This is a genomic window from Streptomyces sp. NPDC088194, from assembly GCF_040702025.1.
In the GTDB taxonomy this organism is placed as follows: Bacteria; Actinomycetota; Actinomycetes; order Streptomycetales; family Streptomycetaceae; genus Actinacidiphila.
This window is the reverse complement of the sequence record NZ_JBFBIV010000078.1, coordinates 1-41,668: the sequence shown is the minus strand read 5'-3', so window position 1 is coordinate 41,668 and position 41,668 is coordinate 1. Positions and strand designations below refer to the sequence as shown.

At 72.9% G+C, this 41,668-nt stretch carries 32 protein-coding genes; 23 read left to right on the top strand and 9 right to left on the bottom strand.

The genetic code is table 11. From position 1 onward, the window contains the following. Positions 1-94 precede the first annotated feature (94 nt). Together AB0399_RS31500 and AB0399_RS31495 are read right to left on the bottom strand one after the other, a co-directional pair. Positions 95-2,833, bottom strand: a complete 2,739-nt coding sequence (locus AB0399_RS31500) for an HAD-IC family P-type ATPase (RefSeq protein ID WP_366413642.1) — start codon at positions 2,831-2,833, stop codon at positions 95-97. Between the two features lie 25 nt (positions 2,834-2,858). Continuing rightward, complete coding sequence (locus AB0399_RS31495; RefSeq protein ID WP_329367802.1) at positions 2,859-3,209, bottom strand: metalloregulator ArsR/SmtB family transcription factor; 351 nt, start codon at positions 3,207-3,209, stop codon at positions 2,859-2,861. A 331-nt stretch (positions 3,210-3,540) separates the two neighbouring features. Between AB0399_RS31495 and AB0399_RS31490 the strand changes: the two genes are divergently transcribed. Beyond that, positions 3,541-4,374: a hypothetical protein gene (locus tag AB0399_RS31490; RefSeq protein WP_366413641.1), complete on the top strand. Its 834-nt coding sequence runs from the start codon at positions 3,541-3,543 to the stop codon at positions 4,372-4,374. Between the two features lie 274 nt (positions 4,375-4,648). Here the strand turns inward: AB0399_RS31490 and AB0399_RS31485 are convergent, their stop codons facing one another. Then, a complete protein-coding gene (locus AB0399_RS31485; protein ID WP_366413640.1) occupies positions 4,649-6,133 on the bottom strand; it encodes an LCP family protein in 1,485 nt (494 codons plus the stop codon). A 269-nt stretch (positions 6,134-6,402) separates the two neighbouring features. Further along, entirely contained in the window at positions 6,403-6,609 is a 207-nt protein-coding gene (locus tag AB0399_RS31480; protein ID WP_329367808.1) for a hypothetical protein, read from the bottom strand. A 501-nt stretch (positions 6,610-7,110) separates the two neighbouring features. Here AB0399_RS31480 and AB0399_RS31475 point away from each other — a divergent pair. The 13 genes from AB0399_RS31475 (at position 7,111) to AB0399_RS31415 (ending at position 22,312) form a co-directional block, all read left to right on the top strand. After that, complete coding sequence (locus AB0399_RS31475) at positions 7,111-8,913, top strand: LCP family protein (RefSeq protein ID WP_366413639.1); 1,803 nt, start codon at positions 7,111-7,113, stop codon at positions 8,911-8,913. A gap of 116 nt (positions 8,914-9,029) precedes the next feature. Next, positions 9,030-9,605 carry a TerD family protein gene (locus AB0399_RS31470; protein WP_328465631.1) on the top strand — a complete coding sequence of 192 codons (576 nt, stop codon included), beginning with the start codon at positions 9,030-9,032 and terminating at the stop codon, positions 9,603-9,605. Between the two features lie 93 nt (positions 9,606-9,698). After that, positions 9,699-10,376, top strand: coding sequence for a transglycosylase SLT domain-containing protein (locus AB0399_RS31465; RefSeq protein WP_366413638.1), 678 nt, complete (start codon positions 9,699-9,701; stop codon positions 10,374-10,376). 495 nt (positions 10,377-10,871) lie between these two features. Next, positions 10,872-12,002 (top strand): ATP-binding protein, encoded by a 1,131-nt coding sequence (locus AB0399_RS31460; RefSeq protein ID WP_329367815.1) that lies wholly within the window; start codon positions 10,872-10,874, stop codon positions 12,000-12,002. Further along, positions 11,999-12,400 (top strand): roadblock/LC7 domain-containing protein, encoded by a 402-nt coding sequence (locus tag AB0399_RS31455; protein ID WP_329367817.1) that lies wholly within the window; start codon positions 11,999-12,001, stop codon positions 12,398-12,400. Before AB0399_RS31460 ends, AB0399_RS31455 begins: the two co-directional genes overlap by 4 nt. Beyond that, a complete protein-coding gene (locus AB0399_RS31450; protein WP_328465623.1) occupies positions 12,397-12,768 on the top strand; it encodes a DUF742 domain-containing protein in 372 nt (123 codons plus the stop codon). Before AB0399_RS31455 ends, AB0399_RS31450 begins: the two co-directional genes overlap by 4 nt. Next, positions 12,743-13,345: an ATP/GTP-binding protein gene (locus AB0399_RS31445; protein ID WP_328465621.1), complete on the top strand. Its 603-nt coding sequence runs from the start codon at positions 12,743-12,745 to the stop codon at positions 13,343-13,345. Before AB0399_RS31450 ends, AB0399_RS31445 begins: the two co-directional genes overlap by 26 nt. After that, on the top strand, positions 13,342-14,685 hold the full coding sequence (locus AB0399_RS31440; RefSeq protein ID WP_329367820.1) for a cytochrome P450: 1,344 nt from the start codon (positions 13,342-13,344) through the stop codon (positions 14,683-14,685). The genes AB0399_RS31445 and AB0399_RS31440 overlap by 4 nt, the downstream gene beginning before the upstream one ends. A 358-nt stretch (positions 14,686-15,043) precedes the next feature. Further along, the gene (locus tag AB0399_RS31435) at positions 15,044-16,186 is read left to right on the top strand and encodes a tryptophan dimethylallyltransferase family protein (protein ID WP_366413637.1); all 1,143 of its coding nucleotides are present in this window, start codon (positions 15,044-15,046) and stop codon (positions 16,184-16,186) included. Between the two features lie 91 nt (positions 16,187-16,277). After that, complete coding sequence (locus tag AB0399_RS31430; protein WP_329367824.1) at positions 16,278-17,651, top strand: tryptophanase; 1,374 nt, start codon at positions 16,278-16,280, stop codon at positions 17,649-17,651. A 278-nt stretch (positions 17,652-17,929) separates the two neighbouring features. After that, on the top strand, positions 17,930-20,302 hold the full coding sequence (locus tag AB0399_RS31425) for an MMPL family transporter (protein ID WP_366413636.1): 2,373 nt from the start codon (positions 17,930-17,932) through the stop codon (positions 20,300-20,302). Between the two features lie 130 nt (positions 20,303-20,432). Then, the gene (locus AB0399_RS31420) at positions 20,433-21,632 is read left to right on the top strand and encodes a sensor histidine kinase (RefSeq protein ID WP_366413635.1); all 1,200 of its coding nucleotides are present in this window, start codon (positions 20,433-20,435) and stop codon (positions 21,630-21,632) included. Next, entirely contained in the window at positions 21,629-22,312 is a 684-nt protein-coding gene (locus AB0399_RS31415) for a response regulator transcription factor (RefSeq protein WP_329367830.1), read from the top strand. The genes AB0399_RS31420 and AB0399_RS31415 overlap by 4 nt, the downstream gene beginning before the upstream one ends. A gap of 71 nt (positions 22,313-22,383) precedes the next feature. Here AB0399_RS31415 and AB0399_RS31410 read toward each other — a convergent pair whose 3' ends face one another. The 3 genes from AB0399_RS31410 to AB0399_RS31400 all read right to left on the bottom strand — a co-directional run bounded on the left by AB0399_RS31410 (position 22,384) and on the right by AB0399_RS31400 (position 26,567). Next, complete coding sequence (locus tag AB0399_RS31410; protein WP_366413634.1) at positions 22,384-23,226, bottom strand: alpha/beta hydrolase; 843 nt, start codon at positions 23,224-23,226, stop codon at positions 22,384-22,386. 102 nt (positions 23,227-23,328) lie between these two features. Next, the gene (locus AB0399_RS31405; protein WP_366413633.1) at positions 23,329-24,027 is read right to left on the bottom strand and encodes an alpha/beta hydrolase; all 699 of its coding nucleotides are present in this window, start codon (positions 24,025-24,027) and stop codon (positions 23,329-23,331) included. A gap of 254 nt (positions 24,028-24,281) precedes the next feature. Further along, positions 24,282-26,567 carry a helix-turn-helix domain-containing protein gene (locus tag AB0399_RS31400; protein WP_366413632.1) on the bottom strand — a complete coding sequence of 762 codons (2,286 nt, stop codon included), beginning with the start codon at positions 26,565-26,567 and terminating at the stop codon, positions 24,282-24,284. Positions 26,568-26,875: 308 nt separating this feature from the next. On the opposite strand from AB0399_RS31400, the gene AB0399_RS31395 reads away from it, so the two are divergent. Together AB0399_RS31395 and AB0399_RS31390 are read left to right on the top strand one after the other, a co-directional pair. Beyond that, a complete protein-coding gene (locus AB0399_RS31395) occupies positions 26,876-29,653 on the top strand; it encodes an AAA family ATPase (protein ID WP_366413631.1) in 2,778 nt (925 codons plus the stop codon). A 102-nt stretch (positions 29,654-29,755) separates the two neighbouring features. Continuing rightward, entirely contained in the window at positions 29,756-30,379 is a 624-nt protein-coding gene (locus AB0399_RS31390) for a histidine phosphatase family protein (protein ID WP_329367839.1), read from the top strand. A gap of 80 nt (positions 30,380-30,459) precedes the next feature. Here the strand turns inward: AB0399_RS31390 and AB0399_RS31385 are convergent, their stop codons facing one another. Further along, a complete protein-coding gene (locus AB0399_RS31385; RefSeq protein ID WP_366413630.1) occupies positions 30,460-31,128 on the bottom strand; it encodes a GntR family transcriptional regulator in 669 nt (222 codons plus the stop codon). Between the two features lie 181 nt (positions 31,129-31,309). Next, positions 31,310-32,089: an SDR family oxidoreductase gene (locus AB0399_RS31380; protein WP_366413629.1), complete on the bottom strand. Its 780-nt coding sequence runs from the start codon at positions 32,087-32,089 to the stop codon at positions 31,310-31,312. Between the two features lie 130 nt (positions 32,090-32,219). Between AB0399_RS31380 and AB0399_RS31375 the strand changes: the two genes are divergently transcribed. The 7 genes from AB0399_RS31375 to AB0399_RS31345 all read left to right on the top strand — a co-directional run bounded on the left by AB0399_RS31375 (position 32,220) and on the right by AB0399_RS31345 (position 41,607). After that, positions 32,220-32,867 carry a bifunctional 4-hydroxy-2-oxoglutarate aldolase/2-dehydro-3-deoxy-phosphogluconate aldolase gene (locus AB0399_RS31375; RefSeq protein ID WP_366413628.1) on the top strand — a complete coding sequence of 216 codons (648 nt, stop codon included), beginning with the start codon at positions 32,220-32,222 and terminating at the stop codon, positions 32,865-32,867. Continuing rightward, a complete protein-coding gene (locus AB0399_RS31370; protein WP_329374196.1) occupies positions 32,867-33,811 on the top strand; it encodes a sugar kinase in 945 nt (314 codons plus the stop codon). Before AB0399_RS31375 ends, AB0399_RS31370 begins: the two co-directional genes overlap by 1 nt. 149 nt (positions 33,812-33,960) lie before the next feature. Then, positions 33,961-35,292, top strand: coding sequence for an MFS transporter (locus AB0399_RS31365; RefSeq protein ID WP_329367846.1), 1,332 nt, complete (start codon positions 33,961-33,963; stop codon positions 35,290-35,292). 49 nt (positions 35,293-35,341) lie between these two features. Beyond that, positions 35,342-36,517 (top strand): mandelate racemase/muconate lactonizing enzyme family protein, encoded by a 1,176-nt coding sequence (locus AB0399_RS31360; protein WP_366413627.1) that lies wholly within the window; start codon positions 35,342-35,344, stop codon positions 36,515-36,517. A 258-nt stretch (positions 36,518-36,775) separates the two neighbouring features. Next, a complete protein-coding gene (locus tag AB0399_RS31355) occupies positions 36,776-38,266 on the top strand; it encodes a hypothetical protein (RefSeq protein WP_366413626.1) in 1,491 nt (496 codons plus the stop codon). Continuing rightward, entirely contained in the window at positions 38,263-39,729 is a 1,467-nt protein-coding gene (locus AB0399_RS31350) for a hypothetical protein (RefSeq protein WP_329367850.1), read from the top strand. Before AB0399_RS31355 ends, AB0399_RS31350 begins: the two co-directional genes overlap by 4 nt. Positions 39,730-40,038: 309 nt before the next feature. Beyond that, entirely contained in the window at positions 40,039-41,607 is a 1,569-nt protein-coding gene (locus tag AB0399_RS31345) for a hypothetical protein (protein ID WP_366413625.1), read from the top strand. Positions 41,608-41,668 lie beyond the last annotated feature (61 nt).

The following is a 41,668-nucleotide window of genomic DNA, read 5'->3' as shown; positions in this document are numbered from 1 at the left end:
GGGACGATACCCCACGGCACTTTGAATTCCTATACGAAATCATGGGGAAGAACAGAGGAACCCATGGCGCCTCACAGGGAAATCCTTGGTGCGGCTACACGCGGTGGAGTTGGGGGTGGAAGGGGGGTGTGTAGCGCCTGAGGTGGCGGGACTTGGCGGTGAAGAGGACGACTGTGTATACGGCGAGGATCGAGGCGAGCAGGAGGTAGTAGGTGAGGGGGAGGGTGGTCATCCCGAGGATGTGGGCGAGTGGGGGGAGGGGGAGGAGCAGGCCGATCGCCGCGAGGCCGGCCGCGGCGGTGCGGATGGGGAGCGGTGCGCGGGTGCCGGAGCGGAGGAGGACCATGACCAGTGCCTGGGTGATGAGGTTCTCGGTGAACCAGCCGGAGTGGAAGGCGGCTTGGCCGGAGATGTGGGCCGAGGCGGGGACGATCAGCGCGAGGGCCGCGAAGGTGGCGAGGTCGGCCGCGGCGTTGAGCAGGCCGAAGGCGGTGATGAAGCGGAGGAAGTCGTGGGTGCGCAGCGGGGAGGGGTGGCGCAGCGCGTCCGGGCCCGGCTGGTCGTAGGCGAGGGCGAGTTGGGCGGCGTCGAAGCAGAGGTTCTGCAGGAGGACCTGGGCCGGGAGCATCGGCAGGAAGGGCAGCAGCAGGCCGGCCGCGAGCATCGCGATGACGTTGCCGAGGTTGGAGGAGAGCGCGATCCGCAGGTAGGTGGCGATGGTGCCGGTGGAGTGCCGGCCGGCGGTGATGGTGTGGTCGATGGCGGTGAGGTCCTTGGCCGCGAGGACGACGTCGGCCGCCTCCCGGGTGACATCGACGGCGTCGCGCGGGCAGATGCCGACATCCGCTGCGTGTAGCGCCGGCAGGTCGTTCACGCCGTCGCCGAGGAAGCCGGTGGTGTGCCCGGCCGCCCGTAGTGCCCGCACCACCCGGACCTTGTGCTGCGGGGTGCAGCGGGCGAAGACCGTGGTGTGCTCGGCCTGCCGCGCGAGGTCCGTATCGTCCATACCGTCGATACGGTCGCCGGTGAGCAGGGTGCCGGGCTCCAGACCGAGGTCGCGGCAGACGCGGGCGGCGGTGCCCGGGTGGTCGCCGGTCAGCACCTTGACCGCGACGCCCCGGTCGGCGAGCGCCGCCAGCGCGTCAGCGGCGGTGTCGGCTGGCGCGTCCCGCAGTACGACGAACCCCGCGAAGGTCAGCGCTTGTTCGTCGGCGGGGCCGTAGTCGCCCAGCCGGGCGGGGCGTTCGGCGACGGCGACCGCGAGCAGCCGTAGTCCCTGCGCCGCCTGGCCCGCGGCAAGCGCGAGCAGACGCTCCCGCTCGCTGTCGTCGAGGTCCCGTTCCCCGGTGGTGGGGTTGCGTTCCGGCAGGACGGTGGTGGGGTTGGGGTCCGGTTCCCCGGTGGTGGGGGTGGGGTCCGGCTGGAGTTCCCGTACGGTGCCGGACTGCTCCGCGGGGGCCGCGTGCAGCCGCGTGCAGTGGCGTAGTACCTCCTCTACGGAGCCCTTGGTGACCAGGGTGTGCAGGCCGCGGTGGCCCGGGCGGCGGACGACCGCGGTGGCGAGGCGGCGCACCGGGTCGAAGGGCAGTGCGGCTACTCCGTCGTAGGCGTCGTACGCGGTGAGGCTGTCGGCGGGTGGTTCGGCTGATGCGGTGGCGGCGTCCAGGACCGCCTCGTCCAGGGCGTCCGGGGCGGGCAGGTCGGCGAGTTGGAGTGTCCACAGGCTGTTGACGGCTGCCCAGTGCAGGACTTCGGGGTCGGGGCGGCCGAACGCGTCCAGGGAGCTGTCGAGGACGGGCCGGTCGCAGGTGAGGGTGCCGGTCTTGTCCGTGCAGAGGACGTCGATCGCGCCGACGTTGTGCAGTGCGGGAAGCCAGCGGACGATGACGTCGTGGTCGCGGGCGAGGGCGGCGGCCTTGCGGGCGAGCACGGTGGTGACGACCACCGGCAGCATCTCGGGGGTCAGTCCGACCGCGACCGCCACCGCGAACGGCAGCGTCTCCAGCCCCCGGCCGCGCAGCGCGGCGTCGGCCAGCAGCACCAGCGGCGGGGTCAGCAGCATGAACCGGATGAGAATCCAGGAGATCCCGTTGACCGCGCGGTCGAACGCGGACTCCCGGCGCCGCCCGGGACCGCGGTAGGCGCGGGCGAACTCGGTGGCCGCCCCGGTCGCCGTGACCAGCGCGGTGCCGCTGCCCGAGGCCACGCTGCTGCCCTGGAAGCAGGCGTGCGCGCGCTCGAACATGCCGGCGGCGGCGCGCGGCATGTCGTCGGGCCGCTTGGCCGCGGGGGCGGACTCGCCGGTGAGCGCGGCCTGGTGCAGGGTCAGGTTCTGGGTGCGCAGCAGCCGTACGTCGGCGGGGATCACGTCGCCCGGGCCCAGCCGGATGACGTCGCCCGGCACCAGCAGGGCGACGGGGATCTCGCGGAAGCGGGGGGCCGCGCCGGGGGCGGATCTGCGCTGGACGGTCGCGGTGGCGGCGACCAGGTGCCGCAGCCCGTCCGCCGACCGGTCGGCCTGGTACTCCGTGCGGGACCGCAGCGCGCTGCTGACCAGGACGAGCACGGTGATCACGCAGGCGGTGCCCCACGCCGTGACCAGCGCGGAGACCAGCCCGAGGCCCAGCAGGATCGCGGTGAACGGGTCGCGCAGGGAGCGGGCGTAGCGCCGGGGCCAGGAGGCGGGGCGCCAGCCGGGGATGCTGTTCTCGCCGTAGCGGGCGAGGCGTTCCTCGGCCTCGGTCTCGGTCAGCCCGCGCGGGCCGCTCTCCAGGCCGCGCAGTACTTCGAGGGCCGTGGCGTCCGCGAGGTCGTCGCGTTGCGGGGCGGCCAGGGGGCGGGCGGAGCCGGCGAGCCTGTCAGGCGCCCAGGCCACGGACGCCTCGCGCCGGGGTGGGGCGCTCGGCGAGCTGACCGACCATCAGCCGCACCACGGTCACCACGTCCGGGTCGTCCACCAGGTAGACCTGTCTGCGGCCTTCGCGCCGGGCATGCACCAGACCGGCGAGCTTCAGCTTGGCCAGGTGCTGGCTGACCGCAGGAAGCGTGGCGCCGACCCGCTCGGCCAGTCCCGTGACGTCGCAGTCGCCCTGCGCCAGAATCCAGACGATGTGCAGGCGCATCGGAGAGGCCAGCAGACCGAAAGCCGCGGCCACGCTCTGCAGCACCTCTGCAGATGGCTCGCCCAGCTGTCCGCCAGACCTTGTCACGTGAACCTCCCTGACCGCGGCAATGTGCAGGCACCAGGGTACGCACCCGCGATTGCCGCGCCTCCCGCGCGAACGGGCGGCGGGCAGGTCCCCGGCCGCTCCCGGGTCCGCGGCCCGGTACGGGTCCCCAAGTCCGGTCTCGCGCAGGGGCCTCGGGCTTGGCTCCCGGGTACGGCTCCGGGGCCAGTCGTGGGGCCGGCTCTTGAGCGACTCCCGGGACGACATCATTGCACCATTACGCAATCACGCAAGCCGACTGACTATGCTGGTGGGGGCGGGGCCGGACCGGGCGGCGGGCCGGCTCGTGGTGCGGGGCAACGGGAGGCGGACCATGCGCGGTGACGAGCGGTGGGCGGGCCCGCACCGGGCCGACTTCACACGGGTGCTGGACCAGGCGCTGCGCGGCGAGGAGATCCTCGGGGCGGTGCGCGGCCGGCGGCCCGGCGGCCCCACCGTCGAGCAGCTGCGGGCCCGCGCCCTGAACGCGATGGCCGCGATCACCGCGACGGCGGCCCCCGAGTACGCCCAATACGCCGCGCTGCGCGACGCCTTCCCCTCGCTGCCGGCCGGGCAGGACGGGGAAGACGGGGAGGACGGGCAGGACAGGGAGGACGGTCACGACTCCCCGTCCGACGCCGACGCCGACGCCGGCGCTGGCCGCGCAGCCCGCGGGCCCGGCCTGTTCGCGCCCTTCGCCGTCCTGGTGCCGATGCTCAGCGGCACCGCCGCCGTGCTCTTCCTGGTGCTGGGATACGGACTGCGGGCCGCCGGCGACGTCGGCGGCGCGGGCACGCCGCTGATCGACATCGGGTACGCGGTCGCGGGTGTGTTCGGTGTCGCGCTGGTGGTCGGCGGGGTGGGCTTGATGCTCACCGCCCGGCGGGACGCCGCCGAGGCCCGCGCCGCCCAGCGGGTGGCCCGGGCCCGCGCGGCCTGGCGGCAGGCACTGCTGGTGCGCGGCGTCCTCCCCTATCTACGGCAGCAACTCGCCGACGGCGCACCGGCGGCGCCCTTCCGCACCGCGGCACCCGGACCGCCGGGCGAAGGTGGGGGCCAGGGCGACCTCGACGGCTCCGCCCTGGTCGTGAGGCGGCCGCGGCTGGGTTTCGGCAGCCCCGGCTTCACCAGCCCGGGCGGCAACGGCCCCGCCGGCGGCCCCGCTTGAGCGTTGATGGGCGTGGGGGCGGTCCCGCTTGAGCGGCAACGGCCCCGCCTGCGGTCCTGTTTGAGCGGCAACGGGCCTGCGGGCGCGCCTGTTTGAGCGGCAACGGGCCGCGCCGGCGGTCCTGCTTGAGTGTCGACGGGCCTGCGGGCGGTCCCGCTTGAGCGGCAACGGGCCCGCCAACGGTCCTGCTTGACGTCGACGGGCCTGCGGGCGCGCCTGCTTGAGCCGCAACGGCCCCGCAACGACCCCGCTTGAGCGGTGCCCCGGTTCCGGCTCACCCTCCCGACGAGGGGCCGCCGTAGGAGAGGTCGTCGCAGGGGCTGTCGCTCGCCGAGCGGGGCGGGCTGGTGTCCTCCGGCGGGGCCGCGGAGGCGGAGTGGCCGGCGTAGTCCGGGCCGAGGATCAGCCGGACGCCGTAGCCGGTCGCGACGGGCAGGAGCCGCGCCCCGGGGAACAGCCGGGCGACGGCGGCCGCTTGGGCCTGGTCGCCCTCGCCGTATTCGACGACGGTGGTGGTCGGCGCCTGGCCGGGGGCGTTGCCGGTGCGGGTGACGGTGAAACCGGCGGTGGTCAGGGCCGCGGCCGCCTGCGCGGCGAGGCCGGAGACGGTGGTGCCGTTGTCCACCGCGACGCTGATGCCGGCGCCGGGTGCGCCCGTCGGGGCCGGGGTGGCGGAGGGGTGCGGCGTGGGCGCGGTGGTGGCCGCCGGCAGCGGGCGGTTGGCGCGCAGGTCGGCCCAGAGCCGGTCGACCGCCGGGTGGACGAGGGCGACGCGCGGGCCGTCGTAGCGCCAGGGGGCGGTGACGAACTGGACGTTGTGCAGGTCGATGTCCTTCAGCGACAGCGCGAACTTCAGCAGGTTCGGCACGGAGCCGAGTCCCGAATCGACGGTGAGCGAGCGGACGGCGGCGTTCGCCAGCGGCAACAGCACGGTCGGGTCGAAGCCCTTGGCCTTGACCTTCTTGAAGAGGCTTGCCAGGAAAGCCTGTTGGCGCTTCATCCGGCCGATGTCGGAGCCGTCGCCGATGCCGTGCCGGATACGGACGTAGTCCAGCGCCCGCTGTCCGGACACGGTCTGCAGGCCCTGGTGGAAGAGCAGCCCGCCGCGCGTGGCCCGGCCGGGGCTGAGGTCCTTCTGGTAGACGTCCTGCGGCAGGCAGACCTGGACGCCGCCGACCGCGGCGGTCATGGCGGCGAACCCGGCGAAGTCCACCACCACGGTGTGGTCGACGCGCAGGCCGGTCAGGTGCTCGACGGTGTTCTGCGTGCACGCCGGATTGCCGTCCGCGGTCAGCCCGGTGGCGAAGGCGCCGTTGAACATGGTGCTCTTCTGCGGCGCCGACCACGTGCCGTCCGGCAGGAGGCAGGGCGGGATGTCGACCAGGGTGTCGCGCGGGATCGAGACGCCGACCGCGTGCCGCCGGTCGGCGTAGACATGCAGCAGGAGGGTGGTGTCGGAGCGCCCCACCGTGCCTTTCCCGCCGCCGAGTCGACGGTTCGTCCCGGCGCGCGAGTCCGAGCCGATGAGCAGGATGTTCTGGCCGTCGCCGGAGGCGGGCCGCTCGCCGCTGATGCCGTCCGCGGTGAACGTGTGCGGGTCGGCACTCGCGTGCAGGGCGATCCAGCCGCACCCGGAGACCAGCAGCACCAGCGCGGAGACCACGCTCGCCACGACCGTGCCCCGGCGGCTCCGCCGGCGCCGGGCCGCGGCCGCAAGTTCCTCACGACGTCCAGGACTTCCGCTGTGACGACCCGGCATATGCTCCCTCTTCGACGCCGAATGATCCGGATTCTCCGGTTTTCCCGTTTCCCGATTGCGCAACCTAGCAATCCTTGTCGGGCCGGAAGGGCGTCTGCGCGTGCTGTCACCCGGTGGTGTCAACTCGCTTCGGGGCCGGTACGTATCGGGGGAGATCCGGGTCGGACGGCCGTGCGGGTCGTACGGCTCGCACGGGCGTGCGGCTCGGGCGTCCAGCCGCTGGCCGCCCGCTGACCCGCCGCCGCCTGCCCGCCACTTGCCCGCCCGCCTCAGGGGCTCGCGCCGTCCCAGCCGTAACGCAGGGGCAGCGGGCCGGCCTTGCGGCGGTAGACCGACACCGCCGCCACGCTCACCTCCGGCGCGCCCTCCTCCACCGGGCAGTCCACGGTGACTTGGAGCACCTTGGGGCGCCCGGTCACCCGTATCCGGGTGCCGTCCGCCGGTCCCCCCTCCAGCTCGGCCGTCTCCCAGGTCACCGGCACCCTCCCGCTTCGCCTCGCCGCCTGCTGCATGGCGAACACTTTAGAGCTTGCGTAAGCCGGGAACCATGGCGACCATGAACACCCTCTACGGGGCAGGGGGTGTCGTGCCGCGTACGGGGTCGGCTGCGGGCCCCGGGCGCCCGGTGTGGCGCGGATCACCTGTGTCACTCACGTCACTGGTACCACTCGCGTCACCGCATCGCCCGCGTCATCCGTGCGCCGCCGCATCGCCCAGCCCTCCGACGGGAGCCGTACTTCGAGAGCGGGCGCAGCTCGCCCCGTTCGCCGTCCACTGCGGGCCGGCGGGCCGGGGCGGCCTCGCCTGCCCGGCGCTCGGGTGACCCGGGCCGGCCGGCCCGAACTCATCGGGTCCGCACAGGGGCATGACCTATCCTTGCCGCATTGCGCAAGCGTGAAAACGGAGTGGAGTCACCGCTTCACTGGTCGTAACCGGCCGCGGGCCTCGCGAGGACTGCTCGGACAAGGGAGTGGGAGATGAGTGATCCCTGGGACAGGCCGGCCGGCGGCCCGCCGGAGGGCCGGGTGCCGTACGACCGCGCACCGCAACCGCCGGGGCCGCGCGGCGGCTCCCACGATGCCGGACCCGGTGACCGGGGCTCCCGCGCCCGTGGCGGCGACCCGGACCCCGGGGACTCCGGCGGCGGGATATCCGGCGGGCGGGCCGCGGCCCGGGCGGCGGCGCACGGCCGGGGCGGGTCGCGGCGGCGCGGCGGCAGCCGGGCGAAGCGCCGCAGCGGAGGGCGGCGGTTCCTGCGGATCGCGGCGATCACCGTGTCGTTGCTGGTGGTGGTCACCGCCGGCGCCGGCTGGTGGTTCTACCAGCACCTGAACGGCAACATCACCAGCGTCTCGCTCACCAACGGCGTCGGGAAGGACAGCGCCGGCAAGGAGAAGGCGGACGCCTTCGGCCGGACCCCGATCAACATCCTGGTGATGGGCAGTGACGGCCGTACCTCGACCGAGGACTGCAAGCTGGGCGGCGGCTGCGCCAAGACCGGCGTGCAGAGCGGGGGCAACGCGGACGTGGAGATGGTGCTGCACATATCCGCCGACCGCTCCAACGCCACCGTGATGAGCATCCCGCGCGACACCGAGGTCGACGTGCCGGCCTGCACCGACCCGAAGACGGGTGCGAAGACCGCCGGTTACCACGGCATGATCAACAGCGCGCTGGCGTACGGGCAGGCGTGCCAGGTGGCCACCGTCCACCAGCTGACGAACATCCCCATCGACCACTTCATCCAGGTCGACTTCTCCGGCGTGGTCAGCATGTCCGACGCGGTCGGCGGCGTGCCGGTCTGCGTCAGCGGCGACGTGTACGACACGTACTCCCACCTGAAGCTCTCCAAGGGCACCCACACCCTCAAGGGCGTGGGCGCGCTGGAGTTCCTGCGCTCGCGGCACGGCTTCGGGGACGGCAGCGACCTCGGGCGCACCTACGCCCAGCACGCCTTCCTCAGCTCGCTGATCCGCAAGTTCAAGAGCGCGGGCACCCTGACCAACCCCGAGGCCGTCTACAAGCTGGCGAACGCCGCCACCAAGGCGCTCACCGTGGACACCGGGCTGGGCAGCGTCAAGAAGCTCATCGGGCTGGCCGACGACGTGAACAAGGTGCCGTCCAAGCGGATCACCTTCACCACCATGCAGACCGCGCCCGACCCGAGCGACTCCAACCGGGTCGTGGTGGGCGCCGGCGCGCAGACGCTCTTCTCCACCATCGCGGGCGACCAGGCGCTGACCACCGCCGGCGGTGGCAAGTCCGCGGCGGCCAAGGCGACCGCGAGCCCGTCGGCCACCGCGGTGCCCGCCTCGCAGGTCACGGTCAGCGTGCGGAACGGCACCACCGTCGGCGGGCGGGCCGGCGACATCGCCGGCGCGCTGGTCCAAAAGGGCTTCAATCCGGCCACCAGCAGCGGCAACGCCGACGCCACGGCCACCACGACCCTGACCTACGGCCCCGGGCAGAAGGGCCAGGCGCAGACCGCGGCCAAGGCGCTCGGGCTGCCGTCGTCGCACCTGAAGCAGGGCACGGCGGCCGGCGTCACGCTGGTGATCGGCTCCGACTGGTCCAGCGGCACCAGCTTCCCCGGCGGCAGCGGCACGGCCTCCGCCGGCGACACGAAGACCGCGCTGGCCAACGCGCACCCCGAGACCGCGGACAAGTCGTCGTCCTGCGCCGAGGTCAGCACGTACAAGACGGTCGAGATCAACGGCGTCCCGATGACACCGGGGCAGGCGTACGCGGCCTCTCCGGGGAAGAAGGACTCCGACGACTGACGGGCCGGGCCGAAAAGCTTGAGCTCTTACGCAAGCCGGGAACCGTGGCACGCCGTGCGGCGTCGGTTCCGGCAAGCAGCCGAACACGGAACGACGAGGACAACCGGAGGTAGTTCGTGGGCGTGACTTTGTCCAAGGGCGGCAACGTCTCACTGAGCAAGGAGGCGCCGGGGCTGACCGCGGTCACCGTCGGGCTGGGCTGGGACGTGCGCACCACCACCGGTGCCGACTACGACCTGGACGCCTCGGCCCTGCTGTGCGACACGGCCGGGAAGGTGCTGTCGGACCAGCACTTCGTCTTCTTCAACAACCTCGCCAGCCCGGACCACTCGGTCGAGCACAGCGGGGACAACCTCACCGGCGGCGGCGACGGCGACGACGAGCAGATCAAGGTCAACCTCGCGGGCGTCGCGCCCCAGGTGGACAAGATCGTCTTCCCCGTCTCCATCTACGAGGCCGAGGGGCGCGGCCAGAGCTTCGGCCAGGTCCGCAACGCCTTCATCCGGATCGTCAACCAGGCCGACGGCCGCGAACTGGCGCGCTACGACCTGACCGAGGACGCCTCCACCGAGACCGCCATGGTCTTCGGCGAGCTGTACCGGCACGGCCCGGAGTGGAAGTTCCGCGCCATCGGCCAGGGGTACGCCTCCGGCCTGGCCGGCATCGCGAGCGACTTCGGCGTCAACGTCTGAGCCGACGGGCCCGGCCGGCCTCGGCCGCCGGGCCCGCCCCGGCCCGCCCGGGTTACCCTCGCAGCGGGTGACCCGACCGATGAGGAGGCGAGCGTGGCCGGCGGACGCAGCATCTGGCCGTGGCTCGCCGTCGCGGGCCTGGTCGCCGCCTTCCTGGCGGTCGGCCACGGGCACGGCGACCACGACGCCGACGCGCGGAGCACCGCCCCGCACAGCACGGCGGCGCCCACGACATCGGCCCCGACCCGGTCCGCGACACCGGACCCGACCCGGTCCGCGACACCGGACCCGAACGACCCGGCGCAGTTCGCCGGGCCCGTCGTCACGTACGCCCGGCAAGCCGGTGTGCACGCCCAGTTGCTGATGGCGATCCTCTACAACGAGTCGTACAAGCCGCACGACCCCGCCTTCGAGCGCGCCTGGCAGAAGTCGAAGCCCGACGCCGCGTTCGGCATCGCCAACATGCACCGTGCCGCGTTCGACGACACCAAGCGCGGCCGGCCGTTCGCGAACCGCAGCTGGGAGGAGCTCCCGGACCACCCGGACCTGGCGATCCAGGCGGCCGCCTGGTACCTGCACGACCTCCAGGCCCAACTCCCCGCGCACCGCACCGGCGCGTACACCACCGACCAGTTGCTCGCGCTCGGCTACAACACCGGCACCGGCAACATGCGGCTGTTCGCGGAGGGCACCAGCCCCGGCTCGCAGGCCCGTTCCTATCTCGACACCCTCCGCGGCAACTGGTCCAAGGCGGCGCAGGCTCTCAAGTAGCCTCCCCGAAAAGGCGGTCGGCCTTCGCACAACGTTCACAAACGCGCTGGTGCGGGGCGGGACAGCCGCCCGTACCCCGAACCAGTCGGCACGCATCCGGGCAAAGTACCGAGCCCGGAAGGGCGTTCGCCGGGGAATTGCGCGGGCATTGTACTGACGTCGCGTCAGGATTTCACGTGCCAGCGGCACTTGCGCGCCCCGTGGCTGATCATGGTGGTACGATCGGCCCGCTTGCCAGGCTAGCCAATGAGCGTGCAGGACAGACGGCGATCGGGTCGAGAGGGTCCACCACACCGAGGAGCACCATGCCGCAGTCGGGCATACGGGCGCTCTTAGTTGTGCCGACCCGTCTGCGCTGCCGCCGGCAAGGCGCGTGCGACGCCCCGGGTCGCGCGGGTGCCTTAGCGGCACCCTCGCACATCAGTACCTCCCGGACGCAGAGACGCAGCCCCCCTTAAGTCCCTGGTGGTCGTCTAGTCGCTTGAAGAGAGTCTCATGACGCATTACATACAGGACCCGGCGCTCTGGGCTCTGATCGCCGGCGCGCCGTTCGCCGCAACCGTCATACTCCGCGGGCGGAAAGCGCGGGCCAGACTGCGGACCGAGAACGCCGAGTTGGAGAGCCGCTACGCGGAACTCGAGGGCGGCTACTCCGAGTCGGTGCAGGAAGCCCGGGTCCGCGCGGAGGACGCCACCAAGAGCGCGCTCAAGTCGGCCATGCGGACCCTCCAGGGCCTGGCCAACGAGCAGCAGGTGGCCATCTCCAAGGCCCAGGACAAGTTCGGCGAACACCACGTCCTCCAGGACCTCCTGGAGATCGACCACATGAACTCGCAGTTCGGCCGGCGTGCGCAGTCCATCGCCGTGCTCTGCGACGGGTGGCTGGGCCGGCAGCGGGTCGCCGCGTCGGTCTACGACGTGGTGCGCAGCGCGAAGGGCCGTATCCGGCACTACACGCGGGTCGAGATCCGTTCGCAGACCAACTTCGCCCTGATCGGCCGCGCCGTCGAGCCCGTGGCGCTGGCCCTCGCCGAGCTGCTGGACAACGCGACCAGCTACTCGGCCCCCGACACCCCGATCGACATCACCACCCGCACTGTGCCCAAGGGTGTCTGCATCATCATCGACGATGCCGGTGTCGGTATGAACGAGGAGGAGAAGGCGCGCGCCGACGAGCTGCTGTCCGGCCAGGGCCCGGCGGGCGTCGCCGGACTGGGCAACCCGCCGCAGTTCGGTTTCGCGGTCATCGGCGTGCTCGCCCAGCGGTACGGCTTCAACGTGTCCGTCGACTCCTCCTCCCCCTACGGCGGCGTACGCGCGGTGGTGCTTCTTCCCGAGGAGCTTCTGACCAACATGCCCGAGCCGAAAGAGCCGCCGGCCTCCCGTACCCCCGCTCCCAACGGGGTGGCCGCCGGGGCTGCCGCGCCGGCGGAGCGGCCGTCCAGCTCGACCCCCGGCGGTCTGCCGAGACGGAGCCGGAAGGGATCGATCTCCATCGTGCCGAGTGCGGACGCCCCCGCGCCCCCCACCCGGACGAACGAGGAAGCCGCTTCGATCATGGGCGCCTTCCAGCTCGGCACACAGTCCGGGCGCTCCGCACAAAGGGAAGGGCATGAACCGCAGTGAACAACGACCTGTCATGGATGCTTGAGAGTGCCCTGGAGGTCCCCGGGGCGCGCCACGCGATCCTGATCTCCGCCGACGGGCTGCTGATGGCCCGCTCGCAGCAGGTCAGGAAGGACGAGGCCGACACCGTCGCCGCGGCCATGAGCGGCATCCAGTCGCTGAGCCGCACGATGGGCAGCTTCTGCGGCGGCCCGGACATGGTCTGGCGCCAGACCCTGGTGGAGTTCGACGGCGGCTGGGTCTTCCTCATCTCCGCCGGTGCGGGCGCCTATCTGGCCGTCTCGTCCGCTCCGGACGTCGACATGGCGGCCATCACCTTCCGGATGCAGCAACTCGTCGGCCAACTCGGCAAGGTCCTGACCGCGCCGCCTCGCGAAAACACGAGTACCCAGGTATGAACGAATCGGATGAGCCCGTAGCGCAGTCCACGGATTTAGTGCGACCGTACGTCATCACGAACGGTCGCGGCCTGCCGGCCGACGACCAGTTCAACCTCATCACCCTGGTCACCGCGTCCGATCAGCCGCGTCCGGTCCATCTCGACCCGGAGAAGCACAGTGTCCTGGACCTGTGTTCGGGCGGCATGCTCTCGGTGGCCGAGATAGCCGGGCACATGAAGCTTCCGATCGGCATCATCAAGGTGCTGCTCTCCGACCTGTCGTCGGAGGGCTACCTGGTGGTCCGGCCCCCGGTGCCTCGTGCCCAACTCGCCGACGTATCGCTCCTTCAGGAGGTGCTGAATGGGCTCCAGGCCCGATTCGGCTGATGGCGTCTATCTCGACGGAGCGGTGAAGACCGCGGCCAAGATCCTGGTCGTGGGGCACTTCGCGGTCGGAAAGACGACGTTCATCGGCACCATGTCCGAGATCCCGCCGCTGCGCACCGAGGAGCGGATGACCCAGGCCGGCGCCCTGGTCGACGACCTCAAGGGAGTGCGGGGGAAGACCACCACCACGGTGGCCATGGACTTCGGCCGCATCACGCTGAGCGAGCAACTCGTGCTGTACCTCTTCGGAACGCCCGGGCAGGAACGCTTCGTCCAGGTGTGGGAGGACATGACCCGAGGCGCGCTCGGCGCGTTGATCCTGGTCGACCCGGAGCGGCTCAAGGAGTCCTTCCCCGTCATCGACCTCGTCGAACAATACGGGCTTCCCTACGCGATTTCCGTCAATCACTTCGACGACACGCCGGTCCGCTCCGACGACGAGTTGCGCGACGCCCTCGACCTGCTGCCCGAAACCCCCATCGTCACTTGCGATGCCCGCGACCAGAAATCGTCCGCCGACGCTTTGATCGCCCTGGTCCGGTATCTCCAGACGCGTACCGCTAGGAGCACCACGTGAGTACCGACTCAGGCTTCCCCTCCCCTCCGCCCGGCTGCCCCGCACACGGCCGAGTGCCCCTGCACGGCCCCGAGTTCCAGGCGGACCCCGACTCGTACTACGCCTGGATGCGCAACTTCGGCCCCACCGCGCCGGTGGAGCTGGCGCCCGGGGTGAACGCCACGCTCGTCACGGACTACTCGGCGGCGCTGCAACTGCTCCAGGACCCCGACACCTTCCGGAAGGACTCGCGCCGCTGGCGCGCCTTCAACGAGGGCAAGGTCAACCCGAACAGCCCGGTGGTGCCGCTGCTCGCCTACCGGCCGAACTGCATGTTCACCGACGGCGCGGACCACCTGCGGCTGCGCCAGGCCGTCACGGACACCATGGCCCGGGTGGACAGCCACCTGCTGAAGCGGAACGTGGACCGGGTCTCCCGGTACCTGATCGAGCAGTTCAGCACCCGCGGCTCGGTCGACCTGCTCAACGACTACGCCAAGCTGCTGCCGCTCTTCGTCTTCAGCGAGCTGTTCGGCTGCCCCGCGGACATCGGGGACCGGGTCATCTTCGGCATCAACGGCATCTTCGACGGCATCAACGCCGAGAAGGCCAACGAGGTGCTCGGCCAGTCCGTCGCCGAGCTGGTCGCGCTGCGCCGGGCACAGCCGGGTGATGACGTGACGTCATGGCTCATGCAGCACCCGGCGAAGCTCACCGACGAGGAGATGGTCCACCAGCTGATCCTGCTGCTGGGCTCCGGTGCAGAGCCGTTGCGCAACCTCATCGGCAACGGACTGTGCCTCATCCTCTCCGACGACCGGTTCTCCGACGGCGGGCTGCTGGTCGAGGACGCCATCGACGAAGTGCTGTGGAACAACCCGCCGATGTCCAACTACGCGCCCCACTACCCGGTGGCCGACATCGAGTTCGCCGGGCGCCGGATCGACGCGGGCGAGCTGGTGCTGGTCAGCTTCGCGGCGGCCAACACCGACCCGGCGCTGTCCGGCTCGCGCCAACTGCTCAGCAAGCGCGCCCACCTGGCGTGGAGCACCGGCCCGCACGGCTGCCCGGCGAAGGACCCGGCCCAGCTGATCACGATCGCGGCCATCGAGAACCTGCTCAACCAGCTCCCGGACATCGAGCTGGCGGTGCCGGTGGACAGCCTGACCTGGCGGCCGGGGCCGTTCAACCGCGCGCTGGCCGCGCTGCCCGCCCGGTTCGCGCCGATACGGGTGGACAAAGGCCCGCAGACCGGGGCGCAGGGGAAGCCTGCGGCGACGGCCGGACAACAGGGCCCATCGCAGGGCAAGGCGCAAAAGGGAGGCTTGTGGAGTTCGTTCCTGGCCTGGTGGAAGGTGTGATCCAGCCGCGGAAGTGGCCAAAAAGCATGCGTGATTCAGGTCACGACGCGCATATGCCTGCAACTCACATGATCGTTCGACGGGACGGGTAGTCACCTGGGCGAAAATCGTTGGCCAGGACTAAAGGAGTTGTCACCGTGCCTGCTGCCGCCGATCCGCCCGTACCGCTACGACCGGCTGTTTTACCCCTACCCCGACCGTCGGATCTTCACTCCGGATCATCGAACATTTGTTCTCATCCCGAGTACCTGTGCGTGCCGGGGGATGCGCCGCCCGCCGAACCCGCCCTCCGGGGCGGGTCTCTTTTCGCCCACCACGGGCGTGTTCCGGCATATGCCATCGCGAGGGGAGGGCTCCGATGACCGGCGGCCGTTCCCCGATCCGCGACTTCGCCGGCTCCGGCCTCTCCCGGCTGGAGCCGGCCCAGCTCGGCGGTCTCGTCACCGGGCAGCTCGCCCGGCTGTGCGAGGTGGTGCGGCTGGACCGTGCGGACACGGAGACCTATGTCGAGGTCCTCGCCGACAGCCTCGGCCCGGCGGCCGAACGGTCGTTGGCGCTGCCCCCGCCCTCGCCTACCTTGCTCTCCGACGACCACACGCCGGTCGAGTACTCGCTGGCCTTCCTGCCCGGCTCCACGCCGGCCCTGCGGGTGCTGCTCGAACCCGGCTGCGGCAGCGGGGACCTGGCGGCGAACGGGCGTACCGGGCTGCGGGTGATCCGCGAGATGGCGGACCGCTGGAACTTCTCCACCGACCAACTCGACCGGCTGGAGGACCTGTTCTTCCCGGCCGCACCCGCCGGGGCGTTCGCCCTGTGGTGCGCGCTGGAACTGCGGCCCGGCGGCGTCCCCGCGGTGAAGGTCTACCTCAGCCCGGCCGCCAACGGCCGGGACCGGCGCGCGGAGACCGTACGGGAGGCGCTCGCCCGGCTCGGCCACCGGCAGGCGTTCGACGCGCTGCCGCCGGCTGACGACTTCCCCTTCGTCGCGCTCGACCTCGGCGCGTGGCAGGCGCCGCGGGTGAAGGTCTACTGCACCCACGAGAGCCTCGCCGCCGAGCAGGCCGGCGCGTACTCCCGCCTCGCGCCCGACGAGGGCCGGGACCAGACGACGGGCTTCTTCCACACGATCGCCGGCACCGGCAACGACGGCGCGGGCGGCGCCGCCGACGGTGCCCGGGGGCCGCTCACCCGGCGCGCCCTGACCTGCCACTCCTTCACCGAGACGGCGACCGGCCTGCCCAGCGGCTTCACGCTGCACATGCCCGTGCGGACGTACGTCGAGCACGACGGACAGGCGCGCGAGCGGGCGGTGGCGGTGCTGCGCCGCTACGGCATGGACAGCGCCGCACTCGACCGCGCGCTGGCCGCGGTGACCACCCGCCCGCTGAGCGACGGGGTCGGGCTCGTCGCCTACGTGGCGCTGGTCCACCAGCGCGGCCAGGCCCCGCGGGTCACCGTCTACGTCTCCTCGGAGGCGTACGAGGTGCAACCGCCCCGTTGAACCGCCCCCCACCCGTGCCGGTCACGGGATCGGGCGCTGACACACCCGCAACACCACTTCGCACGACAGAAAGACAGGAGCAGCGGTCTGCATGGAGCCGTACCGGATCAAGGTAGTGGAACCCATCCCCGTCACGACGCGGCAGCAGCGTGAGGAAGCGCTGAAGCGCGTGCACTACAACCTGTTCGACCTGCGGGCGGAGGAGGTGACCATCGACCTGCTGACCGACTCCGGCACCGGCGCGCTGTCGGCCGCGCAGCAGGCCGCCGGCATGGCGGGCGATGAGTCCTACTCGGGCTCGCGCTCCTTCTACCGGTTCCACGACACCATCACCGAGCTGACCGGCTATTCCCACATCCTGCCGGTCCACCAGGGCCGGGCAGCCGAACGCGTGCTGTTCACCACGCTGTTGGAGCCCGGCAAGCTGGCGCTGTCCAACACGCACTTCGACACCACCCGGGCCAACGTCGAGCTGGCCGGCGCCGAGGCGCGCGACCTGCCGTGTCCCGAGGCGCGGAACCTGGACAGCACCCACCCGTTCAAGGGCAACATCGACCTGGACGAGCTGCGCCGCACGCTCGCCGGGCCGGAGGGCTCCCGGGTCGCGATGGTGGTCGTCACCATCACCAACAACGGAGGCGGCGGGCAGCCTGTCTCCATGGAGAACCTCAAGCAGACGTCCGCGCTGTGCCGCGCGCACGGCGTGCCCTTCTTCCTGGACGCCGCCCGGTTCGCCGAGAACGCCTGGCTGGTCACCCGGCACGAGCCCGGCTACGCCGACCGCACCCCCCGGCAGGTCTCCGAGGAGGCGTTCCGGCTGGCGGACGGCTGCGTGATGAGCGCGAAGAAGGACGGCATCGTCCACATCGGCGGGTTCATCGGGCTCAACGACCCGGACCTCGCCCAGCGGTGCGAGCTGCTGCTGATCGCCACCGAGGGCTTCGCGACCTACGGCGGCCTGGCGGGGCGCGACCTGGACATGATCGCCCAGGGGCTCACCGAGGTGACCGAGCCGTCCTACCTCGCCGAGCGGGCCGACATCGCCTCGCACCTCGCCCACCGGGTGCGCTCGGCGGGCGTCGACATCCTCGAACCGCCCGGCCTGCACGCGCTCTACCTCAACGCGGGGCGGCTGTTCCCGCACATACCCGCCCACAACTACCCGGGCCACGCGCTGTCCGTCCAGCTCTACCTCGAAGGGGGCATCCGCTCGGCCGAGTTGGGCTCCCTCTACCTCGGTGAGGAAGACGAGGACGGCAACCCGGTGAAGAGCGCGCCCTACGAGCTGGTCCGGCTCGCCCTGCCGCGCCGCGTCTACACCCGCAGCCACTACGACCACGTCGGCGAGACCCTGGCGAAGATCACCAAGAACGCCGACAGCGTCTACGGGTTCCGGATCGTGGACCAGTCCCCGATCCTGCGCCACTTCCGCGCGACCCTCGCCCCGGTCCCGGTGACCGGCTGACCTGGTTCGACGCAGCACCGTTCGCGGCCCGGGCCTGGGTGATGGCCCGGGCCGCGGGCATGCGCGGGGAGCGCCGACGCGCGCGGGGGAGCGGGGCGGCCGACCGGCCGGGGCCGGGGCGAGGGAGAGGCGTCGGGTAGTCCTCAGGGAGGAGGGGCGCGCACCTTGTCGTGCGTTCTCACCAGGCGGAAGTGACGGCAGCCGCACGACGCGCCGGCGGGGTCCCGAAGGACAGCCTTGGCAGTGCCCGAGACCATGACCCCGGAGAGGCATTCGCTGTGGCTACCCTCCTTTACCGACTGGGCCGTACCGCCTTCCGGCGGCGCCGGCTCGTCGCCCTGCTGTGGGCGGTGGTCCTCGTCGCGGTCGGCGTCGGGGCCGCCAAGGCGCCGGCCGCCGGTGACAGCGGCACCACCTTCATGCCGGGCATCGAGGCGCAGAAGGCGTTCGACCTGATCGGGCAGCGGTTCCCGGGTGCCGACGCCGACGGCGCCACCGCCCGGATCGTCTTCATCGCGCCCGGCGGCGAGAAGGTCACCGCCGCCGACCACCGCGCCGCGATCGACACGCTGGTCTCCGAGGCCGCCGGCGAACCCCAGGTGGACAGCGCCGTCAGCCCGTTCAAGGCCCACGCGGTGAGCAAGGACGCGTCCACCGCCTACGCGACGGTCACCTACAAGGTCAAGGCCGACGACGTCAGCGACGCGAGCAAGGACGCCCTGGAGGGCGCCGTCTCGCAGGCCCGCGACAGCGGCCTCACGGTCGAGGTGGGCGGCACCGCGCTGGCCACCCAGCCCGCGGCCGGCGGCTCCGCGGAGGTGATCGGCATCGCCCTGGCCGCCGTGGTGCTGCTGGTCACCTTCGGGTCGCTCGCGGCCGCCGGGCTGCCGCTGCTCACCGCCGTCATCGGCGTCGGGATCAGCATGTGCGCCATCCTCGCGCTCGGCAGCACCTTCGGGCTCGACCTGACCACGGGCACGCTGGCGTCCATGCTCGGGCTCGCGGTCGGGATCGACTACGCGCTGTTCGTCATCTCCCGCTACCGGGAGGAGCGGGCGCGCGGCCGCGACCCGCAGGAGGCGGCGGGCCGCGCGGTCGGCACCGCGGGCTCCGCGGTGGTCTTCGCCGGGCTCACCGTCGTGATCGCGCTGGCCGGGCTGTCGGTGATCGGCGTGCCGATGCTGACGAAGATGGGGTTGTGCGCGGCCGGGGCGGTCGTCACCGCCGTGCTCATCGCGCTGACCCTGGTCCCCGCGCTGCTCGGCATGTGGCCGAACGCGGTGCTGGCCCGCAGGACCCGCAAGGCGGGCGGGGCACGGAAGGCGGGCCGAACACGCAAAGCGGCCCGGGGCCGTGAGGCGGGCGAGGTGGGCCGGGCGCGCGGGACCGCCACGGGCGGAGCCACCGCCCAGGACCAAGCCGGAGACTGTGACAACGGCGGCGCCCGGTGGGCCAGGTTCGTGCAGCGCCGCCCGCTGGCGGTGCTGCTGGTGGGCGTGGCCTGCCTGGGAGCGCTGGCGCTGCCCGCCACCCACCTGGACATGGGCATGCCCGGCGACGAGGCCAAGCCCACCTCCACCACCGAGCGGCGGGCCTACGACGCGCTCGCGCACGGCTTCGGCGCCGGGTTCAACGGTCCGCTGACGGTCGTGGTCGACGCCAAGGGCGTGCACGACCCGCGGTCGGCCGTCCAGGACGTCACCGCGACGATCGAGCGGACCGCCGGTGTGGTGTCCGTCTCGCCCGCGCGGTTCAACGCGGCCGGCGACACCGCGCTGTTCTCGGCCGTGCCCGCCACCGGCCCGAGCGACCAGGCCACCAAGGACATCGTGCGGACGATCCGCGCGGAGCGGCCCGCCCTGGCGGCGGACACCGGGGCGACCTACGAGGTCACCGGCACCACCGCGATGAACATCGACGTCGCCGGCGCCCTCCAGGACGCGCTCGTGCCCTACCTCGGCGTCATCGTCCTGCTCTCGCTCGCCCTGCTCCTGCTGGTCTTCCGCTCCCTGCTGGTGCCGCTGAAGGCGGCCCTCGGGTTCCTGCTGTCGGTGCTGGCCTCGCTCGGCACCGTGGTCGCGGTCTTCCAGTGGGGCTGGGGCGCGCGGCTACTCGGCGTCGAGCAGACCGGCCCGATCATGAGCCTGATGCCGATCTTCCTGGTGGGCATCGTCTTCGGCCTCGCCATGGACTACGAGGTCTTCCTCGTCGCCCGCATGCGGGAGGCGTACGTCCACGGGGAGCGGCCCGCGCAGGCGGTCGTGAGCGGGTTCCGGCACAGCGCCAGGGTGGTGACCGCGGCGGCGGTGATCATGATCGCGGTCTTCTCGGGGTTCGTCGGGTCCGACGAGTCCATGATCAAGACCATCGGCTTCGGGCTGGCCGTCGCGGTGCTCCTGGACGCGTTCGTGGTCCGCATGGCGCTGGTCCCGGCCGTGCTGGCGCTGCTCGGCGCGAAGGCGTGGTGGCTGCCGCGATGGCTCGACCGGGCGCTGCCACGGATCGACGTCGAGGGCACCGGACTCACCGCGAAGTCCGGGGCGTCCGGGGCGTCCGCGAAGTCCGGGGCGTCCGGGGACCCAGGGGCGTCCGGGCCCGCGGCGGAGGCGGGGGAGAGCGGGGCGCTGCCGCAGGAGCCGGCCCGTACCTGAGCGGCGGACCCGGGCCGCGCCTGTCGCGGGGCGGGCCGCGGCGCGCCACACGCGGGCCGCCGGTCCACCGCGCGGCGCGGCCCGCTTCTGCGACGCTGTCCTGATCGGCCCTACCCCGGAGAACGACGCGATGAGCACAAGCTGGCAGCGGTGGTCGGCGCGCCACCCGCGCGCGGTGGAGACCACCCTGCTGGCGCTGCTGCTCGCCGCGACCGGCTCGGGGGTCCTGATCACCCGCTCGGTCACGGACCACTCGCCCACCCTGTGGCCCGGCCTCGTGCTGTCCGTCCTGTCCTGCGCGGCGCTGCTCCGGCGGCGCAGCCACCCGCTGCCCGTCCTCGCGGTGACCGCGGTGTGCACCATGGTCGAGGGCGCCCTGGGCTACCTGCTGACCCCCTTGCTCATGGGCCCCCTCCTGGTCGCGCAGTACTTCACGAACCTGCTCGCCCCCCGCAGGACCGCCTGGAACAGCGCACTGGCCTGCACCGTGGGCATCGTCGTCACCGGGTTCCTCAGCACGTTCCGGCACGCGCTGCTGCTGGCCGTCCTCAACCCGGCCACGTGGGTGCTGATGGTCGCCGCCCTCGGCAGCTACGTACGGGTGCGGCGCGAGTACGCCGCCTCCCGGGCCGAGCACGCCGCGCAGGAACGGGAGGAGGAGGCCCGCCGGCGGGTCGTCCAGGAGCGGATGCGTATCGCGCGCGAACTCCACGACGTGGTCACCCACCACCTCGCGCTCGCCCACGCCCAGGCGGGCACCGCCGCGCACCTGGCCGCGACCAGGCCGGAGCAGGCGTTCGAGATCATCGCGCGGCTGCCGGGGACGACCGCCGCCGCGCTGCGCGAACTCAAGGCCACGGTGGGGCTGTTGCGCCAGGACACCGACCCCGACGACGAGATCGCGCCCGCTCCCGGCCTCGGGCGGCTGCCCGACCTGGTCACGAGCTACGCGGCGGCCGGCCTCGACGTCGCCGTCACCGTGGCGGGCGAGCGGCGGGACCTCGCCCCCGGGCTCGACCTCGCCGCGTACCGCGTCATCCAGGAGGCGCTCACCAACGTCGCCAAGCACGCGGCCACGCACACCGCCCGGGTCCGGCTGGCGTACACGCCCGACCGGTTGACCCTCACCGTCACCAACTCCACCGCGCCCGGCACCCGTCCGCCGGCCGGCCCCGCCACCGCGCACCAGGGGTTCGGGCTGCTCGGCATGCGCGAACGCGCCCTCGCCGCCGGCGGCACCCTGCGGGCCGGCCCGCGCCCGGAGGGCGGCTTCGAAGTCGTCTGCACGCTCCCGCTGAACGGCCCCGACGAAAGCGACATCGGCCCATGACCATCAACGTCCTGCTCGCCGACGACCAGGCCCTGCTCGTGGCCACCTTCCGCATCCTCATCGACTCGGAACCGGACCTGACCGTCGTCGGGGCGGCCGCGGACGGCCGGGAGGCCGTCGACCTCGCGCTGGTCCACCGGCCCGACGTGGTCCTCATGGACATCCGGATGCCGGGCACCGACGGGCTCGCCGCCACCGCGGAGATCTGCGCCCGCCCGGAACTCGCGGACACCCGGGTGCTGATCCTCACCACCTTCGAGAACGACGAGAACGTGGCCAGGGCGCTGCGGGCCGGCGCCAGCGGCTTCCTCGGCAAGGACGTCGGCCCGGAGCTGCTGCTCGCCGGCATCCGCACCGTGGCGGCCGGCGACTCGCTGCTCTCCCCGACGGCCACCCGCTCCCTCATCGACCGCTTCCTGGCGACCCCGGACCACCAGCCGCTCGCCCCGCCCGAGCGCCTGGCCACCCTCACCGAACGGGAGCGCGAGGTGATGACCCTGGCCGCGTACGGCAGGTCCAACGCCGACATCGCCGCGCACCTGGTGGTCAGCCCGCTGACCGTACGCAGCCACATCCAGCGCGCCATGACCAAGCTCGACGCCCGCGACCGGGCCCAACTCGTGGTCATCGCCTACCAGAACGGCCTCGTCCCACCGTCGTCCGGCACGCCGAACCCCTGACGGGTGTCCCGACGCACGCCCCGGCCCGACGGGTGCGGGCCGGGGCGTGCGGCTTGGGGGGGCACGGTCGGTCAGCGGACCGCCTTCGCGGCGGTGTCGATGAGCCGGGCGGTGGTGCCCGGGTGGCTGATCATGGCCACGTGGGACGCCCCCGGCACCTCGACGACGTCGCGGGCGGCGGCGCGCCGGTAGAAGTAGCGCTCCAGGGCGGGCGGGATGGCCTTGTCACTGCCGGCCACCAGGCCCCAGGACGGGATGGTGTGCCAGGCGGCAGCGGTGGTGACGTCGGTGAAGGAGGAGGCGTCGAAGGGGCGTTGGGTGGCCTGCATCAGCCGCGTGGTGTGCACGGGGAGGTCCGCGGCGAAGGCGGCGCGGAACCCGTCGGGCACCAGGTACAGGTCGGTGCCGGTGGTGCCGTCGGGCTTGGGGTAGGGCACGGGGGTGGTCGCGGCCTGGATGATGCTGCCGGGGTACTTGTCGATCAGCACGCCGAGTTGCTCGCCGATGTCGGGGACGAACGCCGCGACGTACACCAGGGCCTTGACGTTGGGGACGCCGGCGGCGGCGTTGGAGATGACGGCGCCGCCGTAGGAGTGCCCGGCCAGCACGACCGGGCCCTGGATCGACCGCAGGACGCTGGCGAGATAGGGGGCGTCGGTGGGCAGGCCGCGCAGCGGGTTGGCGGGCGCGACGGTCGTGTAGCCCTCCTGCTGGAGGCGCTCGATGACGCCGTTCCAGCAGGACGCGTCGGCGAATCCGCCGTGCACCAGCACGATGGTCGGTCGGGGACCGCTCGCGGAACGTCCCGCGGCGGTGGCGGAGGCGGTGGAGCTGAACGGTCCCATCAGCGCTGCGGCGCCGGCTGCCGCGGCGCCGGTGGCGAGCACGCGGCGGCGGGTGAGGTCAGGGCCCATGACGGACTCCTTCGAGGTGAACAGGCACGGTGGATCGGGTGGGGGCGCCGGGCTCGCCCGGACGGGGGCCGGGCGGGAGCTGACGCGGCGCGAACGAGGCGTTCAGGAAGGGCTGTCGGTGCCCTCGGCGGCCTGGGCGATGACCGCGGCCACGACGGCGGGCCGGGAGACGTAGACGGCGTGGCTGCCGGGCGTCTCGGTGACGGTGGAGTTGGCGCGCTCGGACATGGCGCGCTGGGCGGGCGGCGGGATCATGCGGTCGTCGGTGGCGACCAGGTACCAGGACGGCTTGGTCCGCCAGGCCGGTGCCGAGACCACCCCTTCGAGCGCCGCCACGCCCCACGGGACCTGGGAGTCGGCCATGAACTCCGCCACCTTCTCGGGCACGTCGGCGGCGAAGGAGGCCGCGAACTTGTCCTGGTCCAGGAAGAGGAACCCGTCCCGGGGCGGCAGGATCGGCGGGACCGGCGCCCCGGGCGGCGGGTCGGCGATGAGGGAGTTGACCGACTCGCCCTTGTCGGGCGCGAACGCGGTGACGTAGACGAGCGCGGCGACCTGGGGGTGCGAGCCGGCCTCGGTGATGACGGCGCCGCCGTAGGAGTGGCCGACGAGCACGGCGGGGCCGTCGAGGCCGTCGAGGACCTGGTGGGTGGCGGCGACGTCGCCGGCCAGCGACAGCGTGGGGTTCTGCACGACGGACACCCGGTAGCCGTCGGCGGTCAGGTGGTCGTAGACCCCCTGCCAGCCCGATCCGTCCACGAATCCGCCGTGTACGAGGACGATGTTCTTGATGGTTGCCATGGTCGCTCCTGACCTGGTGGGACCCGATGGGGTCTGACGGGACCGGTGTCGAGGCCGTCCCGGTGCGCTCAAGTCAAGTCGCGGGGCGCCCACCGGACCACGCAGAACAGCACGCAGAAGTACGGGCGGACGCCGGGCGGGGGCAGGCCGGGGCGCGCGGGTGGCGTCAACGCCTGGGCGGATCAGGGCTGAAGGCCGGGGCGCGCGGGCGGCGGCGAAGCCCAGGCAGGTCGGGCGGTCACCGGGTCGGGCGGTCAGACGGCCGTCGTGCCCAGCAGCCGGCAGCGCCTGCTCGCCTCGGCGTCGCCGGCCTCCTCGAACACCCGCGCCGCCCGCGCGTACCGGTCGCGGCTCTCGGCGCCCCGGCCCTCCGCGGCCAGCAGGGCGGCCAGCGTCTCCAGGCCCTCCGCCAGCCAGAAGCCCGACAACCGCAGCGCGTCCAGCAGGGCGATCCCCTCGGTGAGGGTGGCGATCGCCTCCGCGCTCCGGCCGAGTTCCCCCAGGCACTGGCCGACGCGGATCAGCGCGAGCGGCCGGCACTGCGTCATCACGGTGGGGGTCATCCGCGACTCCTCGTCGGCCATCACGGCGAGGCCGGTACGGAACGTCTCCAGCGCTTCGGCGTGGCGCCCCTCGGCCCTGAGGGACCCGCCGATGGACGCCAGGCTCTGCACGTACGCGTCGATGTCGCCCATGCTCCTGAATGTCTCCGCCGCCCCTTCCGCCGACGCGATGGCCTCGTCGGGCCGGCCGAGCATGCGCAGCGCCGCGGCGGAGTACTGGTGCGACCAGGCGATCTGCGCGGCGGCGCCGCCCGCGGTGGCCAGCTCCAGCGCCTCGGCCGCGTACCGCATGACGGCGTGCGGGTCGCTGGGCGGGACCCAGTGCACCCAGGCCAGGTAGTTCAGCTGGGTCGCCTGCTGGGCCGGGTCGCCGAGGGCGGCGGCGGCCTCGGACCCCAGGGTGAAGACCTCGCGCCAGTGCGGGCCGTGCGCCCACCGGTCGGAGAACCAGTGCATGGACTCGGCGCAGTCCAGGACGAGCGCGTGCCGGCCGTCGCCCGCCGCGATCCGCAGGGCGCCCAGCCAGTTGTCGACGTTCGTCCGCAACCACCGGTCGGCGTCCTCCACGGAGGCCAGCACGGGCAGTTCGGGGTCGGGCCGCTCGGGCCGGCCGTAGCCGGGCTCGAACCAGCGGCCCGCCATGGTGGCCGTCCGCAGCAGCCACGGCACCACCAGCTCCGCCCGCGCGGCGCGGTCGGCCGCGGTCCCCTCCTCCCGGAGCCGCTCGCGGGCGAAGAGGCGGACCAGGTCGTGGAAGCGGTAGCGGCCGGCGGTGCTGTCCTGTAGCAGGCCGAGGTCGACGAGGTCGTCGAGCGCGTCCCAGACCTCCTTGACCGGCATCGCGCCCGCGACGGCCGCCAGGGCGGCGTCGAAGTCCGGGCCGGGCACGTCGGCCAACCGCCGGAACAGGCTCCGTGCCTGGTCGGCCAGTTGCTCGTAGGACATCCCGAACGCGTTGGCGATCCTGAGGTCACCGGCCGTGAACTGGTCGAGCCGTCGCTCCTCGTCCGCCAGCCGCGCGGCGAGTTCCCCGGCGTCCCAACCCGGCCGACTGGCCAGCCGGTTGCCGATGATCCGCAGGGCGAGCGGCAGGCCGCCGCACAGCTCCGAGAGCCTGGTGAGGTCCGCCTCGTCGTCGGTGGCGGCGCGCTCGCCCAGAATCCCGGTCAGCAGACGGGTGGCCTCCGGTACGGGCATCGGCCCGAGGACCAGCCGGCGTACGCCCTCCAGCCCGGCCAGCAGCCGCCGGGTGGTGATCAGCGCCCGGCTCGTGCCCCCCGCCGGGAGCAGCGGGCGGACCTGCTCCTCCGAGGCCGCGTTGTCGAGGACGACCAGGACCCGCCGCTCCCGCAGGATCGACCGGTACAAGGAGGCCCGGCTCTCCGCGCCGTCCGGGATCTGCGGATCGGCGACCCCCAGCGCCCGCAGTACGGACCGCAGCGCGTCGTCGGCGGGCACCGGGTGCGAGGACATGCCGAGCAGATCGAGGAAGAGCACCCCGTCGGGGAAGCTCGCCCGCACGGTGTGCGCGGCCCGCACGGCGAAGGTGGTCTTCCCCAGGCCGGCGGAGCCGGTGATGAGACCGATCACCCCGACGCCGGGCGCGCTCTCGGCGTAGACCAGCTCACCGATCCACACCAGTTCGGCGGAGCGGCCGGTGAAGTCCGCGATCACGCGCGGCAGTTCGCACATGCCGCTCGGACGCGTCCAGTGGTCCCGCAGCCGGCCCTCGCGCGCCAACCCGAGCAGTTCCGCGCGCGCGTCGTCCCCGAGGACGAGCGCGTCGGCCAGGGCGGTGACGGTCCGCTGCTGGGGTCCGCGGCTGCGGCCGCGCTCCATGTCCGACAGGGTCCGGGCGCTGACGCCGGACGCCTCCGCCAGCTGTTCGAGCGTCAGCCGGGCCTCGCGCCGGTGGCGGCGCAGCACCTCGCCGAAACCCGGGTGTCCGGTGATGGCGGCCACCTCCTCCGGGCGCATCGGACGGACGACGTCATGTGGGTACATTAAGGGCCGGGTGGAGCGTGCCGATTCCGTCAAGTGACGTAGTCCGGCGGTCGTGGTCGCGGTGCCAAAGGCAGCGGTCGGCCCCTGGCGGCCACTGGGTCGCGGTCGTCCGGTCGCGGCGGGTGAGCGCGCGGTCCGACGGGAGAGCGGGGCTGGTCGCGGGGCCGTACCGCCTGCGCGAAACGGTTCTGCCGGGGTTAGCATCTGGGACACCTCGTGCGACATAGGACGTGCGCCCCGCGGGAGTTGCCACCCGCCCAGCGGCGCGGTAGGGGGCTGTGGTGATCGACCGGTCCGGCGACGGAAGCGACGACCTCCTGGTCGGCCGGGAGGCCGACACGGATCGGCTGGACGCGTTCCTGGCCGAACTCCCGCGCCAAGGCGGGTCGCTGACGCTGGTGGGAGAGCCGGGAGTCGGGAAGACGGCGCTCCTGGCCGCCGCCGTACGGCGGGCCGAGTCCGCGGGGATGCGGGTACTGCACGCGGTCGGTGTGCAGTACCGGGTGCAGGCCGGTTACGGGGCCGTGCGGCAACTGCTCACGTCGACACCCGAGATCAGCGCGAGAGCGGTGGACGTCCCCGCGCTGGCCGGCGCACTCGGCGTCGAGCAGGACACGGCGCCGGGGCAGGACGGGATCGCCGAGGCCGTGGTGGCGCTGGCCGCTGATCTCTCGCGTGCGGCACCGGTGTTGCTGGTGCTGGACGACGCGCAGTGGCTGGACCGGGCGAGCGCGGTCGTCCTGGGGCAGGTGGCCCGCCGGCTGCCCGGCACCGGCGCGGGACTGGTGTGCGCGGTCCGGCTCGGGGAGGAGGGCTTCTTCGACCACAGCGGCCTTCCGCTGCACGAGTTGGGCCCGCTCACCGAGGCCGCCTCCGACGAACTGCTCCGCCGCCGCTTCCCGGCGCTCGCCTCCCGGGTCCGACGGCGGCTGACCGCCGAGGCCGAAGGGAATCCGCTGGCGCTGCTGGAACTCCCCGCCGCGCTGACCGAGTCCCAGCGGCGGGCGTCCCAGGCCCTGCCGCAGCGCATCCCGCTGCCCCAGCGGCTCCAGTCCACCTTCGCCTCGCGCATCACCCCGCTGCCGCCGGCCACCCGGCACCTGCTGCTCGTCGCGGCGTTGGAAGGCAGCGGCAACCTGATGATCGTGCGGCGCGCGGTGGCCGGGCGGTGCAGCCTGAAGCACCTGGCGCCGGCCGAGCGGATGCAACTCGTACGCGTCGACGACGCGAGCGGGCGGCTGGCCTTCCGGCACTCGCTCATCCGCTCCGCCGTCGTGGACCTGTCCACCAGCGACCAGCGGCGCAGCGTGCACCGCGCACTGGCCCAGGCATGGATCGCGGTCCCCGAGCAGCGTGCCTGGCATCTCGCGCAGGCGGCCGTCGATCCCGACGAACAGGTCGCCGCGCTGCTGGAGGAGGCCGCCGACACCAGCGTCCGCCGCGGTGACGGGCCGAACGCGGTGGCCGCGCTGGTCCGTTCCGCGGAACTGAGCCCGGAAGGCGCCGGGTACGCCCGGCGGTTGGCGAAGGCCGCGTACGTCGGCGCGAACCTCACCGGCGACGTACGCGACGTACCGCGCCTGCTGGAGGACGCGCGGCACGCCGCCCCCGACGCGGACTCCCTGGCCGTCGCGGTGGCCGCCGCGCTGTACCTGCTCAACAGCTACGGGGACATCGACACGGCCCATCGCCTGCTGTCCGGCGCGATCGCCCTTCAGCCCGAGCCCTACGACCTGGCGGACGCCACCTTCCAGGAAGCCCTGTCCACCCTGCTGATGGTGTGCGTCCACAGCGGCCGGCGCGAGCTGTGGTCGGACTACGACGCGGCCGTGGCGAGGTGCGGCTCGGTCCCGGACACCCTGCGGTTGCTGCGGGCCACCTTCGCCGACCCGGCCCGGGCCCGCCCGGCCGACTGGGACCGGCTCGACACGGCCATCCGGGCGCTTCCCGGTACGTCGGACCCGGTACGGATCGTGCGGATCGCCACAGCCGCGGCCTACGGCGACCGGCTCGGGGCGATGGAGGAGCCGTTGCGGCTCACCGCCCGCGGCGGGCTGACCGGGGAGAACATCTTCCCGGCCATCCAGGCGTCGTTCCTGTGGAGCAGCCACGCCTGGTTCACCGGCCAGTGGCCCGAGTTGCGGCAGGTGACCGAGCGGGGTCTGCGCTGGTGCGAGGAACTCGACTATCCGCTGCGTTCCTGGACCGGCACGTTCGTGCTGGGCTGCGTGCACGCGGCCTGCGGCGACCACCCGGCGGCCCACCGGCTCGCCGACCAGATGGACCAGTGGGCGCGGTCCCGCCGAGGCCACGCCGTCGCCTGCTACGCCGCCCACGTCCGGACGCTGGCCGCCCTGTCGCAGGGCGCCTTCGACGAGGCGTACCGGCACGCCCGCACGATCACGCCCACCGGGACCTTCGCGCCCTTCGCCGGGCACGCGCTGTGGGCGATCCTGGACCAGGTGGAGGCGGCCGTGCGCACGGGGCGGCGCGAGCAGGCCGCCGACCACGTCACGGCGGCCCGGGACGCCGGCCTCGCCGCGGTCTCACCCCGTCTGGCCGCGGTGCTGCTCGCCTCGGCCGCGCTCGCGGCGAAGAGCGACGAGGAGGCGGTACGGGGGCTGGGCGCCGCGCTGGCCGTCGACGGGGCGGAGCGCTGGCCCTTCGACCACGCCCGTATCCAGCTGTACCTGGGCGAGCGGCTGCGCCGCGGCAAGGCCCCGGCCCGGGCCCGCCGGCACCTGGCCGGCGCCGCGGAGACCTTCGGGCGGCTCGGCGCCCACCCGTGGACGCAGCGCGCCAACACCGAACTGCGGGCCTGCGGCATCCCGGTGCTCGCCCGCACCGCGCCCCGCGGGCCGGCCCTGACCCCGCAGCAGTCGCAGATCGCCCGCCTGGCGGCCACCGGCCTGACCAACAAGCAGATCGGGCAGCGCCTCCTGCTGTCCCCCCGGACCGTCTCGACCCACCTCCACCAGCTCTTCCCGAAGCTGGGCGTCACCTCCCGGGCCGCCCTGCGCGATGCCCTGGAGCAACTCGACCAACCGGAGGGCCGGTAGAAACCCGCCCGCCCGGCCCCGCTCCGCCCGCGTGGAACCGGGCCCGTGCGCAGGGGCGTCCTCCCTGGGGTCTGCAAGATCGACTCCGTGGAGGACCCGCCTATGTCCGGAACGGCCGCCCGCTACCTCTATCTCGCCCGGCACGGCGAGGCTTCGGCGGATGAGAGCGAACTGACCGACGCGGGGCGCCGGCAGGCCGCCCTCCTGGGGCAGCGGCTGCGCGGGGTCCCGCTGGCGGCGATCCACCACGGGCCGCTCGCCCGCGCCGAGCAGACCGCCCGCCTGGTCGGGGAGCAGCTCGACGGCGTTCCGCTGCGCCGCTCCGACACGGCCGGCGACTACATGCCCTACCTGCCGGCGCGCGAGGAGCTGCCGCCGCAGGCGGCCGACGACTGGGTCGCGTTCCTGGGCCAGTTCACGGCCGAGGAACGCGAGCAGGGCCCCGGGCTCGCCGCCGCGGCCCTCGCGGACTTCACCGGACCCGTCGCCGGCGACGAGCCGCGCCACGAGCTGGTCGTCACCCACAACTTCCTCGTCGGCTGGCTGCTCCGCGCGGCCCTCGACGCGCCGAAGTGGCGGTGGCTGGGCATCAACCACGCCAACGCGGCCCTGACAGTCATCCGCTACGCACCCGACCGCCCCCCGGCGGTGCTGCTCTTCAACGACACCGGCCACCTCCCCGTCGAGCTGCGCTGGACCGGCTTCCCCCCGGAGCTGCACGTCTGAGGCACGTACCGGGCGGCAACGGCTGACGCGAGGGCGGCGGGCGGCCGAGTCCCGTGCGAGGGGCGGTCACCGCGCCGCGATCAGCCGTTGTCGGAGATCTCGTGGCCGGCCTGGGAGGCGGTGTGGTGCTGGGCGGCGGCCGCCGCCGCTTCCGGGTCGCCCTGGCGCAGCGCCGCGATGATGGCTTCGTGCTCCTGGAGGACCGCCCGCCAGTTCTGCGCGTCGCGCGGCATGGTGATGCGGTAGCGGCGGATGGTCATCAGCAACTGCTCGGTGAGTTCCGCCAGGATGCGGTAGCCGCTGGCCTCGGACAGCAACCGGTGGAAGTCGGAGTTGAGTTCGGGGAGGCGCTCCGTCGCCCCCTGGTCGAGCTCCGCGCGCATCGCGGCCTGGACCTGCGCCAGGCCGGCCAGCAGCTTGTCGTCCACCCGCTCCGCCGCGAGCCGGGTGACCAGGGTCTCGATCGCCTCGCGGGCGAGGAAGACGCCGCGCATCTCGGTCTTGTCGATCTCGGCGACGGTGACGCCCGCGTGCAGTTGGGAGCTGAGCAGGCCGTCGGACTCCAGGCGTTTGACGGCTTCGCGGATGGGGATCTTGCTGACGCCCAGGTTCCGGGCGAGCTCGTCCATGTTGATGCGCTCGCCGGACCGCAGATCCCCGGTGACGATGGCCTGGCGCAGAGTGTCGTAGACCAGGTCCGCCTTGCTCTTCACCGTGGGCAGCCTCGTGGCCCAGCTGTTCTCTGCCATACGTTCATCGTATGCGATATCCGCCGCTCGTCCCCGCGCGGGCGGCCGGCTTCCGGGTGCCGTGACGTCGACCGCCGTGACGTTGACCGTTGTGAGGCCGACCGCCGTGACGTCGATCGCCGTGACGTCGACCGTTGTCACGTCGACCGCCGGAGGCCCGACCGTCACGGCTCCGCGCGGGTCAGCGCGGCTCGCCGTGCAGCGGGGGAAGCCCCATCCGTTCCCGGTGCCCGTCCCGCAGCAGGCTCGCCGGGCTGACCGCGGACGCGCCACCGTCCAGCACCAGTTCACCGCCCGTCAGCAGTGCCGCGTCGGGCGAGGCGGCGAAGGCCACCGCGGACGCGACCTGCTCGGGCGAGGCCAGCAGGCGCATGGGGTTGCTCTCGCGCAGCCTGCTCAGGTCCTCCGCGCCGCCGAGCCGCGACTCGGTGGCCGGGGTGCGGACCCAGCCGGGGGAGACCGTGACGAAGGAGATCCCGTGATGGCCGTAGTCCACGGAGAGTTGCCGGGTGAGCGCGGCGAGCGCGCCCTTGGCCGCGGCGTACGCGGGCAGGCCGGGGGCGGCGGTGCGGTGCAGCACCGAGCCGACGGTCACCACCGCGCCTGAGCCCGCCTCGATCATGGCCGGCAGCACCTCGCGGACGCACAGGAACACCGAGGTGAGGTTGGCGGTCAGCACCGCGTTCCACTCCTGCTCGGTGGTGAGGTGCAGCGGGCGGCCCTCGGTCACGCCCGCGCAGGCGACGAGGACGTCCGGCCCGCCGCGTTCCCCGGCCGCCTCGCGCACGGCGGCGGCGATCTCGTCGGCCCGCGTCACGTCCGCGCGGTGGTAGGAGACGCCGGGCAGCCGCGGATCGGCGAGATCGACTCCCGCCACCCGCAGGCCGTCCGCGGCGAATCGGGCGGCGACGGCGCGGCCGATGCCGCCCGCCGCCCCGGTGACCAGGACTGTTCGTGTCATCGCGGGCTACCTCGCGCAGCTGGGGTGGGGCGGTCCGAGCCCATGAGGGGCCGGGGGCGGACCGGGGGAGCGGCTGGAAGGAAAGGTATACGATCTACTAAATAACGGCAACGGTTCTCCGGAGGCTCCCATGACGCCCGACGATCTCCTCTCCGCGCTACGCGCCCAACGGCTGCTTGCCATCGTCAGGGGCGCCGACCCGTCGGCGGCGCTCGACACGGTGCTCACCCTCGTCCGGTCCGGCATCGGCCTCGTCGAGGTCTCGCTGACCGGCGCCGGCGCCCTGGACGTCATCGAACGGGCCCGTGCGGCGCTCGGCCCGGACGCGCTGCTCGGCGCCGGGACGGTGCTGACCGCGGGCGACGCCCGCCGGGCCGCCGAAGCGGGCGCCGGATTCGCGGTGACCCCGGGCGCGACCGAAGCCGTGGCCGCCTGCCGGGAGTCGGGCCTGCCGGTGCTGGCGGGCGCGCTGACCCCGACCGAGGTGGCGGCGGTCGTCGCCGGCGGGGCGGCTGCGGTCAAGCTCTTCCCGGCCGGCCTCGGCGGCGTGCCGCACCTGCGCGCGCTGCGCGCCCCCTTCCCCGAGGTGCCTTTCGTGCCGGTGGGCGGCATCGACGCCGACGCGGCCCGCGGCTACCTCGCCGCCGGGGCGGTGGCCGTCGGCGTGGGCGGGCCGCTGGTCGGCGACGCCGCGGACGGCGCCGGCGGCCTCGCACAGCGCGAACTGGCCGAGCGCGCCGCGCGGTTCCGTGCCCTGGCCGTCCGGGAGTCGCGGTGATCGACGTACTGACCTTCGGGGAGACGATGGCCGCGCTGCGGGCCCGGGGGCCACTGCTCCTGGGCGGCTCGCTGGACCTGTCGGTGGCCGGCGCGGAGTCCAACGTCGCCATCGGCCTGGCACGGCTCGGGCACCGGGTCCGCTGGGCGGGCCTCACCGGCGCGGACGAGTTCGGGCGCCTGGTGACCCGCACGCTCAGGGCGGAAGGCGTGGACGTCTCCTGCGCCGGCGGCACCGACGCGGGACCGACCGGCCTCGTGGTGTTCGAGCCGAGGCTCGCCGACCTGACGCGGGTGACCTACTACCGTTCCGGTTCGGCCGGCTCCCGGATCACCGCCGCCCACCTGGCGCCCGCGCTCGCCGCCGGGGCGCGGATCGTCCACGTCACCGGGATCACCGCCGCGCTGGGCGAGCAGCCCCGGCGGGCGGTCGAGTCGGCGGTGCGGGCCGCCGCCGCGGCGGGATCGCTGGTCTGCCTGGACGTCAACCACCGCGCCCGGCTGTGGTCCCGCGCCCAGGCGGGCCGGACGCTGCGGCCGCTGGTGCGCGACGTCGATGTGCTCGTGGCGTCCGACGACGAACTCGCCCTCGCCGCACCCGAGTCGGCCGGCACGGAACGGGCCCGGGTGGACGCGCTGCTGGCGGCCGGCGTCCGCGAGGTCGTGGTCAAGCGCGGAGCGGCCGGGGCGGACGTCTTCACGGCGGACGGCTCCACGTCACTGCCGGCCGAGCGCGTGCCCGTACGGGACACGGTCGGTGCGGGCGACGCCTTCGTGGCGGGCTACCTGTCGGCGCTGCTCGACGGCGAGCCCCCGGAGGGCCGGCTGCGCCGCGCGGTGTGCACCGGCGCGTTCGCCGTCGCCTCGTACGGCGACTGGGAAGGGCTGCCCGCCCGGCACGAACTGCCGCTCCTGCGGGCCGAACCGGGCAGCGCGCTGCGGTGACCCCGTACCGCCCGACGGTCACGGAGGGTGCCCGGTGTGGCGCGGCGCGAAGTGTTTCGGGAATGTTCCCCCGGCCTCTGGTTCTTATTTCGTATATCTCATACGGTTGCCTCGTCCCCGTCCCCCTTCCAAGGTGGTGAACGCGTCCCATGACCAGTGCGACGACGACCGAAGACGGCAACGTGACCATGGCCCAGCACCGCACCGACCGGCGCACGATGCTCGCCAGCACCGTGGGCACGGTCATGGAGTGGTACGACTTCAACCTCTACGGCCTGGCCTCGGCCCTAGTGTTCGGCCCGCTCTTCTTCGGCTCCTCCTCCGTCGGCGGCACGCTCGCCTCCTTCGCCACCTTCGGCGTCGGCTTCGCCGCCCGGCCCATCGGCGGCGTGATCTTCGGTCACCTGGGCGACCGCATCGGCCGCAAGCACGTCCTGCTGATCACGATGCTCGGCATGGGCGTGGCGACCACCCTGGTCGGCGTCCTGCCGACCCACGCGGTGGCGGGCGTCTGGGCCCCGGTCCTGCTGGTGTTCCTGCGGGTGTGCCAGGGCATCGCGGTGGGCGGCGAGTTCGCCGGCGCCACCCTGCTCACCGTCGAGAACGCGCCGCCGGGCAGAAGAGGGCTCTTCGGCGCCATCCCGGCGATGGGCACGGGCGCCGGATTCGTGCTCGCCAGCGGTGTGTTCGCCCTCGCGTCCCAACTGCCCGACGGTTCGTTCGACAGCTGGGGCTGGCGGGTGCCGTTCCTGCTCAGCGCGGTCCTGGTGGTCTTCGGCCTGGTCGTCCGGCGGGGCATCGACGAGACGCCGGTCTTCGCCGAGTTGGAGGACCGCGGCGAGACCGTACGCTTCCCGCTGCTGCTCACCCTGCGCAAGCAGCCCGGCGCGGTGCTGCGGACGATGGGCATCACCGTCTCGGGCTTCGTCTGGGGCTACCTCATCCAGGCGTTCGCCCTGTCGTACGCGACCGGCACGCTGCACCTGTCGAAGACCACCATGCTGTGGGCGATCGCCCTCGCCTCCGCCCTGGAGATCGGCTCGATCCCCTTCTGGGGCTGGCTCTCCGACCTCATCGGGCGACGCCTGATGATCGCCGTCGGCCTGGTCTGCACGGTCGGCTACGCCTTCCCCTTCTTCGCGCTGCTGCACACCAGGAGCACCCCGCTGATCTTCCTCGCCATGGTGCTGGCCATCCCGATCTGCAAGGACATGGTGTTCGGCCCGCAGGCCGCGCTGGTGGCGGAGCAGTTCGACGCGCGCGTGCGCTACAGCGGCGTCAGCGCCGGCCGGGAGATCGGCGGCGCGCTGTTCGGCGGCACGGCACCCTTCATCGGCACCGCCCTGGTCGCCGCGGGCGGTTCGATCACGCCCGTCGCGCTGTACGTCATCGCCGGCTGCGTGGTGACGGCCGTCGCCGTCTTCTCCGGCCGCGAGACCTCCCAGGAGCAGACCGGGACCCTCGGCGCCATCAACGCATGACTCCGGCCGCGCACCACCCGAGCAGGCCACCGACCACGTGGAGAACCCCGTGAGCAACGCCCCCCTTCGTATCGCCAAAGTCGAGACCCTGGCCCTGTCGGCCAGCTTCGACGACCTCTACGACTCGCCCGACGACGTCCCCGGCTGGCTGCGCTACCCGGCCTCCAGCCACCTGGTGCTGCCCCGGCGCGGCCAGTACGCCACCCTGGTCAAGGTGCACGCCGAGGACGGCAGCGTCGGGATCGGCGAGTGCTACGGCCTGCCCTCCCCGGAGGTCACCGCCACCGTCGTCTCCACCGTGCTGGCCCCGCTGCTGGTCGGCCAGGACGCCCTGGCCACGACCGCGGTGTGGGAACGGCTCTTCCAGGGGCAGGCGGCCGGCGGCCACAACCGCGGCTTCTACCTCGAAGCCATCGCCGGAGTCGACCTGGCCCTGTGGGACCTGCGCGGCAAGCTCGCCGGCCTGCCCGTCCACCGGCTGCTCGGCGGCCCGATCCGGGAGCGGGTCGAGTGCTACGCGAGCCCCGTCGCGCTGCACGCCGACCCGCAGGACTCGGCGCGCCAGGCGCTCGGCTTCGTCGAGGCGGGGTTCCGGGCGCTGAAGGTCAAGATCGGCCGGGGCGTCCGGGTCGACCGCGCCCACCTGCGGGCGGTCCGTGCCGCGGTCGGCGAGGACATCGGCATCCTCACCGACGCCAACTGCGCGTACGACCTCGACGAGGCCACCCGCGTGGGCGCGGTCCTGCGCGACCTGGACATCTCCTGGTACGAGGAACCGCTCCAGGTCGACGACCTGGCCAACCTCGCCGAACTGCGGCGCAGGACCGGGCTCACCCTCGTCAACGGGGAGACCCACTTCACCCGGTTCGACCTGCGCGACTCCCTGCTGCACCGCGCCATCGACGTCTTCATGCCGAACGTCGCCCGCAGCGGCGGCATCACCGAGGCCACCCGGCTCGCGGCCCTCGCCTCCGCCTTCCACGTCGACATCGCCCCGCACGGCGTCGGCTCGGGCGTCAGCCTGTGCGCCGCGCTCCAGCTGTGCGCCGCCACCCCCAACCTGCGCACCTACGAGTACAACCGGCTCCCCAACCCCATCCGCGAGCAGATCCTGCGCAACCCGCCGGAGTTCCGCGACGGGGCCCTCACCGTCCCGACCGGCCCGGGCCTGGGCTTCGAACTCGACGACGCCGCCGTCGACCGCTACACCGTCGCCCGCTTCTGACCCTGCCGTTCCCCGCCCGTTCCCCGCCCGTTCCAGGCCCGCTCCAGGCCCGCCTGTTTCCGGCCTGCCCGCTTCCGCCGAACCGCCCCCCCAACCCCCACCCACGAGCCGCACCTTCTCCCCGGAGGAGTCACCGTGACCACGCAACCCCCGCCCCCCAGCAGCTCATCGCCCAACAGACGCGCCCTGCTCGGACTCCTAGCCGCCACAGGCGCCGGGACCGCCCTCGGCATCACCGCGACCCCGCGCGCTCACGCAGTGGCCCCCACCACCGCCGACTACGTGATCCAGGGCGATCCCGGCGGGGCCCGCCAGACGATCCTCGGCCTCGGTTTCGAGATCCAGTCCGACCACATCGGGGCCACCGACAACGAGATGGACCCGAACGACCCGGTGATCTCCGGAGTGCCTCACGACCTGGTGGCGAGCGAGCGCACCCGGTTCTACCAGCAGATCCTGAAGGCCGGCCGTTCCGATCACGGCTTCCGGTACTGCCGGCTCGGGCAGGGCATCTGGCTGCGCGGGGTCTCGGACGACAAGAAGCAGATCGTGCGCCGATGGCCCACCCAGATGGACGAGTTGCGGGAGATGACCGTCCAGGCCGGGCTGGACGGCCTCGCCGCGACGTACTTCACCCCGGCGCCGTACTGGAAGTCCACCCAGAGCCTGATGAACGGCACCCTCGCCTGCTTCGCCCCCACCTTCAGCACCACCCACCCCCAGTACCACGGCGACATCGCGGCCTTCCTCGACCACTTCGGCGACTCGGTGGTGAAGGATCTGCGTTACCTGGAGGACAACGGACTGCCGGTCCGCTTCTGGGGACTTCAGAACGAGCCCGGCAACTGGGACCGTGCCTACGGGAGTTGCGGCTACACCGGCGACACCTACCTGCAGACGTTCCGGGCCGTGGCCCCCAAGGTGCGGGAGGCATTCCCGCACGTGGTCATCCACGTCGACTCGCGCGACGGCCAGTCGGGCGCCTTCGGCACGAGCGTGCGCGGCGACGGACAGGCGCTGCGCTACGTCGACGCCTGGACCCACCACTACACGAGCACCAACCCGGACAAGCTCATCTCGGCGCCGTCCTACTACCTCGAAAACGCGCTCGGGCGGGAGGTGTTCAACGACGAGTTCGAGTGGGAGGGGTCGACCACCGGAAATGACGAGAACACCCTCAACACCGCCCACTCGATCATGAACTGGATGACGTTCGCCAACTCGCGCACCTGGTTCTGGCTGCACGCCCTCAAACCGACCTACACCGACACCGCCGTCGGCTACGGCCTCGGTGTCTGGCGGCCGAGCGACGATGACGACTACAGCAAGTACGCGGGCGTCAAGCCGGGTTACTGGGACTACAACGCGCCGGTCTGGAACGCCATCAGCGGGTTCGCCGCCTACCTGCCCTGGGACTCCGTCCGCCACCACGTCGTGGAACCGGTGGACCCGGCGACCGGCAAGCCGTCGGTGAACCAGCGGATCATGGCGTGGCGCACCCCGCAGGGCAAGCTCGTCATCGCAATGACCCATCGGGTGCCCAACGCCCAGACGGCGACCGCGGCGCCGTACACCTTCACCCTCGACACGGGCAGCAGCCGCACCTTCACCGGTCACCGCTTCCGGTGGAGCCCGCACGACCAGCCGCTGGCCGGGAACAACGTCTACGCGGGGAGGCTGGCCGGCCCGGACCTGGCCGTCACCGTGGCGCCGAACACCATCGAGTTCTGGATCGAGGACGTCGCATGAGCCGTACGGAGCGCCCCCTCATCAGCCGCCGCTCGCTGCTCGGCGGCGCCGCGGCCGCCGGTACCGCCGCCGTGCTCGGCCCGCTCGGCGGATGGTCGGCGGCGGCCGCCACCAGCGGGTCGTACACCATCCGCTACGACCAGCCCCGCAAGCAGACCATCCTCGGCCTCGGGTTCGAGATCCAGTCGGACTCGATCGGCTCCGGCAACGACGGGCTGCCGGCGACCGTCAGCGGGGTCCCGTACGACCTGACGGACAGCGAGCGCACCCGCTTCTACCAGCAGATGCTCAAGGTGCGCGACGACCGGGGATTCCGCTACTGCCGGCTCGCGTTGGGCCTGTACTACCGGGGGACGGACGCCACCGGCAGGTACCTGCAAGGCCGTTACCCCGGGCAGACCGCGCTGCTGGCGGACATGATCGGTCAGGCCGGCATCGAGGGCATCTCCGCCGAGTACTGGTCGCCCCCGCCCGGCTGGAAGAGCAACGGCTCCTACATCGGCGGCACGCTCGCCTCCTTCGCGGCGGCGGACCTCGACGCGCTCGGCGACGCGATGGTCCACGACCTGGACTACCTCACCTCGCTGGGCGTACCGGTGTCGATGTGGGGCCTGCAGAACGAGCCGGTGTACTCAACGGCGTACTCCTCCTGCGTCTACACCGCCGCCGAGTACCACCAGACCTTCGCCGCGGTCGCCCCGAAGATCCGCGCCAAGTACCCGCGGGTGATGATCCATGCGAACAGCCTCGACGGCTGGAGCGGCTCCTTCGGGCAGGCGATCAAGGCCGATCCGGCCGCGCTGTCCTGCGTGGACGCGTGGACCTATCACCGGATCGGCTCGGACAGCAACGAGCAGATCACCGGCGACTACACCTCCGGCGCCGCGGGGAAGCTCGTCTTCAACAACGAGTTCGAGTACCTGGACAACTCCACGTCGGACGTGCGGACCCTCAACACCGCCCAGTCGATCATGAACTGGATGGTGTTCCAGGACGCGCCCACCTGGTTCTGGCTGCACGCGCTGAAGCCGACCACCAACGCCGAGGCCCCGGGCTACTCGCTCGGCTACTGGCGGCCGCCGGGCGACACCGACTTCAGCCACTTCCCGGACATCCCCGTCGGGCACTGGGACTTCAACCCGCAGAACTGGAACGCGGTCGCCGGCTTCGTCCGCTACCTGCCGTGGGACTCGGTGCGCTACGGCGTCGACGAGTCCGCGGTGCTGGAGGACCAGCGGATCATGGCCTGGAAGACCGCCCAGGGCAAGGAGGTCTTCGCCGTCACGAACCGCTCCACGACGGACTCCTTCAGCTACACCGTCGACACGCAGACCGCGTCCACCTTCCAGGGGCACCGCTTCGGGCCCGCGACCCACAATCAGACGCTCGCGACCCTCGGCGGCCCGACCCTCGCCCTGACGGTGCCGCCGCTGTCCGTGGAGTTCTGGGTCCGCACTCCCTGACCCCTGACCCCTGACCCCTGACCCGGACGCGTCCGGGGCCGGCCGGTTCGCGGGCCGGTCCCGGACGAAGGCCCGTGCGGCCCCGGAGGCGATCAGCCCGGAGCCGACCGGGTTCTGGAGGAGTTCATCCCAGGCGGCGGACGGGCTCCTCTACGCCGTGCGCCGCTCCCGCCGTGCGATCTCCGGGCCGCTGCACCAGGCCCTCCCCTCTTCGCCCGGCTGCGGGGGGGGGGCAACCATCGGAGGTGCTCGGCGGTCGGACGGGGTGTCCTGGAGCTGTACTCCGAGAATCCTGGGGGAGACCGCACGATGTCCTCACGCATATGGCGCCGATGGGCGGCCACCCTGGCCGCGATGGCGGTCACCTTGTTCGGAGGGGCGCTGACCACCGGCTCGGCCCACGCGGACGACGGGTCCGCACCGACCCTGTCCGCCAGGACGCCGGTCGGGCTCGCGGTGCCCGACGACGGCGAAGGCCAGGTCAGCTGGGGGCTGGACTCGAAGGGCAGCACCCTTCACGACGTGCGTGTCACCGTCGACATCACCGGCATCAGCTCGTTCGCCACCACCACGGACGACTACTGCGTCAACGGCCTGTGCACCTTCCCCGGCGGTGACGTCGGCCCGCACGGCAGCGGCGGCATCGTCGACATCAGTGCCAAGCCGGACGCCAAGCTCGGCGCCAGCGGCACCGCCGTCATCAACGCCACCGCGTCCGGCGTGACGATCGCGCCCTTCACCGTCAAGGTCAGCGTCGGCTCGGTCGACCTGGCCGTCAACAGCCTCCCGCAGATCGACCACGTCAAGCCCGGCACCACCCTGACCAAGCCGCTCACCGTGGCCAACATCGGCTCGCTGACCGCCGCGACCACGGACTACCGGTTCGCGATCTCCCCGGGCCTGTCCTTCGCGACGCACTTCCCGAACTGCGACTACGCCGACGCCGCCGGGAAGTGGGAGGCGACGGTCGCGACATGCCACTTCTCCACGCCGATCGAACCCGGCAAGAAGTACCGGCTGTCCACGCCGCTGAAGCTCGACGTGAAGAAGTCCGCGCTCTACGAGATCTTCACTTACGTGCCGACGGTCACCTCCAGCAGCGTGCCGACGACGCCGAAGAGCACCAGCGCCGGCGACCTGACCCTCGTACCGGACGGCAACGCGCGGCCGGGCGACCCTGATCAGCAGGGACGGCAGGGGCGGCAGAGCATCTACGCGGCCAACACCGCCGACATCGCCCTCACCGGTGACACCGCCACGGCCAAGCCCGGCGACACGGCCACGCTGACCGCCACGGCCACCAACCTGGGGCCGGCCTCCGTCAACCGGTACACGTACGACGACCAGCTCACGGTGATGGTCGACATCCCCAAGGGCACCACCGCCACGCAGGTGCCGGCCGGGTGCGTCCCGTGGGACAACGGCACGCGCGATCCCGCGCTCGGCGCTCCGCAGTACACGTGCGACCTCGACGGCATCTTCGACAGCGGGCACACGCAGAAGCTGACCTTCAAGGTGAAGGTGGACGCCGACGCCCCGGCCACGACCAGCGGCACCGTGGTCGCGCAGCTCGCCGACCTGGGCACGCCGCCGTACGACACCCACCTGGACAACAACAAGGCGGCCTTCACCGTGAAGGTGCCGGGAGGCGCCTCCACCGGCACCGGCACCGGCTCCACCGGCGGCTCCGGCAGCACCGGTGGCGGCAACCAGAACTCCACCCAGACCGGCACGACTTCCGGGACCTCCGGCGGCTCCGGCAGCACGGGCGGCGACGCCCCGGCCGCCACCGGCTCGCTCGCCCACACCGGCAGCGACGGCACGATGACCATCGCGCTCACCTCCGCCGCGCCCTGGCCCGGTTCGGGACCCTGGTGATCCGCACCACCTCGGCGGGCGGCTGGGCGAGCAGCTCGCGCAGCCCGGCGGGCCCGGTGAC

Excerpts from the sequence above, each read along its gene's own strand:
- AB0399_RS31490 (WP_366413641.1), top strand. The coding sequence starts at position 3,541 with ATGCGCGGTGACGAGCGGTGGGCGGGCCCGCACCGGGCCGACTTCACA.
- AB0399_RS31485 (WP_366413640.1), bottom strand. The coding sequence starts at position 6,133 with ATGCCGGGTCGTCACAGCGGAAGTCCTGGACGTCGTGAGGAACTTGCG.
- AB0399_RS31475 (WP_366413639.1), top strand. The coding sequence starts at position 7,111 with ATGAGTGATCCCTGGGACAGGCCGGCCGGCGGCCCGCCGGAGGGCCGG.
- AB0399_RS31460 (WP_329367815.1), top strand. The coding sequence starts at position 10,872 with ATGACGCATTACATACAGGACCCGGCGCTCTGGGCTCTGATCGCCGGC.
- AB0399_RS31450 (WP_328465623.1), top strand. The coding sequence starts at position 12,397 with ATGAACGAATCGGATGAGCCCGTAGCGCAGTCCACGGATTTAGTGCGA.
- AB0399_RS31445 (WP_328465621.1), top strand. The coding sequence starts at position 12,743 with ATGGGCTCCAGGCCCGATTCGGCTGATGGCGTCTATCTCGACGGAGCG.
- AB0399_RS31435 (WP_366413637.1), top strand. The coding sequence starts at position 15,044 with ATGACCGGCGGCCGTTCCCCGATCCGCGACTTCGCCGGCTCCGGCCTC.
- AB0399_RS31430 (WP_329367824.1), top strand. The coding sequence starts at position 16,278 with ATGGAGCCGTACCGGATCAAGGTAGTGGAACCCATCCCCGTCACGACG.
- AB0399_RS31420 (WP_366413635.1), top strand. The coding sequence starts at position 20,433 with ATGAGCACAAGCTGGCAGCGGTGGTCGGCGCGCCACCCGCGCGCGGTG.
- AB0399_RS31415 (WP_329367830.1), top strand. The coding sequence starts at position 21,629 with ATGACCATCAACGTCCTGCTCGCCGACGACCAGGCCCTGCTCGTGGCC.
- AB0399_RS31410 (WP_366413634.1), bottom strand. The coding sequence starts at position 23,226 with ATGGGCCCTGACCTCACCCGCCGCCGCGTGCTCGCCACCGGCGCCGCG.
- AB0399_RS31405 (WP_366413633.1), bottom strand. The coding sequence starts at position 24,027 with ATGGCAACCATCAAGAACATCGTCCTCGTACACGGCGGATTCGTGGAC.
- AB0399_RS31400 (WP_366413632.1), bottom strand. The coding sequence starts at position 26,567 with ATGCGCCCGGAGGAGGTGGCCGCCATCACCGGACACCCGGGTTTCGGC.
- AB0399_RS31390 (WP_329367839.1), top strand. The coding sequence starts at position 29,756 with ATGTCCGGAACGGCCGCCCGCTACCTCTATCTCGCCCGGCACGGCGAG.
- AB0399_RS31385 (WP_366413630.1), bottom strand. The coding sequence starts at position 31,128 with ATGGCAGAGAACAGCTGGGCCACGAGGCTGCCCACGGTGAAGAGCAAG.
- AB0399_RS31380 (WP_366413629.1), bottom strand. The coding sequence starts at position 32,089 with ATGACACGAACAGTCCTGGTCACCGGGGCGGCGGGCGGCATCGGCCGC.
- AB0399_RS31375 (WP_366413628.1), top strand. The coding sequence starts at position 32,220 with ATGACGCCCGACGATCTCCTCTCCGCGCTACGCGCCCAACGGCTGCTT.
- AB0399_RS31365 (WP_329367846.1), top strand. The coding sequence starts at position 33,961 with ATGACCAGTGCGACGACGACCGAAGACGGCAACGTGACCATGGCCCAG.
- AB0399_RS31350 (WP_329367850.1), top strand. The coding sequence starts at position 38,263 with ATGAGCCGTACGGAGCGCCCCCTCATCAGCCGCCGCTCGCTGCTCGGC.
- AB0399_RS31345 (WP_366413625.1), top strand. The coding sequence starts at position 40,039 with ATGTCCTCACGCATATGGCGCCGATGGGCGGCCACCCTGGCCGCGATG.